Origin of the sequence: Sporosarcina sp. ZBG7A (genome assembly GCF_000813425.1) — a bacterium.
Classification (GTDB): domain Bacteria; phylum Bacillota; class Bacilli; order Bacillales_A; family Planococcaceae; genus Sporosarcina.
On record NZ_JWIB01000051.1, the window covers coordinates 1 to 46571 of the forward strand.

At 43.8% G+C, this 46571-nt stretch carries 44 protein-coding genes; 10 read left to right on the top strand and 34 right to left on the bottom strand.

The annotated features are described in order from the left end of the window. Positions 1–65 precede the first annotated feature (65 nt). The 7 genes from RL70_RS15450 to RL70_RS15480 are packed head-to-tail and all read right to left on the bottom strand — an operon-like array spanning position 66 to position 5874. Positions 66–461, bottom strand: a complete 396-nt coding sequence (locus RL70_RS15450; RefSeq protein WP_039044305.1) for a Na+/H+ antiporter subunit G — start codon at positions 459–461, stop codon at positions 66–68. Next, complete coding sequence (locus RL70_RS15455; RefSeq protein ID WP_025785479.1) at positions 439–723, bottom strand: Na(+)/H(+) antiporter subunit F1; 285 nt, start codon at positions 721–723, stop codon at positions 439–441. Before RL70_RS15455 ends, RL70_RS15450 begins: the two co-directional genes overlap by 23 nt. Continuing rightward, positions 723–1205, bottom strand: a complete 483-nt coding sequence (locus tag RL70_RS15460) for a Na+/H+ antiporter subunit E (RefSeq protein WP_039044306.1) — start codon at positions 1203–1205, stop codon at positions 723–725. Before RL70_RS15460 ends, RL70_RS15455 begins: the two co-directional genes overlap by 1 nt. Before the next feature lie 23 nt (positions 1206–1228). Then, positions 1229–2725, bottom strand: a complete 1497-nt coding sequence (locus RL70_RS15465; RefSeq protein ID WP_039044307.1) for a Na+/H+ antiporter subunit D — start codon at positions 2723–2725, stop codon at positions 1229–1231. Then, positions 2718–3056, bottom strand: a complete 339-nt coding sequence (locus RL70_RS15470) for a Na(+)/H(+) antiporter subunit C (RefSeq protein ID WP_039044308.1) — start codon at positions 3054–3056, stop codon at positions 2718–2720. Before RL70_RS15470 ends, RL70_RS15465 begins: the two co-directional genes overlap by 8 nt. Next, positions 3057–3482, bottom strand: a complete 426-nt coding sequence (locus RL70_RS15475) for a Na(+)/H(+) antiporter subunit B (RefSeq protein WP_025785483.1) — start codon at positions 3480–3482, stop codon at positions 3057–3059. Continuing rightward, positions 3469–5874 (bottom strand): Na+/H+ antiporter subunit A, encoded by a 2406-nt coding sequence (locus RL70_RS15480; RefSeq protein ID WP_039044309.1) that lies wholly within the window; start codon positions 5872–5874, stop codon positions 3469–3471. Before RL70_RS15480 ends, RL70_RS15475 begins: the two co-directional genes overlap by 14 nt. 354 nt (positions 5875–6228) lie before the next feature. Between RL70_RS15480 and RL70_RS15485 the strand changes: the two genes are divergently transcribed. Then, a complete protein-coding gene (locus RL70_RS15485; RefSeq protein WP_039044310.1) occupies positions 6229–6903 on the top strand; it encodes a universal stress protein in 675 nt (224 codons plus the stop codon). A gap of 68 nt (positions 6904–6971) precedes the next feature. Here RL70_RS15485 and murB read toward each other — a convergent pair whose 3' ends face one another. Next, a complete protein-coding gene (gene murB / locus RL70_RS15490) occupies positions 6972–7889 on the bottom strand; it encodes a UDP-N-acetylmuramate dehydrogenase (RefSeq protein ID WP_039044311.1) in 918 nt (305 codons plus the stop codon). A gap of 220 nt (positions 7890–8109) precedes the next feature. Between murB and RL70_RS15495 the strand changes: the two genes are divergently transcribed. Next, on the top strand, positions 8110–9492 hold the full coding sequence (locus tag RL70_RS15495; protein WP_039044312.1) for an FAD-dependent oxidoreductase: 1383 nt from the start codon (positions 8110–8112) through the stop codon (positions 9490–9492). Positions 9493–9704: 212 nt separating this feature from the next. Here the strand turns inward: RL70_RS15495 and RL70_RS15500 are convergent, their stop codons facing one another. Beyond that, positions 9705–10631, bottom strand: a complete 927-nt coding sequence (locus RL70_RS15500; RefSeq protein ID WP_039044313.1) for a manganese-dependent inorganic pyrophosphatase — start codon at positions 10629–10631, stop codon at positions 9705–9707. Between the two features lie 51 nt (positions 10632–10682). Then, positions 10683–11129 (bottom strand): Rrf2 family transcriptional regulator, encoded by a 447-nt coding sequence (locus RL70_RS15505; protein WP_039044340.1) that lies wholly within the window; start codon positions 11127–11129, stop codon positions 10683–10685. Between the two features lie 160 nt (positions 11130–11289). On the opposite strand from RL70_RS15505, the gene hmpA reads away from it, so the two are divergent. After that, entirely contained in the window at positions 11290–12477 is a 1188-nt protein-coding gene (gene hmpA, locus RL70_RS15510; RefSeq protein WP_039044314.1) for an NO-inducible flavohemoprotein, read from the top strand. Between the two features lie 47 nt (positions 12478–12524). Here hmpA and RL70_RS15515 read toward each other — a convergent pair whose 3' ends face one another. The 14 genes from RL70_RS15515 to RL70_RS15575 all read right to left on the bottom strand — a co-directional run bounded on the left by RL70_RS15515 (position 12525) and on the right by RL70_RS15575 (position 27180). Further along, complete coding sequence (locus RL70_RS15515; protein ID WP_039044341.1) at positions 12525–13571, bottom strand: membrane protein; 1047 nt, start codon at positions 13569–13571, stop codon at positions 12525–12527. Positions 13572–13627: 56 nt separating this feature from the next. Next, positions 13628–13783, bottom strand: coding sequence for a hypothetical protein (locus RL70_RS17960; RefSeq protein ID WP_156137995.1), 156 nt, complete (start codon positions 13781–13783; stop codon positions 13628–13630). Between the two features lie 148 nt (positions 13784–13931). Next, positions 13932–14447 (bottom strand): type 1 glutamine amidotransferase domain-containing protein, encoded by a 516-nt coding sequence (locus RL70_RS15520; RefSeq protein ID WP_039044315.1) that lies wholly within the window; start codon positions 14445–14447, stop codon positions 13932–13934. 76 nt (positions 14448–14523) lie between these two features. Further along, positions 14524–15138, bottom strand: coding sequence for a DNA-3-methyladenine glycosylase (locus RL70_RS15525; RefSeq protein ID WP_039044316.1), 615 nt, complete (start codon positions 15136–15138; stop codon positions 14524–14526). A gap of 151 nt (positions 15139–15289) precedes the next feature. Then, positions 15290–17059, bottom strand: coding sequence for an ABC transporter ATP-binding protein (locus RL70_RS15530; protein ID WP_231567288.1), 1770 nt, complete (start codon positions 17057–17059; stop codon positions 15290–15292). Continuing rightward, the gene (locus RL70_RS15535; RefSeq protein ID WP_082003451.1) at positions 17049–17765 is read right to left on the bottom strand and encodes a uracil-DNA glycosylase; all 717 of its coding nucleotides are present in this window, start codon (positions 17763–17765) and stop codon (positions 17049–17051) included. Before RL70_RS15535 ends, RL70_RS15530 begins: the two co-directional genes overlap by 11 nt. A 125-nt stretch (positions 17766–17890) precedes the next feature. Then, positions 17891–18862 (bottom strand): hypothetical protein, encoded by a 972-nt coding sequence (locus RL70_RS15540; RefSeq protein ID WP_039044317.1) that lies wholly within the window; start codon positions 18860–18862, stop codon positions 17891–17893. Between the two features lie 67 nt (positions 18863–18929). Then, positions 18930–20165, bottom strand: a complete 1236-nt coding sequence (locus RL70_RS15545; protein ID WP_231567290.1) for an MFS transporter — start codon at positions 20163–20165, stop codon at positions 18930–18932. A gap of 92 nt (positions 20166–20257) precedes the next feature. Beyond that, entirely contained in the window at positions 20258–22309 is a 2052-nt protein-coding gene (locus RL70_RS15550; RefSeq protein WP_082003446.1) for a FapA family protein, read from the bottom strand. Positions 22310–22313: 4 nt separating this feature from the next. Then, positions 22314–23291 carry a siderophore ABC transporter substrate-binding protein gene (locus RL70_RS15555; protein ID WP_039044319.1) on the bottom strand — a complete coding sequence of 326 codons (978 nt, stop codon included), beginning with the start codon at positions 23289–23291 and terminating at the stop codon, positions 22314–22316. Between the two features lie 23 nt (positions 23292–23314). After that, the gene (locus RL70_RS15560) at positions 23315–24076 is read right to left on the bottom strand and encodes an ABC transporter ATP-binding protein (protein WP_039044320.1); all 762 of its coding nucleotides are present in this window, start codon (positions 24074–24076) and stop codon (positions 23315–23317) included. Next, entirely contained in the window at positions 24073–25023 is a 951-nt protein-coding gene (locus RL70_RS15565) for an iron chelate uptake ABC transporter family permease subunit (protein ID WP_039044321.1), read from the bottom strand. Before RL70_RS15565 ends, RL70_RS15560 begins: the two co-directional genes overlap by 4 nt. Further along, positions 25016–25966: an ABC transporter permease gene (locus tag RL70_RS15570; RefSeq protein ID WP_039044322.1), complete on the bottom strand. Its 951-nt coding sequence runs from the start codon at positions 25964–25966 to the stop codon at positions 25016–25018. The genes RL70_RS15565 and RL70_RS15570 overlap by 8 nt, the downstream gene beginning before the upstream one ends. A 293-nt stretch (positions 25967–26259) precedes the next feature. Further along, positions 26260–27180: a DUF6612 family protein gene (locus RL70_RS15575; protein ID WP_039044323.1), complete on the bottom strand. Its 921-nt coding sequence runs from the start codon at positions 27178–27180 to the stop codon at positions 26260–26262. A gap of 219 nt (positions 27181–27399) precedes the next feature. On the opposite strand from RL70_RS15575, the gene RL70_RS15580 reads away from it, so the two are divergent. Then, the gene (locus RL70_RS15580) at positions 27400–29118 is read left to right on the top strand and encodes an ABC transporter ATP-binding protein (RefSeq protein ID WP_039044324.1); all 1719 of its coding nucleotides are present in this window, start codon (positions 27400–27402) and stop codon (positions 29116–29118) included. Positions 29119–29217: 99 nt separating this feature from the next. Here the strand turns inward: RL70_RS15580 and hflX are convergent, their stop codons facing one another. The 3 genes from hflX to putP all read right to left on the bottom strand — a co-directional run bounded on the left by hflX (position 29218) and on the right by putP (position 32791). After that, positions 29218–30492: a GTPase HflX gene (hflX, locus tag RL70_RS15585; RefSeq protein WP_369795248.1), complete on the bottom strand. Its 1275-nt coding sequence runs from the start codon at positions 30490–30492 to the stop codon at positions 29218–29220. Between the two features lie 39 nt (positions 30493–30531). Continuing rightward, entirely contained in the window at positions 30532–31218 is a 687-nt protein-coding gene (locus RL70_RS15590) for a VOC family protein (RefSeq protein WP_039044326.1), read from the bottom strand. An 88-nt stretch (positions 31219–31306) separates the two neighbouring features. Next, on the bottom strand, positions 31307–32791 hold the full coding sequence (putP, locus tag RL70_RS15595) for a sodium/proline symporter PutP (RefSeq protein WP_039044327.1): 1485 nt from the start codon (positions 32789–32791) through the stop codon (positions 31307–31309). Between the two features lie 159 nt (positions 32792–32950). Here putP and RL70_RS15600 point away from each other — a divergent pair, with 159 nt between their 5' ends. Then, entirely contained in the window at positions 32951–33427 is a 477-nt protein-coding gene (locus RL70_RS15600; protein ID WP_039044328.1) for a nucleoside deaminase, read from the top strand. Positions 33428–33469: 42 nt separating this feature from the next. Beyond that, positions 33470–33835: a hypothetical protein gene (locus RL70_RS15605; RefSeq protein WP_039044329.1), complete on the top strand. Its 366-nt coding sequence runs from the start codon at positions 33470–33472 to the stop codon at positions 33833–33835. A gap of 34 nt (positions 33836–33869) precedes the next feature. Here the strand turns inward: RL70_RS15605 and RL70_RS15610 are convergent, their stop codons facing one another. Together RL70_RS15610 and RL70_RS15615 are read right to left on the bottom strand one after the other, a co-directional pair. Then, positions 33870–35507 (bottom strand): AMP-binding protein, encoded by a 1638-nt coding sequence (locus RL70_RS15610; RefSeq protein ID WP_039044330.1) that lies wholly within the window; start codon positions 35505–35507, stop codon positions 33870–33872. A 150-nt stretch (positions 35508–35657) separates the two neighbouring features. Beyond that, positions 35658–37217 carry an FMN-binding glutamate synthase family protein gene (locus tag RL70_RS15615; RefSeq protein ID WP_039044331.1) on the bottom strand — a complete coding sequence of 520 codons (1560 nt, stop codon included), beginning with the start codon at positions 37215–37217 and terminating at the stop codon, positions 35658–35660. A gap of 73 nt (positions 37218–37290) precedes the next feature. Here RL70_RS15615 and nfsA point away from each other — a divergent pair, with 73 nt between their 5' ends. After that, on the top strand, positions 37291–38022 hold the full coding sequence (gene nfsA / locus RL70_RS15620; protein ID WP_039044332.1) for an oxygen-insensitive NADPH nitroreductase: 732 nt from the start codon (positions 37291–37293) through the stop codon (positions 38020–38022). Between the two features lie 45 nt (positions 38023–38067). After that, positions 38068–39237 (top strand): SAM-dependent methyltransferase, encoded by a 1170-nt coding sequence (locus RL70_RS15625; RefSeq protein WP_039044333.1) that lies wholly within the window; start codon positions 38068–38070, stop codon positions 39235–39237. Positions 39238–39521: 284 nt separating this feature from the next. On the opposite strand, the gene RL70_RS15630 is transcribed toward RL70_RS15625, so the two are convergent. Next, positions 39522–40916, bottom strand: a complete 1395-nt coding sequence (locus RL70_RS15630) for an L-cystine transporter (RefSeq protein WP_039044334.1) — start codon at positions 40914–40916, stop codon at positions 39522–39524. Between the two features lie 236 nt (positions 40917–41152). Between RL70_RS15630 and RL70_RS15635 the strand changes: the two genes are divergently transcribed. Together RL70_RS15635 and RL70_RS15640 are read left to right on the top strand one after the other, a co-directional pair. Further along, positions 41153–41692 carry a GNAT family N-acetyltransferase gene (locus RL70_RS15635; RefSeq protein WP_039044335.1) on the top strand — a complete coding sequence of 180 codons (540 nt, stop codon included), beginning with the start codon at positions 41153–41155 and terminating at the stop codon, positions 41690–41692. A gap of 470 nt (positions 41693–42162) precedes the next feature. After that, positions 42163–43794: an MFS transporter gene (locus RL70_RS15640; protein ID WP_082003449.1), complete on the top strand. Its 1632-nt coding sequence runs from the start codon at positions 42163–42165 to the stop codon at positions 43792–43794. An 80-nt stretch (positions 43795–43874) separates the two neighbouring features. On the opposite strand, the gene RL70_RS15645 is transcribed toward RL70_RS15640, so the two are convergent. From RL70_RS15645 to RL70_RS15660, 4 genes are all read right to left on the bottom strand, one after another. Beyond that, positions 43875–44450, bottom strand: coding sequence for a hypothetical protein (locus RL70_RS15645; protein WP_039044336.1), 576 nt, complete (start codon positions 44448–44450; stop codon positions 43875–43877). 24 nt (positions 44451–44474) lie between these two features. Further along, positions 44475–45131, bottom strand: coding sequence for a diphthine--ammonia ligase (locus tag RL70_RS15650; protein ID WP_039044337.1), 657 nt, complete (start codon positions 45129–45131; stop codon positions 44475–44477). Positions 45132–45264: 133 nt separating this feature from the next. Beyond that, complete coding sequence (locus RL70_RS15655) at positions 45265–45804, bottom strand: DinB family protein (protein WP_255352981.1); 540 nt, start codon at positions 45802–45804, stop codon at positions 45265–45267. Between the two features lie 251 nt (positions 45805–46055). Beyond that, positions 46056–46550: a PCYCGC motif-containing (lipo)protein gene (locus RL70_RS15660; RefSeq protein ID WP_039044339.1), complete on the bottom strand. Its 495-nt coding sequence runs from the start codon at positions 46548–46550 to the stop codon at positions 46056–46058. Positions 46551–46571 lie beyond the last annotated feature (21 nt).

Consider the following 46571-nt stretch of genomic DNA (forward strand, 5'->3'; position numbering starts at 1 on the left):
TGCTTTTATGATCACTTCTCGCGCTTTATGATCACTTTCCCACTTTTATAATCACTTTCCACGCTTTATGAGCGCTCCCCATCTTCCGTCTCCTCATCCTTCACGGGTTTATCGCCATGAATGACTTCATACAGTTCATCTTCCACTGAAATATCTGCGAGTCCCACTTTTGAGCGATAAGCTGCACGAATGATCAGGTGCCCCGCGACTGGGGCTGTGAGGAATACGAACACGATGCCTAATAACACGCGGACACTGACGAAATGATCATGGAACAGAAAGTATAGGAACACGCCGATCAGCGTCAGCAATACCGATAGAGTGGAGCTTTTCGTCGCTGCGTGGGATCGTGTATAAACATCAGGTAATCGGATGATCCCGAACACACTGATGACACTAAAAATACTTCCCAACAGGATAAGCAGAGCGCCGATGAATTCACCGATCTCGTTTTCGTTCAACGATAACCCCCCTCTCAATATATTTTGAAAAGGCGATTGTGCTGATGAACGACAAGATCCCGAGAATCAGAATGACTTCCAAGTATGCTTTCGTTCCGTAAACAACGGATACGACTCCGATCATCGCAATCAGATTCACACCGACAACATCCATTGCAATCACACGATCCGGCATGGAAGGACCAATGATGAGCCGGAGAACGGCGATCGCAATTGTTACCGCGAACAGCACTACAGAGATTGCTAGCATTGTCTGAATCATTATCGGGTCACCTCCATAATCGCTTTTTCGAAGTTCTTCAATTGTTTGATCAACCCATCACGGGATTCTTGGACGTCCATCGCATGGATGTACAACGCATCACTTTCCGGAGTCACTTCCATTACGACAGAACCTGGCGTCAATGTCAGCAACATCGAGAGCATCGTAATTTCCACGTCACTACGCAATATAGTTTCATACTTGAAAATTCCTGGTTCGATCTTCAAACGTGGACTTAAAATCTGTTTCAACACGACCGCACTCGATTGGATCAATTCCGAGACAAAGATGAAGAATAACCGGACGACAGCGTAGACACGACGTAAGTAGAAGCGTGTACCGAAAAAACGGTGCATGAAGAACAGGATTCCGATTCCTACGAGAAAGCCTGCGTAGAACGTGGAAAAACGCAATTCGTCTTCATCGATGAGCAGCATCCATAAAAATGCAATGAACAAGTTTAATAACAGTTGACCTGGCATTCTCCCGTCCCCTTTCCTCTGCGCTATTTTTTCAGCAACGCTTCTTTGTCTAAAACAGCTTCAATATATGTTTGCGGATTGACCAATGTCGACGCTGCGTCATTCACAAATGGCGCAATTGCGTCCGCTCCTATCCCGATTGCGAGCGTCAAGACGCCAAGCATCACAATGGGTAGCAGCGTACGTTTCTTCAACACAACCTGTTCTTCGCTGCCGATGATCGCTTCCCCCATGAAACAGTTGAGGAAAATGCGCAACAACGAATACAACACAAACAAACTCGACAGAAACGCTAGTGTCAGCAACACATACGTTTCCGCTTCGATCAGACCTTCACCGAGCAACACTTTTCCGATGAATCCACTGAATGGTGGAATTCCGGTGAGCGATAGCATGACGATGAAAAACAGCCAGCCGAGTGTAGGATAATTCCGTATCAACCCACTGAGTTCTCCGATTTTCGCCTTACCTGTCAATGAAATCATCAACCCGCCTGCTAAAAACAGCATCGCTTTTGCAACCATGTCATGTAACACGTAATAGATTGAACCTTGTAACGCAACTTCGTTTCCAGCAGCAAGTCCGACTAGGATGAATCCCACCGCAATGACCACGTTATAGGCTATGATTTGCTGGATATTACTCGATGAAAGTGCACCGATACTTCCCCCAATCAACGTCAATGCAGCCATGATTCCGATAATTGACTGAGTAATTTCTGGAGAATGATGGAACACAAGTGTGAACATACGGATTAGCGCATAAATCCCTACTTTCGTGAGCAATGCGCCGAACAACGCTGCGATTGCTGCAGGTGGCGCGCTGTAGGAACCAGGCAGCCAGAAGTACAATAACAACCCCGCTTTCAAACTGAAGACGAGTAAAAAGATCAGACTAATCACGGTTAGTACTGGACCTTGACCATTTTCAGCGACACGCTCCGCTAATTGTGCCATGTTGAGTGTCCCTGTTGCGCCGTACAAATACGCAATCGCGAGTAAGAAAAACCATGAGGCTAGTACATTAATTGTAATATAAGTAAATGCTTCGACAAGCTGGACTTTGCGTCCTCCTAGAATTAGGAGTGCATACGACGCAAGTAACATCACTTCAAAACAGACGAATAGGTTGAAGACATCTCCCGTTAAGAATGAGCCATTGACGCCTGCTAGCAAGAAAAGCATAAATGGATAGACATACATCTTCTCAAATGCTTCTCCAATCGTCGAGAACGCATACAGCAAAATAATACTTGTTACTGTTGCAGCAGCCGTAACTAGTAACAGCGCGAACGAATCTCCGACAAATAGAATACCGTATGGTGGTTCCCAACCACCAAAGTCCAATCGCAGAATGCCTTCAGATTGGATCCGCAGCAACAAGTACACACCGATTCCAGCAGAACTTGCAGTTGCTAAAAAGCTGAGGGTGCGCTGCAGGATGAACGAATTCCGGAAGAATGTCAGTACAATCGCAGTGAGTAATGGAATAAGGACAGGCAATACGAGTGCATTAGTCATCCAACTCTCTCCTAACATCATCCAAATTATCAGCACCCGTTTCCCGGTAAATCCGGTATGCGAGAACGAGGAGGAACGCGGTGACAGCAAAACTAATAACGATTGCGGTCAGAATGAGTGCTTGCGGAAGTGCATCCGTATATGTCGAACCTTCTTCTGTCAGTAACGGAGCTCCCCCTTTTTTCAATCCGCCCATCGTAAGGATCAGTAAATGGATGGCATGAGAAAGGATTGCAGTCCCTAAAATGATCCGCACAAAATTACGCGACAGCAGTAAATAGACCGCCACCATGACGAGAACGCCTACAAGTAATGTAATTAAGGTCTCCATTCAACTCACATCCTCACTGATCGTCAAAAGAATCGTCACGACGACACCCACAACGGTTAGCGCAACACCAGCTTCAAATAGTAGCACCATCGAAAGCTCCGTTGCTCCGAAAACCGGCAACGCAAATTCCCCTTTTGCCTGGTTCAGAAATTGATTGCTAAACAGCATAGGGACTGCACTACTAGCGACCGCTAGAAACACTCCAAGTCCAGCAATTTTCTTGAAATCGAACGGAATTCCTTTATGCACCGTCTCAATATCGTACGTCATATACAGCAACAGCAACGCCGAAGCGAGTACGAGCCCGCCAGAGAACCCACCGCCCGGGTCGTTATGCCCGGAGATGAAGAGCTCAACACCGAACGTTAAAATGATGAACACGACAATTTTCGTGACAGTGCGCAAGATGACGTCATTGATTTTCATTGCCGTCACCGTCCTTTTTATCTTTTAACTTGATCAACACATAGACACCGAGTCCACCGATCAACAGGACAACAATTTCAAGCATTGTATCGAATGCACGGAAATCCCCCAAAATCGCATTGACGATATTGCCACCGCCTGTGAGCGTTTTGGCGTCTTCAAAGTACTTGGAAATCGGGTCAAACAGGCGATTCCCTTGAACCATAAGCGCTGTAATGATAACGATTAGTCCTGATGCAACCGCGATGAATGCATTCAAAACCTTTACTGGACGACGCGGACGCTCTTTCTTCCAATCTGGCATAAAGCGGAATGTCAGTAAAAACAACACAGTAGTTACCGTTTCCACAACGATTTGGGTAAGTGCCAAGTCAGGTGCCCGTAAGACGACAAATAGAAATGCGACTGTAAATCCAAGGACACCATTCAGTAGAATCGCGATCAACCGAGAATTCACGAATAGTATCGCAACTGCTGCAGACATCATGACCATCACGAGAATGTATTCATTGACCGTTACGACTGAATCCTCTGAAAAGTTAAACGCTAGACGCCATACAAAACTCAACGCAGTTCCCATCATAGCGATGAAAAACAGCAGAATGTACGTGAAATAACGATGCAAATGCCCCGTCATGTACTTATTCGTCAGGTGGTAGGAGTTGCCCTCAAGCTGGATAAGCAACAACGCATAGATGTTATCGATCTTCCAACTGAACGGCGCAATTGTATAGATCCTTCTCCACTGACGTAAGAAAATGTAGAGAATCGTACCAATCAGTATGATACCAATCGTCATCCAAAGTGCCGGATTCAATCCATGCCACGCTGCAATGTGCGGGACAAGTGATTCAGGATTTCCAAACGATGGATAGACCGCCGCCATTGCTGGCTTCAAAATCCATTTCCCCAGTACGTTCGGGAAGAAGAACAATCCTACAATCATTACTCCTAAAATGGATGGCGCAACTAGCATCCCAGGTCGCGGATCATGCGCTCCTCGATCGACCCATGCAGGCTGTTGCTGCTGGCGGCCAAAAAACGTTTGAAAAACGATAATCATGCAATATACGAATGTAAGAACACTCGCTACCCATGCGACAATCGGAATCCAAATGTGGACACCTGGTAACGCCAAGTGTTGCACAGCGAGACTCGCTTCCAAAAAGAGTTCCTTACTTAAAAATCCGTTAAACGGAGGCAATCCCGCCATTGAAAAACTACCTGCAAGCGCAATAGTAAATGTGATCGGCATGAATACAGCAAGTCCGCCGAGTTTCCGAATATCACGCGTCCCGAGTTCATGGTCTACGATTCCGATGATCATGAATAACGCGCCTTTAAATGTGGAATGGTTAATCAAATGGAATAGTCCTGCAAACGCCGCAGCGGTATAGATCGTTTTATCCGCCCCTGGTATGTCCAACATGGCGGCTGAACCGATTCCAAGTAAACTCATGATCAACCCAAGTTGGCTGATCGTTGAATAGGCGAGGAGCGCTTTCAGATCATTTTGGCGAACTGCGTTGAATGAGCCCCATAACAAGGTCAAAAGCCCAACGAACGTCACCGAATAGAACCAAAGTTCACTTTCACCAAATACAGGAATGAAGCGGGCGACAAGATAGATCCCAGCTTTGACCATCGTAGCTGAGTGTAAATAAGCACTGACCGGTGTCGGCGCTTCCATCGCGTCTGGAAGCCAGATATGGAATGGGAATTGTGCAGATTTCGTAAATGCTCCAAGTAGAATGAGGAGCATCGCTGGGATGAAAAGATCGTACGTCGGTAATGTTCCCGCCATACCAATCATCTCTTGGATACTATAAGTCCCCGTCATTTGGTGCAACATAAGGAATCCGACGAGCATACCAATTCCACCTGTTACTGTGATGAGCATTGCCTTTTTCGCACCAGCTCGAGAATTTTTCCGTTGATGCCAAAAAGCGATGAGCAGGAATGATGAAACACTCGTTAACTCCCAAAATACGTAGAGTACCAAGACGTTATCTGAAAAGACGACACCGAGCATGGAACCCATGAACAACAACAAGTACATATAAAAACGACCGAGTGCTTCTCGTTCAGATAGATAATAAATGGAGTACATGACAACGAGCGTTCCCATGCCTGTGATGAGCAATCCCAAAATCATACTGAGACCGTCTAAATGAGTGGTAAAGTGGATATCGGCAGCGTTTAGCCACCGGATGGTGTGGAATAGGTTCTCGCCTGAAGCTAGACTTGGAATCTGAAAACTAAGGATGACAAACAAAATCAACGGAACCGGTAATACCATCCAACCGATTTTCTTACTGCGTACATATGTATAAAGAAACGGGACAAAAAGCGATGCCAGAAACGGCACCAATATAAGTATCGGAATAATCATTTCGTCGTACCCCCAATCAAAAAAGAAAACACGGGTTCTATCATCAGAGTCTTCTAACGGACGGTGAAAGCTTGGAAATTCGTAGCAGTACTTGTACGGGGTTTTCAAGAATCCGCAGAAAAGTTTCTGTGACGGCTTGACGCGGATGGAAAAGCCGGCGATAATGAGTGCCATGTGAGTACAGTGAACAAGCCCGAAACTATCTTTTAGTTTCAGGACTACCGTTCAAACGATGGCGTTTGTGTTTTGGTTTCATTATAAAGTATACACAACATTTACATCAATCGCACTTGAGACGGTGCGCACGAGTGTGAGATCGCCTAGTATTCGGATTCTATGGAGGTGGAGGACTACATGGGAAAAGTGAAAGGACGCATGGATGAAAGCATCCTCGTCTGTGTGTATTATGGACCTAACGGAGAGCGACTTATTCGTCGTGGTCATCAGATGGCAAGCGCGATGGACTGCCCTCTTTACATTTTAACAGTCGATCCACGACCATTAGATGATATGGATGCAGACAAATCGGATTACATTGACAGATGGCGTGAGCTTGCGGATGAATTCGATGCAGACGAATTCATCGTACGGGATAACGAAAGTAGACCCACCGCAAAAGTGATTAAACAAGTCGCACACGACCGGAATGTCACTCAAATTATTATCGGGCAAACAGCCCAAAGTCGATGGGAAGAAATTACGAAGGGGTCGTTCATGAACGTCTTGTTGCGTGAAATTACATTCGTAGATTTCCACGTCGTATCGGTCGCACGTTCCATTAAGCATGATGTCGAAGGGTTGTTCGAAAAAGGATTACGAGCCTATCTGACGGATGATGGAGAGGGCTTCCGTATCACGTTCAACTATACAAAAGACGCTCGATTTGAAGGGATTTTCTTTAAAGAGACCGGAACTGATTTCAATAATGGCATTTTTAAATTCATGCATGACGGAAAGATGTGCCAGGTGAGAATTACAGATGATCGTGTTGAGGATCCATCTCTGGTCAGTTGTAAAATCGATGCATAACCAAACCAAAGGTAAAAGCAGAGAGTGCTGAAGCGCTCCCTGCTTTTTGTTTTGTCGCTATAGTATTCTTACTCCGCAGGTTCTCCTACAATTTTCACTTCGCGTTCGAGATCTACTCCGAAACGCCTTTTCACTTCTGCTTGGACCATTTCAATAGTTTGAATGTAGTCCGTTGCAGTTGCGTGGTTTTTGTTGATGATGAATCCTGCGTGCTTGGTTGAGACTTCTGCTCCACCGACTCCTTTTCCTTGAAGCCCGCTATCCTGGATCAGTTTCCCAGCGAAATACCCGGGAGGACGTTTAAACACACTTCCTGCTGATGGATACTCGAGCGGTTGCTTCGACTCACGCAAAAATGTCAATTCTGCCACTTTCGCATCAATCGTCTCTTGGTCACCAAACTGGAGGTCAAAGTCTGAAGACAGAACGAAGTACCCTTCGTCTGCGATAATGCTTTTCCGATAACCGAGTCCAAGTTCCTCTTTCTGCAAAACAAAGATTTCACCTTTACGATTCATAAGGGTAGACTTCACGATGATGTCTTTTATCTCCCCGCCGTATGCTCCGGCATTCATGGCCATTGCACCTCCGACAGAACCCGGAATTCCACAAGCAAATTCAATTCCAGTCAATCCAGCGGCTGCAGCTGCTTTGGACACATCGATAATATATGCACCGGCTTCAGCATGGACGTGCGTTCCATTTACAGTAATTACATCTAATTTCACAGGATGCAACACGATGCCACGAACTCCTCCGTCGCGAACTACCATGTTAGATCCATTTCCAAGTAGCAATAACGGGATATCATGTTCATATGCGTAACGGACAGTTGTTTGCATTTCATCAACCGTTTCAGGAATTACCAGTAAATCAGCAAGTCCGCCTAATTCTGTTTTTGTATAAGCTGAAAGGGATTCATCCAGCAAAAGCTGTCCCTTAGTAATCGTCGTTTGTAAATCAGCAAGCCATTGTTGCTTAGCCATTCCACCCAACCCTTTCGAATGTACGTACCACTCTTACAGTATGCTGTGATTATAGTGATTTGACAAGAGGTACGTACATGTTTTCTATATAGTTTCATTCTACTTGTTATACATTAACAATTGATGAGAATCCGTGTATTTTCAATCCATTCCGTTAAATCTTTTGATTTCTGGCGAAGATGGACTTATATGAACTTAATGAACACGGAGGGAAATCACTATGTTGAACTCACTCTGGCTTGAAACAGCCTATCCTCGCGACACCTATCTCCCGCCCTCTTCAGATACGACATGCGATGTTTGTATTATAGGAGGTGGATTATGCGGTCTCACAGCAGCATATTTGTTGGCAAAAGCCGGTAAAAAAGTGTTATTGCTTGAAAAGGATCGAATTCTTGAAGGAGCTTCCGGAAATACGACTGGGAAACTAACGACGCAGCATGATTTAGTCTATGCAGACCTCCTGAAGACATTCGGCGAGGAATCCGCAAAAGTCTATTATAAGACGAACGATGCGGCAATTCGGTTCGCTCAGTCTATTGCTGAAGGTGACGAACTGCGTTCAACGAATTCTGTATTGTTCGCAAGTACTGACAGTGGAGTGGCAGCTTTAAGGAAAGAAGCGGATGCCTATAAAACACTTGGCATTCCATTTGATCGGCGTCTGAATTGTGAATTACCACTCTCCGTTAAAGAAACACTTACACTAAGTAATCAGGCACAGCTCCACCCTGTCAGATATGGTCAGCATATTGCAAAACTTGCTGTTTCTGAAGGTGCACAACTATGCGAAAAATCCGATGTTCGCTCTATGGACTTGAAAGAGAAATCTCTACAACTCGCATCTGACATCGTTATTAACTTTGATGAGCTCCTGTTATGTACACATTATCCAATTGAAGCGCTACGTGGTATGAACATTTTGAAGCTGGAAGTAAAACGCTCCTATCTGATATCCGCACCTGCTGATATGCCGTTGCAAAGCCAGTACTTATCTGTAGATGAACCAAAACGCTCAATTCGGACTGTATTCATCGACGGTCGTCCTCATTTTTTACTCGGGGGTGAGGATCATAAAGCAGGTGTCACGAGCGATACAGACCTCCACTACAACCGACTGGCGGAAGAGTTGCAATCTGTCTACCATCTAGGGGAACCGGTCCATAGCTGGTCTGCACAAGATCCGTCAACTCCGGATTTAATCCCTTATGCAGGACCGATTTCAGCCGCAATGCCATATGTTCATATTTGTACAGGCTTCCGTAAATGGGGAATGACAAATTCCCTCGCAGCTGCCCAAATTGTCACTGACCAGATTACAGGTCAACCGAACCCTGCCATCTCGCTATATGCACCTGATCGCACTGGCTTCGGTACACTTTTACTACAGGCTTTGAAAACGACGGGATTTGTATTAAAGGAATTTACCGGCGGTCACTTGACTCGTACGGATGCTCCTATTTGTACGCACATGGGATGTCGCACCCGTTGGAACAAAGGTGATGAAACCTGGGATTGTCCATGCCATGGCTCCCGTTTTAGAAAAGATGGTTCTGTATTAGAAGGTCCCGCAACACGTCCACTCGATTTGAAAAAGGACTAGCGTTAAATTGTGGAATCGGCATTATGAACGGGAGTATCGGCAACCCCGACGGTTGAATCGGTATTATAAGTTGCGGAATCGGCAATACCAAAGCTTATATCGGAAGTTTCAAGGAATTAATCGGAATCCGAACACAATTCAACAGATACTTCCACTAAAAAAAGCTGTCTGGTGAGTGAACACGTCACTCTCCAGACAGCTTTTCATCATTTTCACTTAAATGCTTCCGTCAATACCGGAACGATTTGTTTCTTACGAGATACAATTCCGTTCAAAATCGCCATGTCATTCGCTGGTACTACCTTAAACGCAGTCATTGCAGCAAATGCTTTCTCACCGATCGCAATTGCAATTGAATCGTTGTTAATAATATCCGTAATGACAAATAAGAATAAATCAAGTTTCTTCACAGATACTACTTTCGTCAACAGTTCTGTCAACTCTTCCTTGCGATTCAACACATCATTCAAATCGACCGCATTGACTTGAGCGATTTCCATCGTCACATCGGCGACCTCGAAAGTTTTCGCGTCGAGTGAAATGAGTTCTTCCAATGTTTTGCTGCTGAGATCTGCACCCGCCTTAAGCATGTCCAATCCGTAAACGTTTGCGTCCACGCCTGCGATTTCTGCAAGTTCGTCAGCTGCTTTCCGGTCTTCTTCAGTAAATGTTGGAGATTTGAACAACAACGAATCAGAAATGATTGCCGATAACATAAGTCCGGCAATATTTTTCGGAATCGCTACACCGTGCTCTTTAAACAACTTGTTTAAAATCGTCGCCGTACATCCAACCGGCTCGGCACGATAGTAAAGGGGTTCGCTCGTTTGGAAATTTGCAATCCGGTGGTGGTCAATGACTTCAAGCACTTGAACGTCTTCAATATCATCTGCACTTTGCTGCTTTTCGTTATGGTCGACTAAAATGACTTTTGACGCTTCTGTTGCAGCGCGATCGATTTGTCGTGGTGCTTCAAAACCGAACGTTTCCAATGCAAACGCAGTCTCTTCAGAAACACTGCCAAGTCTTACAGCTTCTGCATCCACTCCGATTTGTTGTTTCAAATATGCGTATGTGATCGCAGAAGCGATTGAATCCGTATCGGGATTTTTGTGACCAAATACAAGTACTTTGTTCATAAGTGAATTCCTCCTAATGTCTTTACCTATTGCATCTTTCTTATCTTACCATCACGACAAGGGCGGCGGAAACAGAAGCATCCCGATTTCATCTTTATTTTGCACAAAATCTGCAATTGTATAACGGTCCAACACCGCTAAATACGCGTGCAAAGCTTCCTTCAAAACCCCTTTCAGCTGACAAACAGGTGCAAGGACACACTGATTCGATTCCCGATTAAAGCATTCCACCAATTGAAAATCGTCTTCCGTCTTGCGAACAACATTTCCTACATTAATATGTTCTGGTCGGACTTTCAAACGGATCCCGCCCCCTCTACCACGGACTGTTTCAATGAAACCCGCCTTGCCGAGTTCATGCACGACTTTTGTTAAATGATTTTTTGAAATCGTGAATGCCTCGGATATTTCTGCTACAGTTGATAATTCGCCTTCTGGCTTGGCAGCCAAAAAAATCAAAACTCGCAACGAGTAGTCTGTATAGAGCGTCAACCGCATCTCGTTCACCATTCTTTCTATAAGATCCTACGTTTTTGTCCATTCATTGAATGAAATGTGACTAAAATTCGAACTGTCTTTAAAGATGTATTTTTTATATAGCTTTTCTAATTCATTAGGATTATGCTTAATTCATCAACTACGAGAGGTCGTGTCAATTATGTTATCCCAAGAAAAAATTGATATTATTAAATCCACTGTACCTGTTCTAGAGCAACATGGCAAAACAATCACAACAGTTTTTTACAAAAATATGTTCGAGGCGCATCCAGAGCTACTGAACGTGTTCAACCACGTCAACCAAGCACAAGGTCGCCAACAAACCGCACTTGCAAATACTGTACTCGCAGCTGCAAAACATATAGATAACTTGGGTGCAATCATCCCTGCAGTTGTTCAAATCGCCAACAAACACGTATCTCTCGGTATCCTTCCAGAACAATATCCAATCGTCGGTAAGTATCTTCTTGGAGCCATCAAAGAAGTACTTGGAGACGCAGCAACTCCTGAAATCCTTGGTGCGTGGGAAGAAGCATATGGCATAATCGCTGACGCATTCATCGGCGTAGAAAAGTCCATGTACGATGAGATGGCAGCTGAAGAAGGCGGCTGGAAATTGTTCAAAGGTTTTGTCCTTGCTGATAAAATCAAAGAAAGTGAAGTTATTACATCTTTCTACTTCAAACCAGTCGACGGTGGTAAAGTGCCAACCTACAAACCAGGTCAATACATCAGCATCAAGCTTGAAATTCCTGGTGAGAAAAATACGTTGATCCGTCAATATAGTCTTTCCCAAGCGCCGAATGGTGAGTCATTCCGTATCTCTGTAAAACGCGAAGCGGATAACAACCCAAATGGGAAAGCATCCGTTTTCCTTCATGACCAGTTAAACGTTGGTGATATCGTTGAGCTTAGCGCTCCAGCTGGCGATTTCTACCTAGACGTAGCGAACACTACACCTGTCACACTAATCAGCGGTGGTGTTGGAGTGACTCCGATGATGGCAATGTACGAAACAATTGCAACAACTACACCAGAACGTCCTGTAGCATTCCTACACTCTGCTCGGACTCGCAGCCACCAAGCATTCGACAAAGTCGTTCGCGAAATGGACGAATCTCTTGCAACTTCAAGCTATGCAGCGCTTTACTCTGAAGAAGGTGACGGGTTCATCAACCGTGAATTCCTTGAGAAAAACGTTAAAGAAGGAAGCGACGTTTACGTTTGTGGTCCGACTCCATTCATGCAAGCAGTAATTAGTGAATTGTATGCAATGGGTATCGACAAAGAAAAAGTACACTTTGAATTCTTTGGTCCTGCTGTACAACTAAACCTTGCACATGCTTAATAAACAAAAACAAGCCGTCATCGCTAGTGCGATGACGGCTTGTTTTTCTATTTTATACTGTGCAGTGCCTTTTTAGGTAATCTGAAAGATGCGATGAGCAACGTAAGCATGAGGAACAGCCCAATATTCCCTATAAACGGATACAAAAAGTCAAGTAATGCTGAGAATCCGAAGAAACTGAGTCCAAAACCAATGACGAGTACGACGAGTACGAACACGCGGAAACGCGGAGTCCCTCGACGCACAAACCGTGCTCCAAACGAATAGAACATGCTGACTGCCGTATTGAAAATCATGCCATACATAACAACCGCCATCAGGATGGCCAAAATTGGTGAAATGTCATTGATGATTGCAAGCATTGGTAAGTCCGCATCTTTTACAACATCGATTTTCGAGAAGATGGCTAAATGACTGAGTAAAATCATGATTCCAAGCCCTAGCCCGCCAACAAGCCCACCAAGCGCTGCTGCTTTTTCATCTTTCTCAGCTCCGCCCATGACGAGTGCCATTGAGGCCCCCACAGCCATATTGAACGATACGTAGTTAATTGCTGAGAACCACCAATTCGGCAAAGGTGTTTGGACTGACGTTGCCACACTGTTCAGGCTCGAGAACGAGTCCGTCATGTTTGTGAGGCAATAGACTGAAACGATGACGACCGCAAGTATGAGGAATGGTGTAACACTCCCGATAACAGCCACGACACGATCGACTTTTAATAATACCGTTAAAAACACCAAAATAACCATAAGCAAGCTTCCTACGAAAGGCGGGAGTCCAAATTGCTGATTCAAGTTCGAACCCGCACCTGCAATCATGACTACGCCTACTGAAAATAACGTGATGACTATAACGGCATCGACTATTATTCCGAGGTATTTCCCACTGATTGTATAGACGGCTTCTTTATGAGAGGTAGTTTGCATCCGACTCCCTATCCGCGTAAGGACCATCCCAAAATACGCAAACAGGACAGTGGAGATGATGGCTCCTATAATTCCAAGCAATCCGAAACTTGTAAAATATTGAACAATCTCTTTCCCCGAAGCAAAACCAGCTCCGACGATAATTCCAATAAATGCGCTTCCCATCTTTAAAACTTTCAAGCATTTTCCCCCTAATTCGTATACACGTTGGAACAAACGGTTTATTTCTTTCTCTTTAAATCTTCTGAAATTTCCTCAAGAATCTCTTCCAGTCTTTTCAGTCTAGCTGAATTGTCTATTGCATTCCGTACGACAAAATAGAGCATAAACGAAAACAGAACGAAGGTGATAACGAGCACCAACAACCATTCACCCAATGATCCAGCCTCCTGTCTTGCCACTTTTCAGGCTATTCTAGCTATGTATACTACTTCGTTTAATTTACCACTCCTTTAAAGCGTTTTCAACTCACCGAAAAGAAGACCCACAAAGGGGCCTTCTCATAAGTACGTCTATTTTCACTTATTATGCTTCTAGTAACTTGAGTGCTTCACGGTTAAACGCAGGGATATCTTCCGGCTGACGGCTTGTGACAAGTTGGTTGTGACAAACCACAACTTCTTTGTCATGGAATTTAGTACCTGCATATTCCATGTCAACGCGAATTGACTTATACCCTGTCGCGTCACGACCTTCCAAAGCCTTTGCAGTAATCAGCAGCTGTGGTCCGTGACAAATCGCAAATACGGGTTTGTCTGCATCCATGAAGGCTTTCGCGAAGTTGACGAAACGGTCATCTGCACGGAGCTGATCCGGAGAAAAACCACCCGGGATGAACAATGCATCGAAATCTTCCGGCTTCACTTCGTTAATGCCTTTGTCGATCCTGACAGGCGTACCTTTTTTCATACCTTTAACGACAGTGCCTGCTTCATTTTCTATAGTAACTACCTCATGACCAGCATCTTGGAAAGCCTTCGCTGGGTCTGCGTACTCTGAGTCCTCAAACATATTTGTAAGTACAGTTGCAATCTTAGCCATTTTCACATGCACTCCTTTTAGTTAATTAAGTTTTGTCTCTCCTTCATTATTTTCCACATCTCTTCCCAAACTAAACCTACGGACGGAATTTAGAAACAAATGCATTGTCTTTTTCATAAAATCGCCAAGGATAGTGCGCTGCTTCACCAGCATTCGCTATGCCGATACGCGAGCTTGTTACAACTTCACCTACCGCATCTGATTTTGCGATGAACAAAGGTCGATTTGTCCAATGATGACCGTAATAATTCATCGTGATCCCAAGTGCTTTAGACAATTTCCCTGGTCCGTTTGTCCAATCTTTCATAGTGAGATTTTCTCCCCTACGTTCGCGCATGAATTCCAATCCTTCAACCGGCTCACCTGCGCGAATTAGAATCGCATGTGGTGTCCCAACCGGTCCACAGACAACGTTCATCAAGGTATGCGTATGCATTTGATAGGTATACACACCTCCCGCCTCTCCAAACATCACTTCCGTTCGCTTTGTTCTACGATTTTGAAAGCTATGTGCTGCCTGATCTTCAGCTCCATGATAGGCCTCTGTTTCTACAATGCGTACAACTACAGGACCTGTCGGGAGTTCATGAACAATCAGTTGGCCAATTAAGTCTCGGGCAAGTTCCAATACTGGGCGTTCAAAAAATTGTTGCTCAACTGGCTCGTGGATAAGTATCACTCCTTCTATCATTCAACAACTGCAAATTTTACAAAACTCTGTTCGCCAGTTGAAAATGGATTCAATGTATTTAAAGGTCTACCCATGTTTCATTATTTACAATCCATCCACGAAGCGGTTCTGGAAAATACAAACGGACCTTCCTGACCGAAAGGTCCGTTTTTTACAATGAATGATTTTCCGCAAGCCCTTGACCTGCAGCAAATTCTTCATAGATCTTATGAGATTTCAATAACTCCTGGTGCGTTCCAACCCCTGTAATTGCACCCTTTTCCAAAAAGATTAATTGGTCCGCATCGATGACAGTTGATAACCTATGCGCAATTATCAATGTTGTACGACCTATCATAAGTCGTTGAAGTGCTTCCTGGACATGTGTTTCAGATCCACTATCCAAATTTGAAGTCGCTTCATCAAGCAAAAGTATAGACGGGTTATGCAATAACGCTCGGGCGATGGCAATTCTCTGTCGTTGCCCACCTGAAAGTTTCATGCCTCGTTCTCCGACAAGTGTGTCGAATCCGTCTTCCATCTCTTCGATGAACCCAAGCGCGTTGGCCGCAGACGCAGCGTTACGGATTTTATCCAACGATGGGCGCTCCGACAGTCCATAGGCAATATTATCGACAATGGTTCCACTTAGTAAGGGACTCTCCTGTGAGACATACCCTATTCTTCCACGCCAGTCCGATAACTCAATTTCTTCAACAGGTCGATTTCCAAGGTAGATCGTTCCGGACATTGGCTTGTAAAATCGCTCAATCAGAGAAAATAATGTCGTTTTCCCGCCACCACTCGGACCGACAAATGCAGTAACGGTGCCCGGTACAGCACTAAACGTCACGTTTTTAAGAACGGGCTTATCGCTATCGTAAGAAAACGACACCTCTTGAAATGCAAGTACCGATTCCGGATCTCCTGTTACTCCTTCAATACGTTCACTATCCATCCCTAAGATCTGTTGGATACGCTCTGTCGCTCCGACAGCTTTTTGGAAGACCGTAAACACTTGAGCCATCTGCGCAAACGGGACAATAATTTGGAACATGAGAAAAATTATTGCGACAAGTGTTCCAGCAGAAAGTGCACCGTTTGAAACTTGGGCACCGCCATATCCTAGGATCGCAACTAAAATCCCCATCATAATCAGTGTCATGACTGGTGAAATCACTGCTTGAATTTTCGCTTCACGCAGTCCAAACCCGAATAACGAACGAATGGCCACAGATCCTTTTTCCTGCTCATACGGTTCTGCACGATATGCTTTTACAAGTCGTATATCCCCAAGTACGCGACCTAAGAGCCCTGAGAACTTCGCCATTTCAGCTTGAGTGGCCTTGGCAATTTTGTGCATCACACGGCCTAGTGGAAAGATAATCGCCATACTAATCGGAATGCTAATGAGCATGATGAGCGTCATCTTCCAGTCGAGGTACAAGAGAATCGCTATTGCTCCAATGATGGAAATGATACCAGTTATGAGCGATACCAAATGGTCCGCAACCAGTTGCTTCAATATCGTTGTATCTTGCGTAATCCGGCTCATCGTTTCACCGGTTTCAGTTTCATCATAATACGGAACCGGTAAACGAAGCACTTTACCCCAGAGTCGGGTTCGCAAGTCCGCAACAATTGTTTCCCCAATATAGGCAAGCATGTAGTAAGACACCCCGCCAAGCACTGCCTGGATCACAAATACAGCAAATAGGAAAATAGCTGTTTTCCAGTTAAATAAGTCAGTTGTTAAAGAATCGACGAGTTGTTTCGTCACCAGCGGGATTGCAAGACTTGCTAGTGTTGAAAAGAGTGCCAATACTAAAGCCGCGACTGTGACTCCTTTCGGCCAATCCAACTGTTTTAGCAGGCTGACAAACTCTTTCAATGACCCTTTCGTTTGTTTTGTTTCTTGACCCGATTCCATGTTATTCCCCATCCATATTCCTACTTTCAATTATAATTTGCTCAGTTTTACCACTGGATTTTTGTTCGTTCCGTTCCTGAAGGATCCGACCGATTTCAAGCCAATCCGATTCTAACGACGGTCGATGCGATGGACGATAAAATATGGAAGCTGGATGAAAAGTAGGGATGATTGTGTAGGTTTCTTCCGTCCATCCATATTCTACATCCTCTAGTTCACGTAAAAAACGCACGGGCTGATTCAACGATTTCCCATGCAGTTCCGTTACTTTAGCCTGTTTGCCGATCAACCTCTGCAAACTCACGTTACCAAGTGTAACGATCAGTTCAGGTTGAACGTTCGCGATTTCAAAATCGAGTACAGGTGCATGTGCAAGGATTTCGAGTTTGGTAGGGGGACGATTGTATTTGCGTTCTGTCAACGTCCCATCCCGTTCTTTTCGTTGACCATAACGATACGGACGACTTCGAACTGCACTCGTTATATACACATCCTCCCTCGTAAGCCCGATGGAAGCAAGTGATTTCATAAGCTCTTTTCCCGCTCTTCCTGTAAACGGAATACCACCCAGTGCTTCCGTTTCTCCAGGTGCTTCGCCAATTAGCATCAGTTTAGGTTGACGTGGACCCTCGCCATACACAAACCCTTCCACCGGGAATCCTTCAATCCGCTTCTTCCCAAGGTCCGCGACAAACTCAGGTATTCTGAATGAATGCATTTCACTCATGCTTATCACCTCATCACTCAATTTACTTATAGCATAAGACATAACGTACCAAACGTGATTGCTCTTCGATATAACCTACCACAATTCGAGCGATATTAATTAGCTGAGCGCTTATTTTATCGTTTCCGGAACTTTCTCCTCGATTGCTTTTTCGATTCTTCGATAGCTCTCTTTTTTTGTTTTATCTTAACTGCTGCAAATATCAGTAGCCCCGTAATTACAATCACACAAAGATAAATGCCGAACCAACTGTACGAAATGAGATAGACTGCATCCCTCCAGTTGTATCCTCTAATACTGACTTGATCTGGATGTCCTTCAGGATAGCGAATTTTCACTAATTCTAAGTTTTTTTCGAAATCATTAGCTGATACTTCTTTCGTCATATGAAAGGGTTCTCCGTCTACAATGAAATTGAATGACAAGTAATAGTTTGTTTCTGCATACCGTCCATGTCCTATGTCAATTCTGCTGTCAGTAATTTCTGCAATTCTATACGTCTGTTCCCCAACATTTTCATGAATCCATCGAAATAGATCACTGAACAAGAACACGTAACAAGCTAACATCGGGGCACCCAATCCAACTGCCAATAGAATTTTCAATAAGGAGCCAAAAGAGTGTGTGAAGGGGTTGGTAATTTTTAGGGAGACAACCAATTTGGATAACTGATAGACGAGGTAAATTATCGGGTAAATGACTGTCACTACAAGCATAATCCAATGTTCTTTATGAGCTTCTCTTCCATCTAGTTCCGTATAGAGTACCCTGCCTTTCATAACGCCTTGAATCTTGTCACCGGGTTTAAGTGTTTCATATTCTTCTTTACTCACCTCTGAATAGGTGCCGATCATCTGTTTCATAGAGACTTTTTCTTCGTTCCCGTTACTGAGCATAACTAAATATTGGTTCTTCCCTAAATAACTTCTTTCAACCTGTTTTCCTGTAACTGCAACTTCTACTGGGCTAGTTTGTTCGCTTTGGATTGTCTTTTGAAAATCTCGTAATTCAACGATAAACATCATAGTTGAAAATAGAAATAAGAGAAAGCCTATTACCGCCCATGCTACGTTCTTCACTTTATCCAAATTACACCTCCACAATAAACCATTGCACTAAAAAACACTGTGGAAATTCCACAGTGTCTCTTCTACGTTATTCAAGTTCCATTTGTTTCGTTTCCGTACCTAGAAATATAACAGCTAGAACACCAATTAAAATAGCTACACAGAATATCCCGAAAATCAGCCCGAATCCGTAGCCAGCTGTTAGCATGGAACCGACCAATAAAGGACCAAAGATTCCACCGATTCGACCGATCCCTGCTGCCATTCCCGTTCCAGTTCCACGGATTGACGTTGGATATTGTTCTGGTGAATACGCGTATAGCGCACCCCATGCACCTAAGTTAAAGAATGATAGCAGTGCACCGAATAGTAACAGCATTGCTAAAGAATCTGCATTTCCAAATGCAAACGCACTAAGGGCTGTTCCTATCAAGTACGTTGCGAGGACAAACTTGCGACCTGTTCGCTCAATTAACCATGCCGCTGAGAAATAACCTGGCAGCTGCGCTAGCGTCATCAGCAAGACGTAGCCGAAGGTTTTGATCATCGCAAAACCTTTCAAGACCATCACACTTGGTAACCATAAAAACATTCCATAATAAGAGAAGACGACTGTAAACCAAACAATCCAAAGCATGAGGGTTCTCCTTCTATAAGGTTTTGCCCACAAAGCTGTTATTTTTTCCCCGACAGATTGCCTCGGTTCTCCGGCTTGTACAAATCTTGGTGAGTCCGGCAAGTTGCGTCTCAGGTAGATTGCATAAAATGCAGGCAACGCTGTTATGATTAACGCCGCTCTCCAACCGTACGTCGGAATGACAAAATATGCGATTAAAGCAGCGATAAGCCATCCTGCCGCCCAAAAACTTTCCAATAGGACAACGATTCTTCCACGCTCCTTCGCTTCCACACTTTCTGAAACTAATGTAGATGCAACTGGTAGCTCACCACCGAGCCCTGCTCCAACGAAAAATCGTAATATAAGAAATGCTGTAAGAGTTGTGGTAAGTGCAGATAACCCGCTTGCCACCGAGAATAATACCAGCGTTAACATGAATACTTGCTTTCTTCCGATTCGATCTGCTAACAGTCCAAACCCGATCGCTCCGAACATCATTCCTAATGAGTTAATACTTCCAACCCATCCAATTGCTGCAGGAGCCAGATTCCATTCTACCGCGATTGCTGCAATCACAAATGAGAGAATTCCTACATCCATTGCATCAAACATCCAGCCAGTTCCTGATATTACGAGTAATTTGTTCCGTGAAATAGGTCGCGACTTCTGAGGTTTCGAAGATACGCGTTCCATAGTATTTGCCATTGTCTTTTCTCCTCCAATGTCTAAACAACTGTCATGACACATGTCATTATACAATCGTTTAACGAAAGCGTAAAGAACAATTTAAACACCTCTTAACGGACGGTCAACACTCCATTTTGTAATTTAGCTGTAACTCCGATAAGCGTTTCCGACAACTGGTACGACTGATCCCCCACAATAAGAACCGTTCCTGCATGTGCGATCCCGATGACAATGGATCCTTCTTCTTTTGTACGGACAATCGTTTGTCCACCGCGTTTAGAACCACATTCCCGAATGGATACGTGTCGATCTGCTACAAGCTCCCCACCCCGGCAAATCCCTTCTGCTAGGAGATCCAACTGTGCATGGACATTGCATTGAGCTAGGCCGTTCCCAGTGATTTCAATAGTTCCCGCACAATTCAGGGTACTGCTTACTGCATAGGGTATACGTAAACGGCCTGAAGTTACCGTCACCTTTGGAAGATGACTTGCTACCATTTGATGGGATTTTGAGATCAGTTCAAGAAACTCCATTCCGTCTTTTACTCCCGGATTCATCGTGTTAACAAATATACTGTACAAAGTTGTTTGCAACTCATTCCAGTCAGTATCTGTTGCAATCGGTTCTCTACGCTGTGAGAATGTTTGAAGCTGTTCTTGGAAAGAAGTGTACTTATCTCCGAATCCGATACGGAACAGTTTCTTCAGATCCTGTCCATCTAACGTAGACAATTCAACCTCTCGCAACGCTCCAATATCTTGGATGAATGACCCAATCTTGTTGAAAATAGGAAGAAGTTTCTCCAATTCAGCTGCATATTTCGCATCTGGGGATTGTTGTTGTCCCACTTCAATCGTCGACGACGAAACGTTGCCTGCTACATGGACAGACTTTCCCGCAAACACCTCTGCTTTACTTACTTCTCCATCAATTCCAACAGCTCCTGTTACTTCCATGAGGCATCCCTGGCTGACGTTTCCTTTCACAGATACATCACCATCGAAATGGATATTCCCGCTCGCAAAATTCACTTCATCCATTTCTAGTGAGTCAGCGATATCTATGAAAATCACATTATCGGTGCGTTCTAAGACAAGATTCCCGGAACAATTCGCAAAGATATGGTTTCCTGTTTTCGTAACATTCTTGCCTAATCGGATTGTGGCATTCTGTCCGTCTTCTGCCATGATTTCATTACCAAACACGTCTTCACCGGATTGGCCAGGAATTGGAGGAAGGACAGCAGCAACAAGTTGACCATTCTGAACAAGTTGCACCGAGGCTCGCTCCCGGTAATTGACTTTCCCTTCGTCAGCGAGTGTTATGCCATCCACGTCAATTTGAACCTCAACATCTCCATCAAGTCCTGGTTTTGGAAAAATCCCACGTGCTACAATGGCTTCATATGGTACAACCGTCTCACAGGCTTCCCATAACACACGTTTGTCTAATGGTGCGCTGATTCCTAGTTGTGTGCATGCATCCCGAATCATACGTTGAGAACAATCATTAACAATCTCATGGATTTCTTCAGCTACTACCGTCAAATTATGCTCATACCCCGAGTCTTTTACAGTGCGAGTTACTTTTTTACCTGGTGATACGGTTAACAGCGCAAGTGCTCCCTGTTCCCTTACTGTGATGGATAACTGTGCTCGGGTCAGTTCATCAATTGTTCGAATATGTACAATATCTGATTCCGAAATTTTTCTTCTTCCGTCTATTTTCTCACCATTCACAATTACCGATACACCATTACCTGCTTCAATTGAAGGATGAGATTTCGCAGATGCTTCATGCACCTCAACTCGTCCGCCTTGAATTTTGACACCAACTTGTCCAGATTCGCCTACTAGCAAATCTGTAGTAGGTGCATTGTATCGAACTGGAGTCACGGTCACTTCCGCAAATCTGGATGCCCCGGTGAACTCACTAGATTCAGCAGTCTTATTCACATGGATATGTACATCTGACAAGTCGAGGCATAAGATGTCAATTGCCGTCTCTACAGCTTGTTCAACCGACTTTCCACGCACCGTAATCGCTTTTCCCATACCGTCTCCCACTCTCTTCGTTCTAATCCTTAAAGTGTAGCATAGCAAAGACTTCTCCGGCAGACACAAAAGACCGATTCCATGTGTGGAATCGGTCTTTTTCATGTAATTATAGTCCTGCTTCGACTTCTTTAATCATTTCTTTCATGGACTTCAATCCGCCACCAGAAAGGTACCAGTATTCTCCATTTAGATAAACGATTTTGTCGTTTTTAAATGCATTTGTTTTCTTCACAAGATCGTTTTCAATTGTCTTTTTAGCATTCGCACCCTTACCGACTGCCGCATCACGGTCAATTACGAATAGAATGTCAGGGTTTGTTTCAAGAATATATTCAAACGTAATGTTCTGTCCGTGTGTAGAAGCTTCAATTCCTTCATCAGCCGGTGTAAAACCAAATACATCGTGAATCAAACCGAAACGTGAGCTTGGACCGTACGCACTTACTTTTCCTTCAGATGCAAGAGTAATTAATGCTTTGCTATCTGATTCAGAGGCTTTTGTGTTAATGTCTTCAATTTGCTTATCTACATCAGCGAGTTCTGATTTCATTTCATCTTCTTTGTCGAAGATTTGAGCGATAGTATCCATGTTCTTCTTAAATGAATCCATGTAGTTTGCATTATCGATTCCCATATAGATAGTTGGAGCAATTTCTTCGAACTGATCATACAAGTCAGCTTGACGTCCAGAGATGAAGATCACATCCGGCTTCAGAGCGTGGAGCGCTTCGAAGTCTGGCTCTTTCAAGCTACCAAGATTTGTGTAGTCGTCACTAGCGTATTTCTCCAAGTATGCAGGTATATTTGATTGTGGAACACCTGCTACTTCAACACCAAGCTCGTCTAACGTATCCAACACACCGAAGTCAAATACTACAACTTTTTTCGGAGTGCCTTCCAATGTTGTTTCACCAAGCTCGTGCTTGAATGTCATTTCTTCTGTTTTTGCTTCTTCACTGCTTTCAGATGCTTTATCTGATCCTGCGTTGTTTGCTTCTGGTTTCTTATCTTCATCCTTAGATCCACATGCTGCAAGTACGAGCATCAATGCAAATGCCATAAATAATACGGTAAGCTTTTTCATGTTTTCTATACCATCCTTTTCGTTTATGAGTTGAAGTACACACAGATGCGACAATTGTTCATCTGTTGGATCGGGATATCCATGTCATAGATTTCCCGAAGTGATTCAGAGTTGATAATGTCATTCGTCGGACCATCTTTCACGACGCGTCCTTCTTTTAAAGCGACGATGCGGTCTGAGTAGACAGAAGCAAAGTTGATGTCGTGAAGAACGATGACAACCGTTTTACCCAATTCATCTACAAGGCGGCGTAAAATCTTCATAATTTGGACGGAGTGCTTCATATCCAAGTTATTCAACGGTTCATCCAACAAAATGTAATCTGTATCTTGCGCAATAACCATTGCGATGAACGCACGCTGTCTTTGACCGCCAGACAGCTCTTCTAAGTACATATCTTGCATACTCATTAAGTCCATATAGTCGAGTGCTTGGTTTACGATTTGAATGTCTTCAGCTTGCAAACGTCCTTTGGAGTGTGGAAAACGACCGAACGATACGAGTTCACGGATTGTTAAACGTACGTTCATAAAGTTCGATTGTTTCAAAATGGACACTCTTTTAGAAAAGTCATTGGATTTCATCTTTTTAACGTTGTTGTTATCGACGAGCACTTCACCTGTGTCCGCATCTAGCAGCCGGCTTACCATGGATAAAAGTGTCGACTTACCTGCCCCGTTCGGTCCGATGAAAGAAGTGATTTTACCTGGATGAATGTCCACGCTCACTTTTTCAACGACTGCTTTATTCCCATAGGCCTTTGTCAATTCTCGAACCTGGATCATGCAGATCGACTCTCCTTTAATAGTAAGTAGATGAAGTACGCTCCACCAACGAAGTTAATGATGACGCTAAGTGTTGTGGAGAATGTGAATACTCTTTCGACAATCCATTGTCCGCCAACTAGCGCAATGATACTCATGACTGACGCACCGGCAATTAGAATGGAGTGCTTGTAAGTTTTGAAAAACTGATACGACAGATTAGCAACGATGAGGCCGAAAAATGTAATCGGACCGACCAGCGCTGTCGATACAGCGATGAGAACTGAAGACAAAATGAGCATCGTTTTGACGATCTTATCGTGATCGACACCTAGGTTAATGGCTGTATCGCGACCGAGTGACAGCACATCCAATTCGTTGAACTTCCGCCATCCAATGATGAGTGTAATAATCAGAATCCCGAGCGCCCACCAGACAAGATCCCCGTTAATGTTATTGAAGCTCGCAAAGGATTTGTCTTGTACCCTTAAAAACTCGTTAGGGTCTATCAGTACTTGCAGAAACGTTGAGATACTCTGGAAGAAGGTTCCGACGATAATCCCAACGAGTAACAGAAAGTAAATCGGACGCTTTCCTGCTTTAAACAAGAACTGATAAAGCAGTAGGGCGAAGATAACCATAGCCCCAACTGATAACACAAAGTTCACTTGCTTATTAACAATTGTGACGTGTGTTGACCCAAGGAAAAAGATAAGCACGGTTTGTAGCAAGATATATAAGGAATCGAGCCCCATTATACTTGGCGTCAAAATACGGTTGTGCGTTATTGTTTGGAAGATGACTGTTGAATAGGCAATTGCTACACCAGTTAATGCCATCGCGACGACTTTAATACCTCTACGCGGCAACGCATAATCATAACTTCCATTTAGTCCCTGGAACAAATACAATCCGCAGAAAACGAGAGCAGCAACAGCGAGTATAAGCAATTTTGTACGATTACGCATAGGCTTTCCTCCTAAACAACATATAGAGGAATATCGCGCTGCCGATGACGCCGACCATCAAGCTGATTGAAATCTCATACGGGTAAATAATAACCCTTCCGAGAATGTCACACACGAGTAAAAAGATCGCGCCTAGCATCGCTGTATGTGGTAATGTTTTTTCCAAATTGTCACCTTTGACGATGGAAACAATATTAGGGATGATTAATCCTAAAAACGGAATGACCCCCACAGTCAAAACAACCGTAGTCGTAATGAGCGCGACCAATATCAGCCCGATGTTCACAATCCTTCGATAAGCTAGCCCCAAGTTTTTGGAGAAATCTTCACCCATTCCAGCTACCGTAAACCGGTTTGCATAGAGGTAGGTAATGATGAGAACGGGGATACTTATGTATAGCAATTCGTAACGGCCTTTCATAATAAGAGAGAAATCTCCCTGCAACCAAGAGGACATGTTTTGGATCACATTCGCTTTGTAAGCGAAAAAAGTGGTGATCGACGATAAAATATTACCGAACATGAGACCTACAAGCGGTATGAAAATGGCATCTTTAAATTTAACTTGGTCCAAAATTTTCATGAACAACAGGGTGCCACCTAGAGCAAATGCAAATGCGACGAGCATTTTCTCAATCGTTGACGTGTTTGTAAACAACAACATCGAAACGAGAATCCCAAGCTTTGCGGCATCTAATGTACCCGCCGTAGTAGGGGATACAAATTTGTTGCGGCTGAGCTGTTGCATGATCAGACCTGTAATACTCATCCCTGCACCTGCCAGCAAAATCGCAAGTAATCTTGGTAACCGACTAATGAGAAAAATTTCAGTTTCCTCAGAGCGGAAGTCCAGCAGGTCCTTTGGTGAAATATGGCTCACTCCCACAAATAGAGAAAGTAGTGAAAGGAGAATTAGCGCGATTATCAAGTAACGTTTCTTCATGAAGAACTCCGATATCTAGATATTTGCGGGCTCGAGTCGTTTAAATGAAAACAATTATCAGTTAGCCGCAATTCCCATTATAGCAAATGCAAATTGGAAGTCAACACATAACTGACAATGATTCTCACTAATTTGTGAACTTGATGGGGATGGGTTTGTAATGAGAATGAGAGGTAATCCAGGGATCTCAAAAGAGAAAACAAAACAAAAAACAGGTAGAAGGATACCATGCGCTTTCCTCCTACCTGTTATAATGTCGACACTATGTGTTCGTTCCATTCATCTTGCTATCCTTACTCGCCGACTTTGTTTCCTGACATATCATAAGCGTTGTTTCGAACATCGTCTGGAATAACGATTCCTTCAAGCTCATTGACTTGGCTCATTTTAGCGTTGATATTTTGGATGGTGACAGTTCGATAGCCCGCTATGTCCATGATTGCATCCAGTTTCATGTCAAACGAATTCGTATAGTACGTTTCTTTGTCAATATGAAGTGTGAGTTCGATCTTTTTCACTTCTACATTCTCCATCGTCCCCTCTTCTTCACCTTCCATTCCTTGACTACCCACTGCAGTTTGATCCATGAGTTCTTTCAGGAGTTCCCCAAACTTATCGCCTGAGGCGGATAAGTTCAAAATATATTCGTCTCCTTGTTCTTCAAGTGTGAATTCTTCCGTAAATTCTTTGAACACCTCCAAGTCCATCATTGCGTTGGAACTGTCCATTCCAGCTAAAACCTCATCTTGCATTTCTGCAGGAACGAGGATCCAATCGCCTTCCATTTCTTGCGTCTGAATGTATAGTTCATCTCCTTCACCATACATCTCGATATCCATCGTGCCCTCAGCATCTCCTTCCACTACCATTTGCTGATGAATCGACAACGGTTCTGTAACCATATCCATTGTGATAGCGATATCATTTTTCATGCTCAAATTTTCTTCACCTGTTGTCTTCATGTTTTGTTGAATCGAAAAATCCGCATGCATACTGCTAATCGATTCCGAAGCTTCTAATGACTTTTGATAAACTTCTTGTGCTGTAGGTTCGTTTTTTTCAACTTCTTTACTTGCATCTTTATTCGCATCTTTACCGGTACCTGTAGTATTTGTATTTGCATCTACCTCTGCATTTGGCTCTTCTCCTGATCCACACGCTCCAAGTGCTAGCACAAGTAAGCCTGCTGCAATCCCTTTTGTCCACTTTTTCATGAAATCTTCTCCTTTTTATGAAACTTCATTACATATTAGTCTACGACAGCAAATAGGTTCGGTTTCATACTTTTTCTAAAAACTCTGAAAATCCTCCTTTCTGTCCATACCCTATATTCCTAACAAAAGTCCTGGATTGTAGAATATTCCGAGAGTTATGTCGAACTTTCTGATTAAACCGTGTATACTAGCACTAAAATTGCAAAAAGGACGGGTATGATGCTAAAACAATTCTTCTCTTATTATAAACCGCACAAAAGACTGTTCATGATCGACTTTTCAAGTGCTGTATTTGTGGCATTACTCGAACTAGCATTTCCACTCGCAGTCCAAGGATTTATTGACGAACTTTTGCCTACCCGAGACTGGGACATGATTACTACGATTACTATTTTATTACTCGTCATCTATCTATTTAGTACATTCCTTCAATACCTCGTTAGCTATCTTGGACACAAACTGGGCATTAATATCGAAACGGATATGCGCGAAAAGCTGTTCAATCATGTTCAAAAACAGTCGTTCCGATTTTTTGACAATACAAAAACGGGACATATTATGACGCGGATCACGACTGATCTTTTTGACATTGGAGAGCTTGCCCATCATGGACCCGAAGATGCGTTCATAGCAGTCATGACCATTGTAGGAGCATTTATCCTGATGTACTCTATCAATCCTGAACTCGCTCTCATTGCAATCGTTATGGTGCCTTTCCTCATTGTCCTCGTTGCTTTCTGTAACAAAGCCATGAATTCCGCTTGGCTCAATATGTATGGAAAAATTGCAGAAGTAAATGGACGTGTAGAAGACTCAGTCTCAGGATCACGTGTCGTAAAATCATTTACAAATGAAAATTTCGAACTGGCTCGTTTCCAGAAAGACAACGGAAACTTCCGGCTTGCTAAATTAGTTGCATATAACGTAATGGCCTGGACGACTTCTTCCATTTATATGATGACGCGTCTGCTCACACTCGTAATTTTAGTTGTTGGAGCGTGGTTTACCATCCAAAAGACGCTCTCTATTGGGGAATTGGTTAGTTTCATATTGTTCGTCAACATCCTCATTAAACCAGTTGATAAAATCAGTGCATTGCTAGAACTCTATCCAAAAGGGATGGCAGGATTTAGCCGTTTCCAAGACTTGCTTAACCAAGATCCAGAAATCATTGATATCCCTGATGCGATTGACGTCGCACACTTAAATGGAGATATCAGCCTTTCAAATGTCACATTTGGTTATGATGGCGGAAAGCCAGTGCTCAACAACCTGAGTTTGTCGATTCAATCTGGACAAACCATTGCTTTTGTAGGACCTTCAGGTGCTGGGAAAACTACGATTTGCTCGCTGATTCCTCGGTTTTACGATGTGAATGAAGGACAGATTACAATCGACGGGATGGATATCCGTAATATGAGTCAACGTTCGTTGCGCCGTCAGATCGGCATCGTCCAACAAGACGTTTTCCTCTTTACTGGCACCGTTAAAGAAAACATTGCTTACGGAGATTTAAATGCTCCAGATGAGGCGATCTACGAAGCCGCCAAGCGTGCTCATTTAGAAGACTTCATCGCTAATCTTCCTGATGGTTACGAAACGCAAATTGGTGAACGCGGTTTGAAATTGTCTGGTGGACAAAAACAGCGTCTCGCAATTGCGCGTATGTTCTTAAAAAATCCACCGATTCTAATTTTGGATGAAGCAACTTCTGCGCTAGATACTGAGACAGAACGTATTATTCAAGAATCGCTTACAGAGCTTTCTGAGAATCGAACGACTCTCGTCATCGCCCACAGACTCGCGACAATACGCGATGCAGACCGTGTCGTCGTTGTGACACCTGAAGGGATTGCAGAAGATGGCGGGTATGCTGAGCTAGTTGCAAAGAATGGTATTTTTTCAAAATTACACGCAAATCAATTTCAACAGGTTTAAGAAAATTGGAAACGGGCATACTACTACTATCCCACCCCCTTTCTCTTATAGAAAAAAAAGAACGGCACTGCCAATACTGGCGGTGCCGTTCTTTTTCTTTTAATGACTGATAATGAATTCCTCAAGTTTCTTTCGTTCGCGCTCGTCCATCTCTACAACCATCAGAGTGCCGTCTTCTTCGTACTCTGTAGATTTCACATATGTTTCCTCGTTCAAATAGGAAACCAAATCTCCACGATCAAAAGGAATGAGGAGTTTACACGTAATATGTTTTTGATAAACTTTTTGCTCAATGAGAGTGACTAACTCGTCGATGCCCACACCCGTCTTTGCTGAAAGCCAAATTTGGTCATCTTGTACACGTGGATAATCCACGTCACTTGCAAGATCCGCTTTGTTGTAAACGTACATCGTCGGGATATCTTCCACACCGACTTCTTGGAGTGTTTTGTTCGTGACGTCAATCATATGACGGTACTCTGGATTTGAAACATCTACAACGTGCAGAAGCAAATCTGCTTCACGGGCTTCCTCCAATGTAGAACGGAAGGCTTTCACTAGATGGTGAGGAAGTTTTGCAACAAAACCAACAGTATCAGTTAGGATGAATGGTTTACGATCCATCAGTGTAACGTTCCGGACTGAAGTGTCGAGCGTTGCAAATAACATATCTTTCTCCATCACGGTCTTTGCTTCATCACCATTTGCTTCAGATAAGATTCTATTCATTAACGTCGATTTTCCAGCATTCGTATAGCCTACGATTGAAACGACAGGCGTTCCACTACGTTTTCGTTGCTTCCGCTGAACATCGCGCTGTTGCTTCATGCCTTCTAATTCTTTCCGCAACTTTGCAATCTGCTCTTCGATTTTACGGCGATCGAGTTCCAACTTCGTTTCACCGGCACCTTTGTTTTGGAACCCGCCACCAGTACCTCCACCTTGCCGACCAAGGGAAGCCCGTAATCCGACTAGCCTTGGTAATGAATATTGCAGTTCTGCTAGTTCAACTTGCATTCGCGCTTCGTGGGTTCGGGCTCTTCGCGCGAATATGTCCAATATGAGCATTGTCCGGTCAATGATTTTCACTTCCAGATCGCGTTCCAAGTTACGTAATTGCGAAGGGGACAGCTCATCATTGAAAATGATGAGATTTGCTCCTGCTTCGTCTGCAAATAATCTTACTTCATCAATCTTCCCTTTTCCGATATAACCTGTCGGATGCTTACGCTCTAACTTTTGGACAACATTTCCGACGACTTTCACCCCAACAGCTGCCGCCAGATTACCAAGTTCCTCTAGCTCGTATTCAAAATGATCATCGTTCTGTTCTTCTACCCCAACGAGTATCGCGGTTTCTATTATCTGTTCCATTTCATCCATTCAAACACCTTCTCCCAATCATTTACCTTATTATTCAGCTTGCCCCGTCACAACAGCATGCATACGGTTCCGTTCGTCCGGATTTTCTATAAAGCGCAGTCGTACGTCATTCAACATAAGACTTTCCTGATCTTCGGGTTGTACTCCGAGAATCCTACACCAGCGCTCGAGCGTACGTTTAGGTTCTCTAGTAACAAGTCCACATTCCAAAATTCGTTCGGCATCACGATCATCAGTAATTGCACCTTCTGCACGTAATGCAAGGCGACGACTCTGTTCACTTTCTTCCCATTGAATGAAAAACGGGGCAGGAAGATCAGTTAAATCCTTCTCATCCACAAATAGCATTTTCCATTTCTTAAGGGTTCCTGAAGAGGTTAAACGAGAAGCATCTAGCACACCAGAAGTATGCATCCCCATTCTTTCAAGCTTCTGATTAAGAGTTTGTATATCGTCGGTTGAAATGCATAGCGTCCCCCAGCCCTCTCCATACGTCGCTAAGTCGTTTTTCAATAGCTCGATTAAAGGATGAGAGGAGAAGTCTGCTACCTCCTCGTTTTCAATTGCCAACCACTCGATATAGGCATTTTGCAAGTAAAGGAGTGCATTGTATGTCCCCCATTGTTCGTGTCTTCCACCAACAACTGTACCCGGATACTGTGTAGCAACTACTTCAGGTGTGCGTTTTGTAAACCAAACAACATGATCGAGTTTCATAACCAGTTCCCCCTTTACTAGTATCATACCCCACCCGCAGAAAGAAACCATGAAAAAAGCCGCCCACTTTAAATGGGCGGCTTCCTAATTAGCTATCGCGTTTCAACAGGTCTAATGACTCTGTAAATTCACGCTCAATTTCTTTGTTTTCTTTGTAAGTTGCAAGACTAACAAAATACGTAACGAGTAGACAAACTATGAAACCAGGGATGATTTCATACAAAGTGTCTGATAGTGCTGGAATGTTCCCCCATACGCCAACAACAATTGCACCTGCAACCATTCCGAATAATGCACCTTTAGCTGTCAGTTTGCGCCAGTAGAGGGACAAGAGAATGATTGGTCCGAATGCGCCACCGAAACCAGCCCAAGCGAATGATACGAGCTTCAAGATGGATTCGTTGTTCGGCCAAGCGAGAACCATTGCAATGAGTGATACAACAAGTACTGCCATACGTCCAAGGAATACGTATTGCTTATCTGTACCATCTGTCTTGTAAACAGCCTTATATAAGTCTTCAATCAACGCTGAAGATGTCACGATAAGCTGTGAAGAAATCGTACTCATAACTGCTGCAAGAACAGCTGCAAGCATGATACCTGCAATGAATGGATGGAAAATAATTTGCCCGAGTGCAATGAAGATTGTTTCAGAATCCACTAACTCTGCTCCAGGATTCTGTTGGTAATAAGCAATCCCGACAAGCGCTGTTGCCACTGCACCGAGTAAGCTTAAAATCATCCAACTAATTCCGATGCGACGTGCACTTTTCGTTTCCTTAACGGATTTAATGGCCATGAAGCGCACGATAATATGCGGTTGACCGAAATAACCAAGTCCCCACGCAACGGATGAAATGACCCCGAGAAGTGTTGCCCCTTTCACAAGGCTAAGCATATCCGGATTCACTGCATGGATTGAATCGACAGTTTCAGGAATTCCACCCGTTACAAACACGGCAACGACTGGAACGAGAATGAGTGCTAGGAACATGATAAGGCCTTGCACAAAGTCCGTATAACTTACCGCAAGGAATCCACCAAACAATGTGTAACCTACGACGACAACCGACACAATGATAAGTCCAAGATGATAATCCAATCCGAATGAACTGAGGAAAAACTTGCCTCCTGCGACCATTCCGGAAGATACGTAAAATGTAAAGAAGATAAGAATAATAAATCCGGAAGCGATTCTTAAAAGTCTCGATTTATCTTTCAATCGATTTTCGAGAAAACTTGGAATTGTGATTGAATCGTTCGTTACTTGGGTATATACACGTAGACGTGGTGCTACAAAGTACCAGTTCAGGTAAGCTCCGGTTGTTAAACCGATTGCTATCCAAATCTCTGGCAACCCTTTGTCATAGATTGCACCAGGCAATCCGAGTAGTAGCCATCCTGACATATCTGCAGCACCAGCACTGAGCGCTGTAACTGCCGGTCCGAGTGAACGGCCACCGAGCATGTAATCTGTTAAGTTAGATGTGCGGCGAAATGCGTACCATCCTATGAACACCATGGCCGCCATATAAAGCACAATCGAAATCAGTTTGTAACCATCAGCTGACATAGTTCAATCCCCCTTTTTCTTTTCTAAGTAACCGCAAACGCTTTCATTATCTTATGCAAGCCCGGTCAAATCCATTATAGGCAAGTTAGGTGTATTGCGCCATACCTATTTTCGATTTATTCCCCGGGAAATAGCTAGTATTCGACAGGAGGAATTCAATTGGATCACGAACGTTTTTTAAATGATGCCATACATCTAGCAACTGATAGTGTCTTTCAAGGTGGAGGCCCATATGGTGCTGTCATCGTACGGGATGGTGAAATCATTGCGAGTGGCGTCAATTCGGTAGATGTGGATCACGACCCTTCTGCACATGCGGAATTGGTCGCAATCAGAGAAGCATGTCGAATCCTTGCTTCGACGGACCTCTCAGATACAATTCTTTATGCAAGTGGCGAGCCGTGTCCGATGTGTTTAGCTGCGTCCTATCAAGCTCGCATTGGGGAAATCTATTACGCTTGTAGTAAGAAAGAAGCGATGGAAATCCTCCCGAAACCCGATAAAGTGGAACACTTTTACAGTGATCAGGATAAGCCAGGTGCAATGCGGGACGTTCCCTTTATGCATGTGCAAACAGATCATAGACTAGAGCCTTTCATAGCAGCTTCCAACCAACAATCCAATATTTCAAGCTAACAAGGTTCACATGTGATGCAAACTAAGGAGGAGGAGTTACAAATGCCTTGGACAAAAGACGATTATCCAGATACTTTTAAAAATGTAGGGGCGGATGTACGCAACAAAGCCATTGAAATTGGGAATGCCTTACTCCGGGAAGGATACGAAGAAGGCCGAGCAATCTCAATCGGACTTTCTCAGGCTAGAGAAACAGTTGAAGGAAAGGCTGAAGACCGCCCTCACTTCGAGGTACGTACACGTGAAGATGAATGGGTGTTGAAGAAAAAGAGCGCTTCGTCTGTTATTTATAAGGAGGATACGAAAAGCGCATTGCTCGACAAAGCAAAGCCCTATGTAAACGAACATGACGGTGTGTTAACGGTATACCGTGAAGATGGAACAAAAGAACAGACGCTATATGAATGATAGAGACGCATGCCCTATTTGGACATGCGTCTTTTTAAGAGTGTATCGCTTTTTCTTGGGACATTTCACGTAACTTAAACTTTTGGATCTTTCCTGAAGCCGTAATTGGATAGGCATCCGTAAATTCAATATAACGAGGGATTTTGTGATGCGATATGGCTCCCTTGCAGAATGACCGAATTTCTTCCTTATCCAGCTCCATACCGTCTTTCGGGATGACCCATGCCATCAGTTCTTCCCCGTATTTCTCGTCTGGTACTCCCACGACTTGGACATCAGAAACTCCAGGGTATGTGTACAAAAACTCTTCCACTTCACGGGGATATATATTCTCTCCCCCTCGAATGACCATGTCTTTCATGCGACCTGTGATATCCAGATAGCCATCTTCATCCAATCTAGCAATATCCCCCGTATGCAACCAACCTTCTTCGTCAATCGCTTCGCGAGTTGCTTCAGAGTTATTATAATAGCCTTTCATCACATGATATCCTCGGGTACAAAGCTCTCCTGACTCCCCTGTTGGAAGTTCTTCACCGGTAGCTGGATCGATGATTTTCACTTCTACATGAGGATGTGGTTTGCCGACTGTAGACACCCGCTTTTCAATCGGATCATCCGTCTTCGTTTGAGAGATGACAGGTGAAGCCTCTGTTAATCCATAACAGATTGTAATTTCAGCCGCCCCCATCACTTCGATAACTTGCTTCATCACTTCAATCGGACATGTAGATCCCGCCATAATACCCGTTCGCAAATTGGAAGTATCGAAGGTTTTAAAATCAGGATGATTCAATTCAGCTATAAACATCGTAGGGACTCCGTGCAATGCCGTGCATTTTTCGTCTTGAACTGCGCGTAGAACTCGGGCAGCTTCAAACTGTTCAACAATGACCATCGTCGCTCCATGAGACACTGCTGCAAGAGTTCCGAGTACACAACCGAAACAATGGAAAAATGGAACTGGAATACACAATCTGTCCGCGTTCGACAACTTCATAGTTTCTCCAATCATATTGCCATTATTCACGACATTATTATGAGTGAGCATGACACCTTTAGGAAACCCTGTCGTCCCAGATGTGTACTGGATGTTAATGACATCATCCGGATCGAGAGATTTTTTGCGAATCTCCAGTTCTTCATCCAATACCATTTCTGCGTGTTTCAAAAACTCATACCAATTGTAAATTCCTACTTCATTATTCTCTGTCATCAAAATCACACGTTTCAAATTCGGCAACGTAGGACAATCGATATGCCCTCCATCGCTTTCCTCTTGGGACGGACAAATGGAACGCAAAATCTCTAGATAACTAGTATCTTTGAATCCCTCGTCCAAAATGAGAGTAGTGGCTTCGGATTGCTGCAGTAAATACTGTAACTCGGTTGCTTGATAATTCGTGTTGACCGTTACGAGAATTGCGCCCATTTTACCGGTCGCAAATTGACTCAGTAGCCATTGTGGTTTGTTATCCGACCAAATCGCTACGTGTTCCCCTTTTTGAATTCCAATCCCCATAAATGCTTTTGCAAGTTGATCCGTTTCTTTGTCGAATTCAGTGTACGTTTTTCTCAATTTTCGATCCGGATACACATATGCTTCGTTTTCAGGGTACCGAACTGCCTGCTCACTTAAAATTTCTCCGACCGTTTTATTCATCAGCTCCATTTCTCCATCCTCCTATCTAATTCTAAGTTCCTTCTATAATATCATAGTTTTCTGATTGTGATGAATAATTATTAAATTTAACACAACAATTATTCGACAAAAAAACAAGCAGAGTGTAAATTACCCTCGCTTGTTGAGTATTGTAGTTTTTTACTCGATTGGTGTCACTCTACCACGTTCATCCTTGTAGAATACATGCTGTCTCTCTAATTTTGTCGGTGAATCTAGTCCTGCTGCCGCAGCAATTCTGAACAACCCCTCACGCATTGTCAAAATATAATTGGTGACCCGATACTTTTTCTCTTCGACTACGAGACCACGCTGTAAATGCGGATTTGTCGTAGCAACACCTGCCGGGCATTCATTGGTATGACAGCGTTGTGCCATAATACAACCAACCGAAATCATAAACCCACGAGCAATTTGGACAAGATCCGCACCCATTGCAAGTGCAATTGCCGCTTTGTCTGGAGTTGTCATCTTTCCGGAAGCAATGATTTTCACTCGATCCCGCACTTCAAATTTCCTTAATGCGTCATCCAGTATGATCAATGCAGATTTAATCGGAAGGCCCACTGAATCTGCTAAGTCTTGATACGTCGCACCTGAACCACCTTCCGAGCCATCTAAAGAAATGAAGTCTGGCCCCATTCCAGTTTCTTTCATGAATGAAGCTAATTCTTCTGCATCTGATATTCCACCAATTACAATTTTAATGCCAACAGGTTTCCCAGAATGATTCCGAATTTTTTCGATGAATGAAAACATGGAAGGGAAATCATCGAACTGATGGAAACGGTTCGGACTGTTAATCGTTTTAAACGGTGTGACATTCCGAATCAAGGCGATTTCTTCCGTCACTTTTGAACCTTCCACGTGTCCACCACGCATTTTTGCTCCTTGCGCCAGTTTCAGTTCGAACGCCCGGACTTTTGGATTTTCCGCCTTTTCAGTGAGTAGGCCCCAATCGAATTCACCTTCGCTTGTGCGGAATCCAAACAATCCGGAACCGATTTGCGCGATAATATCTGCATCTCCTGCTAGATGGTGTGGGGATAGACCTCCTTCCCCTGTATTCATCCACGCCCCCGTTGCCATCCCGATTCCTTTAGAAAGTGCCGTGATCGCATTTTCACCAAGTGCTCCATAACTCATGGCCGATTGTCCAAGCAAGCTATGGACGCGGAAAGGATGCTTACAGTTCGGGCCGATTACAACTGCATCCTCGTCAGGGAGTAACCATGGGTCTGCCGTCACTTCTTCCCGGTGCTCTCTGCGGGAGAATAACCCTTCACCATCGACTATATATCTCATTGAATCTACTTTGCGATCGTTATCTACACGCATTTCTTCGTTCTGTTTCGTAAACATCGCATTCCTCAAATAATAACCAGACGCATCAAAGTCACGTTTTGAGCCAAATCCGATTACACTCTTTAAGTATTTTCCCGGTAGAACCATATGCAAATAATCTTCTCGGCTGAACGGCTTACCTTCGTTATCATTGTCAAATAAATATTGCCTGAATTCCGGACCGACTTTTTCAATCATATATCGAATTCTGCCAAGTATAGGATAATTCCGTAAAATAGCATGCTGCTTCTGCTTCCTATCAAATATATATACATAAGAAATTGCCAAAATAGGAATGACGATAAATGCAGATACTATCAGCATAGTGGTCAGAGAAAGTCCTTCAAAAATGTTCATAAGCTCCACTCCTTTTCTATAATCTCAAACTGGTGTACCATTAATCACAATCACTAGTTGGAGGCGATTCACAATGGTTATTGACTTACTGAAATCTCATACATCTGTTCGTTCCTATACGGATGAGCATTTATCCACAGAAACAGTCCGAGAACTTGTTACAGCTGGTCAACACGCCGCTAGTTCTCATTTTGTCCAAGCCTATTCCGTTATCCACGTAACTGATGCGTCAGTTCGTGAAAAACTAGGTGAGTATTCCAAAAACCCTCATCAATTCAATGGCGCTGGTGCTGCTTTGGTCTTTTGTGCGGATTTCCATCGCTTACAAACTGCTGCTGCATTGCATGACCGTTCAATCGACTACTCTCACGCGGAAGCCCTGCTCGTCGGAACGATTGATGTAGCACTCTTTGCTCAAAATGTTGCAATCGCTGCCGAGTCCAAAGGATACGGCATTTGCTATATCGGGGGTGTCCGGAATAGCCCTGCTGAGATCAGCGAACTACTCAAACTTCCTGAGGGTGTGGTTCCGATGTTTGGCATGACAATTGGTGTTCCTGCAAAGTCTAATGAGGTGAAGCCTCGTTTACCAGTGGATGCGGTGCTGCACGAAAATATGTATGATGCTAGCAACTATGAGGAAATACTCCGTGATTACGACGCCACTATGGAAACTTATTATGAAACACGAAGCTCCAATCGTAAGCACGCAGGCTGGACTGAACAGATGGCTGATTTCTTGCAATCTCCTCAACGTCCCTACATGAAAGAATTTCTGAGAGATCGAGGATTTAACTTTGACTAATAGTCTGCTTTCTTCCCTACCTCTCTTGTAAAGGAGTCAAACCTAATGGAGTTTGAAAAATTGATCACCGACTTAGCGAAACGTCTTACTGATGGCACTTTTGTCCGCGCAACGTTCAGTCAACCCCGTACAAAATCAGAAGGCTTATTGCGTATTAAAGCGAAGCCGATTGAATTGAAAGGTGAGTTGCACATTCAGTTTGAAGAACAGTTTGAACGCGTGCTAAATCACCATAATATTTCAGTCGACGGCATCGAGCTATTTCTGACCAATGTATTAATGCGTTTCAAACAAGTACAGGCTGAATTCACAGGTGAAACGATTCAAATCCAGCTGACTAAGAAGTTTAAAGTGTCTTGGAAATCGAGTGTGACAGAAACGTCCAGGACCGCTGATTTGTCTCACAATCGTAAAAAAAATTATTTGCTTGAAGAGGGTACCCCTTATCCATTTTTGATCCGCCTTGGTGTACAGTCTGAAGATGGACGGGTTAAGAAACAAAAGCACGATAAGTTCAGACAGATTAACCGGTTCATTGAATACATCGATGACGCCTTGACGCATCTTCCGAAAGATCGGACTGTTCGAATTCTAGACTTTGGTTCTGGTAAATCGTACTTGACGTTCGCATTGTATCATTATCTTCATATTGAAAAGGGACTCGACATCCACGTGACCGGCCTCGATTTGAAGAAGGAAGTCATTGAAGAATGCTCGGAGATTGCGCGCGACCTTGATTACGACCGCTTGGAGTTTTTAGTTGGAGACATTAATGACTATGAGGATGAAACCTCTGTTGACATGGTAGTCACGTTGCATGCATGTGACACTGCGACGGATATGGCACTCGCACGGGCGGTCCGTTGGGGAGCGAGTGTGATTTTGAGTGTACCGTGCTGTCAACATGAATTGTTTAGTCAAATCCAGTCACCTTCTCTAGATGTGATGTTGCAGCATGGTCTCGTGAAAGAACGGTTTTCCGCACTGGCAACGGATTCGATGCGCGCGGAGTTGTTGACGCTGGCTGGGTACGAAACACAGTTGCTGGAATTCATCGATATGGCGCATACACCGAAAAATATTTTGATTCGTGCGTACCATACAGGGAAACAGCCCTCTTTGGAGTCCGTTGAGCGATATAGGGCTTTCAGGGATTTGTTGAATGCTAAGCCGTTTTTGGAGAATGAATTGAAGTTGGAAGTATTGAGTAAATAAGTGGAGAGCACCTGCGATTGCGGGTGCTCTTTTTTTGTGGTGATGGTGTTGGTGGTGCTTGAGTGATTTTGCTGCTTGCTTGAGCGGATCTGACTCTCTCTTGATCACTTTTCCATTTGCTTGAGCAGATCCGCTACTCGCTTGATCACTTTTCCACTTGCTTGAGCGGATCCGACTCTCGCTTGATCACTTTCCCACTCGCTTGATCACTTTCATTTCATTCAACCTGAAAATCAAACTCACGTAAAAACGCCCGCGCTCTCAAATAAGAGGCGGACGTTTTTTTACAATTCGGACACGGAAGTTTCTCGCGCCATCACTTCATCATACTGCGCATGATCGAGTTCTCCCGTCACACGCGCCGTTGTGACACCAGCTGTCATGGATCCACTGACATTTAACGCTGTGCGGCCCATATCTATAAGTGGCTCGACAGAAATTAGAATCCCTGCAAGTGCAATCGGTAGATTCAACGCAGACAATACGAGAATTGCAGCGAACGTTGCGCCTCCCCCAACACCCGCGACACCGAATGAACTAATCGCGACAATCGCAATGAGTGTCAAAATGAATTGAGCGTCAATCGGTTGACCGACCGTCGGCGCAATCATAACGGCGAGCATGGCTGGATAAATACCCGCACATCCGTTTTGACCGATTGATAACCCAAATGATCCTGCGAAGTTCGCTATTCCATCAGGTACTCCAAGTCGCGTCGTTTGTGTGTTTAGTGTCAATGGTAATGTACCCGCACTGGATCGTGATGAGAAGGCGAACAGTAACGTATCTCCCGCTTTCTTCACGTACGTAATCGGGTTTAATCCTGTTGCGGCAAGAATCACTAAGTGCACTAAGAACATGACAATCAATGCGACATAAGAAGCGGCTACAAACTTACCTAGATTCACTATCGCGCCGTAATCAGACAACGCAACAGTCCGTGCCATGATTGCTAGAATTCCATAAGGCGTGAGTCGTAATACAATTTTTACGACTGCCATTACCAATGAATATACTGCATCGATTCCTTTTTGTACTACAGCCGCTTGTTCAGGCTCCTTTCTCCGGATTGTCAAAAATGCGAATCCTAAAAATGCCGCAAAGATGACAACACCTATCGTAGATGTCGGACGAGCACCCGTGAAATCGAGAAATGGATTAGCTGGCAATAAATCTATTAACTGTTCCGGCAGCACTTTATCTGAAACGCCTGCCGCAGTTTCTTCTAATGATACTCCACGAGAAATCTCAGCATCACCTTGTACGATTTGCTCAGCGTCTAGCCCAAACAAGAGTGAAGATCCGATTCCAATCAGTGCAGCAATCGCTGTCGTTCCAATTAGAATTCCTAAAATCAAGGCCGCCTGTTTCCCGAAGTTCTTCCCCGCCGCCACTTTCGTAAAGGCAGTCAAAATCGAAATGAACACGAGTGGCACGACAATCATTTGTAAGAGTTTAATATAGCCTGTGCCCATAATATTGAACCAGGGAACCGATTGCTGAAGTGCGGTCGATTCAACCCCATAACTGACATGCAAGATAACTCCATATAAAATTCCAAGACCCAATCCAGTAAACACACGTTTTGAAAACGAAACGTGTTTGCGGTTCATCCAAAACAAAATACCCGCTAGTAAAAGCAATCCCGCCACATTCAATAAGACAAATCCTGTCTCCATCCCGACGTCCCCCTTTGTAAATGATATATGATTTTCTAATACACTTTATCTTATGTATTCAATTCCGATATGTCAACTAGGGATTGAGGCATTTTTCTTGTTTCTATAAATTTTTTTTACTGGACGTACCTAATAAAGGCCATATATAGCTGATTTGCAGTCTCCTATACAGGTTTCCAAGTGCACTCAACTTTGCTACAATAAACAAAATCTAACATCTCAAATGGAGGGCTCACATGTTTACTCTTCCTGTTTCAGAAAAAGTGTCACTGAAGTTACTCGAACAAGAGAATGCAGCAGAACTATTCTTTCTGGTAAATGAATCACGGGAGCATTTGCGCGAGTGGCTTCCATGGGTTGACGGAGCACTTTCTCCTGAAAGCTATCGTCCTGTCATCGAAATGTGGTTGAAACAGTTTGCGGAACACAATGGCTTTCAGGTAGGTATCCTGTACGAAGGTAAGATTGCGGGAATGATTGGATTTCACAAGATTGACTGGATGAATAGAAGTACGAGTTTAGGCTATTGGATTGGGGATCGTTTTCAAGGACATGGAATTATGACGGATTCAGTTCGTACACTAGTTGACTGCGCGTTTTCTACATACAAACTAAATCGCATAGAGATTCGTTGTGGAGTTGAAAATGTAAAAAGCCGTGCAATTCCAGAGCGGCTCGGTTTTCATCTTGATGGTATTCAACGCGATGGTGAGTTTTTGTATGATCATTTTCATGATCTGGCTATGTATAGTATGCTTGCGCGTGATTGGAACTAACAAAGAATGGCTGTCGCTCTCTGTAAGAGAGGTGGCAGCTGTTTTTAGTTTCATTGTTTGATTGTTAACTATGTATCGAGCGGGTTTCCTCTCGTATCGATCGCCTTGCAGCCAGAATCGAGCGGGTTCCCTCTAGTATCGATCGCCTTGCAGCCAGAATCGAGCGGGTTCCCTCTAGTATCGAGCGCCTTGCAACCAGAATCGAGCGGGTTCCCTCTCGTATGAATCTCCTTGCACTCAAAACACGCATAGTCCTCTTAACAGCCACTAAGTAACAATAGTAAACTTCTACGCGTGACTCAAGAACACGCAACATACGTTGGGAAAACTTGTTTCAACAACTAATTGAGGGACGCTTCTCAAAAATTGAAACCACAATTGTAATCTGCAGTTTATGTAAAGTTTATGTAAATAAGGTACACTGTTTAAATGGTTTATAGCTCAAGACATTCTGCAGAGGAGGTCAAACAATGGCAGTAGAAAAAACATCTAAAGTGAACATCGGCTTTATTATTCTGTTGGTTGGTGTGTTCATGGCGGCACTGGACAACGGGATAATCAGTGCGGCACTTACAACCATTAACACCTCATTCGATGTAAGTGCTACGCAAGGATCTTGGGGGATTACTCTGTACACGCTAGGTCTTGCTGTGATGACGCCGATCGTCGGGAAACTCGCTGACCGGTATGGACGCAAAAAACTCTTCCTCATTGAAATTGTGATCTTCACCATCGGTTCACTCGGGGTAGCGCTCAGTCCAAATTTCACGCTATTCCTCGCAGCGCGTTTGTTCCAATCATTTGGTGGTGGTGGTATTTTCATTATCGCGAGCTCTCATGTATTAAGTACGTTTACGAAAGAAAAGCAAGGCAGCATGCTCGGACTTCTTGGCGGGATGAACGGAATCGCGTCAGTTGTCGGACCGAACATCGGGAGTTTCCTTATCGATATCACAGGAAACTGGCATTGGCTATTTCTGATTAATGTTCCTATCGGGATCGCACTCGTCGTAGTCGGTTTCTTCTCATTGGAAGAAACAAAATCCTATGTTATGTCTAAAATTGACTTCCTCGGGATTTCGCTCTTGTCCTTCTCTATATTGAGCGTCATGTTCGCGATTAATAACATTGGACGTGGTGGTTCCTTCACTGAAGCAATCGTAAAATGGAGTGTGCTTGGACTTTTAGTTCTCGGAGTCTTAATTTTCGCAACCCTCATCTTTGTTGAAAAGCGCAACGAACAGGGGGATAAAATCGACCCGATTCTTCCATATAGCTTACTTCGCAAGCCCACTTATGCGATGACAATGGTAATGGGATTATTATCAGGGACGTTCATCGGTGCGATTATTTTCATTCCATCCTTTGCACAACAAATCCTCGGAATTTCCGCCGCGAAATCAGGCTACTGGATGACACCCCTTGCACTCGCTTCAGGTATCGGAGCCGGTGGAGGAGGTTATTTTGTAGATAAAAAAGGACCAGTGAAGACGTTGATTTTTGCAGGAATCATCGGGATCATCGGCTTCGGTGGTCTTGGTTACTTTGTGGATACTAAATTGCTGTTCATCGTTTTCTCTGTCATCGCAGGAGCAGGATTCGGATTTGTACTGGGCGCACCATTGACCGTCCTCACTTCAAATGCTGCTGGGACACAAAAAGGCTCTGCTATCGGAACTCTTTCCGTAGCGCGTCAAGTAGGACTGACCATTTCTCCAACTATCTTTGCGGTGTTCATCCAAAATGGATTCAGTAAAATTGGAGACCTGATCCCTCAGAAGTTGAAGGAACACGGAATCGATCCTAGTCAACTTCCAGAAGGTTCTATGGAGGAATTGGCGGGTAGCAGCTACGGAGATTTGCAAGCTAAAATTGACCAGATCCCTGCACCTGAAGTGCGAGACGCTTTGCATGAAGCATTTCAACAAGCTGCGCACTCAGCATATGAACCGATCTATTTAACAACCGCTTTCATGGCGCTTCTCATGATCATCATTTCCATTGTGTTTAGTAAACAATATAAACAAGACGCGATTGAAAGCGACAGATTAGATAAACAGGAAACACAGAAAAACCAACAGAGTGTTTCAAAAAACGAATAATGCAGTTTTACCGAACCGTTCAGAACACTCCTGAACGGTTTTTTCACACCATAAAACCCGAAGCTTACACACACTTCGGGTTACTCTTTCCACTCTGCTTTTAAGAGGAGGCAGCGATCATAAGCTTGTAGCTGTTTCAACGCGTTTTCATCATCCATGTTAAACGTTTGAACCCTTCCACTTGCTGAGACGATATAGTATGCAAGATAAGCAACTTCCCCTTGTTTCAAAGTGAGTTCACTTTCAAAGGCCGGCATTAACGTCGATCCTCCAGGCATTCCTTCTAGTTCAGGTAGTAAACGTCCGCCTGGTGAACTGAAAAGGATTCGTTCGATCGTATTTTCATCTGTTTGCTGAACCCCAAACCCAATTAGCGGTACTTGCTGTTCTGCTGAACCATTCCATGGGATTTCCGCAAGCGTTCCTACGTACTCCCCGTGTTCATATTGCTCAATGGTGAGTTGAATACTTTTGCCATCCGCTAATGTGTCTTTTGAAGTAAAATGCAGGGCGTCCATTCCACCTGCACTGTAGATTAACCGCTGTTCATCCTCCGTCAACGTTCTTTGTGTCAACGTGATGGACTTGCCTCCAAAGCATCCCGCTAACAACAATGTTGCGAATAACCATACTCCAGCAACACAAAATCGTTTCACACGCATCCCCTTTGTTTGTTAGCGTTATTCGACGCAGTCTGTCGGTAAAAAGACGTAGTTTCCTTTTTCCACAGGTTCCCCAAATACAAGTGGAACTCGCTCACTAAAAATCGGTCCATCAGCAACGACTGTATGGAATTCACCGGACTCTCCACAACTATCGATTCCGAGCGCTTCGAGTTCATCCATTAATTCAATTGTAAAACGTTCTCCCAGAAAGCGTTTCGGCATCCGACTGGTGTCCACTACAATAATATACGCTTCAAATCCTGCAGCAATGAATTCCTCCAACAATTGCCGTCTCGGGATAAGCCATAGCGGATGCCATGCAGTCATCCCTGCTTGTTCACATGCTTGTTGAACCCAAGTTCGATGGTCTTCTAAATCGATATCGCCAAATACACCATAGCGAATCCCTGCATCTGTGCATTCTTTCATGGCGTCGATAAATTCTTGTTCATAGGTCTCCCAGGATGCCTGTCGTGTCATCAACGGAACCTTCAATCGCTCTGCTTGCGCATGAATGACCGATTCCGGCAAAGCATGAGAGCGAGATCGGTCTGCCTCTTCTTCAAACATTGTCCATATACGTGTGAGGGTCTCCCCGTTTTCCAACGCTTTGTAAACGGCCATGGTGGAATCCTTACCGCCACTCCAGGATGCTACAAATTTCCGATCCATACAATCCACTCTCCCTCTCTAGTTACTTGCAGACAGTATAGCACGACCATTTCCCTATGCAAAAACCCTCTACGCACAAATGGCATAGAGGGTGATTTGCTAAGTAACCTTTGTTCGATTAACGAACTTCCGGTTAAATTGCTTTTTTCAGTTGTAATGATTCGATTGTATCACGCAATTGTTTCAAATGACGCTTTTCATGCAATCCAACAAACGGGAACCATTGACACAATGGAATTTGTCCAAAAATCGGATGCTTGCATGACTTTTTCATAAGCGACTCTTTGTTGCTGCTATCATATACGTCGAGCAAATATATCCGGGAATTGTGTAATTCCTGTTTCATCTCGCAAAGCGTCTTGAATGTATCCGAAGGAACTGTTCTTCCTGGAGCCTCTACTTTAATGATGCGGTTCGTTGAAATGGAAATTGGCTTCTTCATCGCTTTCGGACTTTCAGGATTTTTCAATTCCTTTGCCACATTTGAAGCGATGAGCGTTTCCATGAGCGAGAGATGCTCGAGGATTTGTTTCGGTGACCAGCCACCATTGGCAGGTTTCCGATTGAGTTCCTCATTCGTCAGTCCTTGGACTGCTTGTAAAATCTTCTTGCGTATTTTGTTATTGCCTTCAAAAACCATGGTACCCCTCCTACGCATTTTTCGCGTCTGCATTCTCTCTGAAATATATTAGAATCATACGCTCATATTCATGAAAAAGGAACCCTAAATTTAACTGTCAGAATAGTAAATTCCCATCCCTTTTATAGCCTATCTGACACCGATCATAGACCACCTTTCAAAAGAATACAACCTTTATGGGTTAATCCTATTGCGAAAGGGTTTCTAGAGGTTTTTTATGCAGAAATAATGGTTGGATTTATATAAAAAAACAGGCCCTCAAAAGAGAACCTGTTTTCCTTATCTTATGATGGCATTGGCGTATCCGTTGGACGCGCGTACCCTTTGTTGTAATCTGTGTCGATTGTTTTACGAATTTCTTTCAACGATTTTCCTTCTTGCGCCATGGTGACAGACTTGACTGCAATTTCTACACAGACGTCACATCGTGTTCCATGGTCATCCCATACGACCGAACCATCTTTGCGGATTTCATCCACAAAACAGTTCAAGTTGCTGCCGTGATCTGCGCTATCCGCACATCCACAGTAGCATGGCATGTATTTCAAAATGTCTTCCGCGCTTCCTGCTACTTGATAAACAAGTTGAAGATCATCTGATTTGTCATCGAGGAAAGCAGGCAGTTCTTCTGCAGACGCAGTGACTTGTTGTAAGTCACCATTCGGAAGTTGTTTTTCTTCACCCACGGCTAATGCTGGCGTTTCTTCATGAGGCTGTTCTGTAGCCGTTTTCCCACCGCATGCAGCGAGAACAATCACAAGTACAGCTAAGATCGGCATGTGGGCTAACCTAAATTAATG

Bases quoted from the DNA above. Each gene is read 5' to 3' on its own strand.
- hflX (WP_369795248.1), bottom strand. From the start codon at position 30,492: ATGGAACAGATAATAGAAACCGCGATACTCGTTGGGGTAGAAGAACAG.
- RL70_RS15460 (WP_039044306.1), bottom strand. From the start codon at position 1,205: ATGCCAGGTCAACTGTTATTAAACTTGTTCATTGCATTTTTATGGATG.
- RL70_RS15605 (WP_039044329.1), top strand. From the start codon at position 33,470: ATGCCTTGGACAAAAGACGATTATCCAGATACTTTTAAAAATGTAGGG.
- RL70_RS15520 (WP_039044315.1), bottom strand. From the start codon at position 14,447: ATGGCTAAGATTGCAACTGTACTTACAAATATGTTTGAGGACTCAGAG.
- RL70_RS15530 (WP_231567288.1), bottom strand. From the start codon at position 17,059: ATGGGGAATAACATGGAATCGGGTCAAGAAACAAAACAAACGAAAGGG.
- hmpA (WP_039044314.1), top strand. From the start codon at position 11,290: ATGTTATCCCAAGAAAAAATTGATATTATTAAATCCACTGTACCTGTT.
- RL70_RS15635 (WP_039044335.1), top strand. From the start codon at position 41,153: ATGTTTACTCTTCCTGTTTCAGAAAAAGTGTCACTGAAGTTACTCGAA.
- RL70_RS15545 (WP_231567290.1), bottom strand. From the start codon at position 20,165: ATGGCAAATACTATGGAACGCGTATCTTCGAAACCTCAGAAGTCGCGA.
- RL70_RS15495 (WP_039044312.1), top strand. From the start codon at position 8,110: ATGTTGAACTCACTCTGGCTTGAAACAGCCTATCCTCGCGACACCTAT.
- RL70_RS15525 (WP_039044316.1), bottom strand. From the start codon at position 15,138: ATGATAGAAGGAGTGATACTTATCCACGAGCCAGTTGAGCAACAATTT.
- RL70_RS15515 (WP_039044341.1), bottom strand. From the start codon at position 13,571: ATGGGAAGCGCATTTATTGGAATTATCGTCGGAGCTGGTTTTGCTTCG.
- RL70_RS15575 (WP_039044323.1), bottom strand. From the start codon at position 27,180: ATGAAAAAGTGGACAAAAGGGATTGCAGCAGGCTTACTTGTGCTAGCA.
- RL70_RS15535 (WP_082003451.1), bottom strand. From the start codon at position 17,765: ATGCATTCATTCAGAATACCTGAGTTTGTCGCGGACCTTGGGAAGAAG.
- RL70_RS15475 (WP_025785483.1), bottom strand. From the start codon at position 3,482: ATGAAAATCAATGACGTCATCTTGCGCACTGTCACGAAAATTGTCGTG.
- nfsA (WP_039044332.1), top strand. From the start codon at position 37,291: ATGGTTATTGACTTACTGAAATCTCATACATCTGTTCGTTCCTATACG.
- RL70_RS15590 (WP_039044326.1), bottom strand. From the start codon at position 31,218: ATGAAACTCGATCATGTTGTTTGGTTTACAAAACGCACACCTGAAGTA.
- RL70_RS15625 (WP_039044333.1), top strand. From the start codon at position 38,068: ATGGAGTTTGAAAAATTGATCACCGACTTAGCGAAACGTCTTACTGAT.
- RL70_RS15580 (WP_039044324.1), top strand. From the start codon at position 27,400: ATGCTAAAACAATTCTTCTCTTATTATAAACCGCACAAAAGACTGTTC.
- RL70_RS15660 (WP_039044339.1), bottom strand. From the start codon at position 46,550: ATGCCGATCTTAGCTGTACTTGTGATTGTTCTCGCTGCATGCGGTGGG.
- RL70_RS15560 (WP_039044320.1), bottom strand. From the start codon at position 24,076: ATGATCCAGGTTCGAGAATTGACAAAGGCCTATGGGAATAAAGCAGTC.
- RL70_RS15630 (WP_039044334.1), bottom strand. From the start codon at position 40,916: ATGGAGACAGGATTTGTCTTATTGAATGTGGCGGGATTGCTTTTACTA.
- RL70_RS15640 (WP_082003449.1), top strand. From the start codon at position 42,163: ATGGCAGTAGAAAAAACATCTAAAGTGAACATCGGCTTTATTATTCTG.
- putP (WP_039044327.1), bottom strand. From the start codon at position 32,791: ATGTCAGCTGATGGTTACAAACTGATTTCGATTGTGCTTTATATGGCG.
- murB (WP_039044311.1), bottom strand. From the start codon at position 7,889: ATGGCTAAGCAACAATGGCTTGCTGATTTACAAACGACGATTACTAAG.
- RL70_RS15555 (WP_039044319.1), bottom strand. From the start codon at position 23,291: ATGAAAAAGCTTACCGTATTATTTATGGCATTTGCATTGATGCTCGTA.
- RL70_RS15565 (WP_039044321.1), bottom strand. From the start codon at position 25,023: ATGCGTAATCGTACAAAATTGCTTATACTCGCTGTTGCTGCTCTCGTT.
- RL70_RS15455 (WP_025785479.1), bottom strand. From the start codon at position 723: ATGATTCAGACAATGCTAGCAATCTCTGTAGTGCTGTTCGCGGTAACA.
- RL70_RS15615 (WP_039044331.1), bottom strand. From the start codon at position 37,217: ATGAACATTTTTGAAGGACTTTCTCTGACCACTATGCTGATAGTATCT.
- RL70_RS15610 (WP_039044330.1), bottom strand. From the start codon at position 35,507: ATGGAGCTGATGAATAAAACGGTCGGAGAAATTTTAAGTGAGCAGGCA.
- RL70_RS15465 (WP_039044307.1), bottom strand. From the start codon at position 2,725: ATGACTAATGCACTCGTATTGCCTGTCCTTATTCCATTACTCACTGCG.
- RL70_RS15500 (WP_039044313.1), bottom strand. From the start codon at position 10,631: ATGAACAAAGTACTTGTATTTGGTCACAAAAATCCCGATACGGATTCA.
- RL70_RS15650 (WP_039044337.1), bottom strand. From the start codon at position 45,131: ATGGATCGGAAATTTGTAGCATCCTGGAGTGGCGGTAAGGATTCCACC.
- RL70_RS15485 (WP_039044310.1), top strand. From the start codon at position 6,229: ATGGGAAAAGTGAAAGGACGCATGGATGAAAGCATCCTCGTCTGTGTG.
- RL70_RS15470 (WP_039044308.1), bottom strand. From the start codon at position 3,056: ATGGAGACCTTAATTACATTACTTGTAGGCGTTCTCGTCATGGTGGCG.
- RL70_RS15505 (WP_039044340.1), bottom strand. From the start codon at position 11,129: ATGCGGTTGACGCTCTATACAGACTACTCGTTGCGAGTTTTGATTTTT.
- RL70_RS15655 (WP_255352981.1), bottom strand. From the start codon at position 45,804: ATGCAGACGCGAAAAATGCGTAGGAGGGGTACCATGGTTTTTGAAGGC.
- RL70_RS15550 (WP_082003446.1), bottom strand. From the start codon at position 22,309: ATGAAAAAGACCGATTCCACACATGGAATCGGTCTTTTGTGTCTGCCG.
- RL70_RS15480 (WP_039044309.1), bottom strand. From the start codon at position 5,874: ATGATTATTCCGATACTTATATTGGTGCCGTTTCTGGCATCGCTTTTT.
- RL70_RS15570 (WP_039044322.1), bottom strand. From the start codon at position 25,966: ATGAAGAAACGTTACTTGATAATCGCGCTAATTCTCCTTTCACTACTT.